54 protein-coding genes, 2 pseudogenes, 1 riboswitch and 4 other annotated features (2 of these 61 cut by a window edge) are annotated in these 57,671 nt (G+C 35.4%); of the genes and pseudogenes, 41 read left to right on the top strand and 15 right to left on the bottom strand.

Annotated elements, in window-relative coordinates; all coding sequences use genetic code 11:
• Both MKY00_RS09340 and MKY00_RS09345 read left to right on the top strand, forming a co-directional pair.
• Positions 1–370 carry the 3' portion of an S-layer homology domain-containing protein gene (locus tag MKY00_RS09340; protein ID WP_016717135.1) on the top strand. Its footprint begins 3,260 nt before the window's first position, so only the last 370 of its 3,630 coding nucleotides appear in the window; its start codon lies off the left edge, out of view; it ends in the stop codon at positions 368–370.
• 129 nt (positions 371–499) lie between these two features.
• A complete protein-coding gene (locus MKY00_RS09345; RefSeq protein WP_016717136.1) occupies positions 500–3,694 on the top strand; it encodes a DEAD/DEAH box helicase in 3,195 nt (1,064 codons plus the stop codon).
• Between the two features lie 100 nt (positions 3,695–3,794).
• Here the strand turns inward: MKY00_RS09345 and MKY00_RS09350 are convergent, their stop codons facing one another.
• Positions 3,795–3,929 carry a DUF3934 domain-containing protein gene (locus MKY00_RS09350; RefSeq protein ID WP_000047591.1) on the bottom strand — a complete coding sequence of 45 codons (135 nt, stop codon included), beginning with the start codon at positions 3,927–3,929 and terminating at the stop codon, positions 3,795–3,797.
• Positions 3,930–4,335: 406 nt separating this feature from the next.
• Positions 4,336–4,594 (top strand) — a binding site (T-box leader).
• A 70-nt stretch (positions 4,595–4,664) separates the two neighbouring features.
• Here MKY00_RS09350 and asnA point away from each other — a divergent pair.
• Both asnA and MKY00_RS09360 read left to right on the top strand, forming a co-directional pair.
• On the top strand, positions 4,665–5,648 hold the full coding sequence (gene asnA, locus MKY00_RS09355) for an aspartate--ammonia ligase (RefSeq protein ID WP_000284918.1): 984 nt from the start codon (positions 4,665–4,667) through the stop codon (positions 5,646–5,648).
• Between the two features lie 137 nt (positions 5,649–5,785).
• Positions 5,786–6,214, top strand: coding sequence for a helix-turn-helix domain-containing protein (locus MKY00_RS09360; protein WP_016717137.1), 429 nt, complete (start codon positions 5,786–5,788; stop codon positions 6,212–6,214).
• A 231-nt stretch (positions 6,215–6,445) separates the two neighbouring features.
• On the opposite strand, the gene MKY00_RS09365 is transcribed toward MKY00_RS09360, so the two are convergent.
• Both MKY00_RS09365 and MKY00_RS09370 read right to left on the bottom strand, forming a co-directional pair.
• Positions 6,446–6,901: a VOC family protein gene (locus MKY00_RS09365; protein ID WP_000041941.1), complete on the bottom strand. Its 456-nt coding sequence runs from the start codon at positions 6,899–6,901 to the stop codon at positions 6,446–6,448.
• Between the two features lie 353 nt (positions 6,902–7,254).
• Entirely contained in the window at positions 7,255–8,484 is a 1,230-nt protein-coding gene (locus tag MKY00_RS09370) for an aspartate kinase (RefSeq protein ID WP_016717138.1), read from the bottom strand.
• 199 nt (positions 8,485–8,683) lie between these two features.
• A riboswitch (Lysine riboswitch) is annotated at positions 8,684–8,870 on the bottom strand.
• A gap of 190 nt (positions 8,871–9,060) precedes the next feature.
• On the opposite strand from MKY00_RS09370, the gene MKY00_RS09375 reads away from it, so the two are divergent.
• The 3 genes from MKY00_RS09375 to MKY00_RS09385 are packed head-to-tail and all read left to right on the top strand — an operon-like array spanning position 9,061 to position 12,209.
• Positions 9,061–9,969, top strand: coding sequence for a DoxX-like family protein (locus tag MKY00_RS09375; RefSeq protein ID WP_016717139.1), 909 nt, complete (start codon positions 9,061–9,063; stop codon positions 9,967–9,969).
• Between the two features lie 3 nt (positions 9,970–9,972).
• A complete protein-coding gene (locus tag MKY00_RS09380) occupies positions 9,973–10,578 on the top strand; it encodes a DUF4166 domain-containing protein (RefSeq protein ID WP_000002626.1) in 606 nt (201 codons plus the stop codon).
• 5 nt (positions 10,579–10,583) lie between these two features.
• Positions 10,584–12,209 (top strand): YndJ family protein, encoded by a 1,626-nt coding sequence (locus MKY00_RS09385; RefSeq protein ID WP_016717140.1) that lies wholly within the window; start codon positions 10,584–10,586, stop codon positions 12,207–12,209.
• Between the two features lie 29 nt (positions 12,210–12,238).
• On the opposite strand, the gene MKY00_RS09390 is transcribed toward MKY00_RS09385, so the two are convergent.
• Positions 12,239–12,721, bottom strand: a complete 483-nt coding sequence (locus tag MKY00_RS09390; RefSeq protein WP_016717141.1) for an 8-oxo-dGTP diphosphatase — start codon at positions 12,719–12,721, stop codon at positions 12,239–12,241.
• Between the two features lie 136 nt (positions 12,722–12,857).
• Between MKY00_RS09390 and MKY00_RS09395 the strand changes: the two genes are divergently transcribed.
• Positions 12,858–14,120, top strand: coding sequence for an MFS transporter (locus MKY00_RS09395; RefSeq protein WP_016717142.1), 1,263 nt, complete (start codon positions 12,858–12,860; stop codon positions 14,118–14,120).
• Between the two features lie 29 nt (positions 14,121–14,149).
• Positions 14,150–14,428 (top strand): hypothetical protein, encoded by a 279-nt coding sequence (locus MKY00_RS09400; RefSeq protein WP_016717143.1) that lies wholly within the window; start codon positions 14,150–14,152, stop codon positions 14,426–14,428.
• A 19-nt stretch (positions 14,429–14,447) separates the two neighbouring features.
• Here MKY00_RS09400 and MKY00_RS09405 read toward each other — a convergent pair whose 3' ends face one another.
• The gene (locus MKY00_RS09405; protein ID WP_000823326.1) at positions 14,448–14,912 is read right to left on the bottom strand and encodes a hypothetical protein; all 465 of its coding nucleotides are present in this window, start codon (positions 14,910–14,912) and stop codon (positions 14,448–14,450) included.
• Positions 14,913–15,004: 92 nt separating this feature from the next.
• On the opposite strand from MKY00_RS09405, the gene MKY00_RS09410 reads away from it, so the two are divergent.
• The 7 genes and pseudogenes from MKY00_RS09410 to MKY00_RS09440 all read left to right on the top strand — a co-directional run bounded on the left by MKY00_RS09410 (position 15,005) and on the right by MKY00_RS09440 (position 22,288).
• Complete coding sequence (locus MKY00_RS09410; protein WP_016717144.1) at positions 15,005–15,214, top strand: hypothetical protein; 210 nt, start codon at positions 15,005–15,007, stop codon at positions 15,212–15,214.
• Positions 15,215–15,339: 125 nt separating this feature from the next.
• Positions 15,340–16,782 carry a carbon starvation CstA family protein gene (locus MKY00_RS09415; protein ID WP_016717145.1) on the top strand — a complete coding sequence of 481 codons (1,443 nt, stop codon included), beginning with the start codon at positions 15,340–15,342 and terminating at the stop codon, positions 16,780–16,782.
• An 89-nt stretch (positions 16,783–16,871) separates the two neighbouring features.
• Positions 16,872–17,684: a polyphosphate kinase 2 family protein gene (locus MKY00_RS09420; protein WP_016717146.1), complete on the top strand. Its 813-nt coding sequence runs from the start codon at positions 16,872–16,874 to the stop codon at positions 17,682–17,684.
• Between the two features lie 176 nt (positions 17,685–17,860).
• A pseudogene (locus tag MKY00_RS09425) lies at positions 17,861–18,398 on the top strand (PadR family transcriptional regulator).
• A 35-nt stretch (positions 18,399–18,433) separates the two neighbouring features.
• Positions 18,434–20,191, top strand: a complete 1,758-nt coding sequence (locus tag MKY00_RS09430; protein ID WP_016717148.1) for an MFS transporter — start codon at positions 18,434–18,436, stop codon at positions 20,189–20,191.
• Positions 20,192–20,476: 285 nt separating this feature from the next.
• On the top strand, positions 20,477–20,812 hold the full coding sequence (locus MKY00_RS09435) for a YrdB family protein (protein WP_000023130.1): 336 nt from the start codon (positions 20,477–20,479) through the stop codon (positions 20,810–20,812).
• Between the two features lie 210 nt (positions 20,813–21,022).
• A complete protein-coding gene (locus tag MKY00_RS09440; protein WP_016717149.1) occupies positions 21,023–22,288 on the top strand; it encodes an MFS transporter in 1,266 nt (421 codons plus the stop codon).
• 50 nt (positions 22,289–22,338) lie between these two features.
• Here MKY00_RS09440 and MKY00_RS09445 read toward each other — a convergent pair whose 3' ends face one another.
• Positions 22,339–23,322 (bottom strand): ketoacyl-ACP synthase III, encoded by a 984-nt coding sequence (locus MKY00_RS09445; protein WP_016717150.1) that lies wholly within the window; start codon positions 23,320–23,322, stop codon positions 22,339–22,341.
• 176 nt (positions 23,323–23,498) lie between these two features.
• Between MKY00_RS09445 and MKY00_RS09450 the strand changes: the two genes are divergently transcribed.
• Both MKY00_RS09450 and hflX read left to right on the top strand, forming a co-directional pair.
• Entirely contained in the window at positions 23,499–24,053 is a 555-nt protein-coding gene (locus MKY00_RS09450) for a cobalt transporter CbiN (protein ID WP_016717151.1), read from the top strand.
• Between the two features lie 483 nt (positions 24,054–24,536).
• Positions 24,537–25,796, top strand: a complete 1,260-nt coding sequence (gene hflX / locus MKY00_RS09455; RefSeq protein WP_016717152.1) for a GTPase HflX — start codon at positions 24,537–24,539, stop codon at positions 25,794–25,796.
• A 145-nt stretch (positions 25,797–25,941) separates the two neighbouring features.
• Here the strand turns inward: hflX and MKY00_RS09460 are convergent, their stop codons facing one another.
• Positions 25,942–26,067: a hypothetical protein gene (locus MKY00_RS09460; protein ID WP_016717153.1), complete on the bottom strand. Its 126-nt coding sequence runs from the start codon at positions 26,065–26,067 to the stop codon at positions 25,942–25,944.
• A 191-nt stretch (positions 26,068–26,258) separates the two neighbouring features.
• Entirely contained in the window at positions 26,259–27,614 is a 1,356-nt protein-coding gene (locus tag MKY00_RS09465; protein WP_262726450.1) for an RNA-guided endonuclease TnpB family protein, read from the bottom strand.
• Positions 27,615–28,070: 456 nt separating this feature from the next.
• On the opposite strand from MKY00_RS09465, the gene MKY00_RS09470 reads away from it, so the two are divergent.
• From MKY00_RS09470 to MKY00_RS09485, 4 genes are all read left to right on the top strand, one after another.
• Complete coding sequence (locus tag MKY00_RS09470; RefSeq protein WP_016717156.1) at positions 28,071–29,282, top strand: MFS transporter; 1,212 nt, start codon at positions 28,071–28,073, stop codon at positions 29,280–29,282.
• Between the two features lie 10 nt (positions 29,283–29,292).
• Positions 29,293–30,210, top strand: a complete 918-nt coding sequence (gene cysK, locus MKY00_RS09475) for a cysteine synthase A (RefSeq protein ID WP_000762260.1) — start codon at positions 29,293–29,295, stop codon at positions 30,208–30,210.
• A 78-nt stretch (positions 30,211–30,288) separates the two neighbouring features.
• On the top strand, positions 30,289–30,801 hold the full coding sequence (locus MKY00_RS09480) for a GNAT family N-acetyltransferase (RefSeq protein ID WP_016717157.1): 513 nt from the start codon (positions 30,289–30,291) through the stop codon (positions 30,799–30,801).
• A 93-nt stretch (positions 30,802–30,894) separates the two neighbouring features.
• Positions 30,895–31,719, top strand: coding sequence for a DUF4037 domain-containing protein (locus MKY00_RS09485; protein WP_016717158.1), 825 nt, complete (start codon positions 30,895–30,897; stop codon positions 31,717–31,719).
• A 40-nt stretch (positions 31,720–31,759) separates the two neighbouring features.
• Here the strand turns inward: MKY00_RS09485 and MKY00_RS09490 are convergent, their stop codons facing one another.
• Entirely contained in the window at positions 31,760–33,394 is a 1,635-nt protein-coding gene (locus MKY00_RS09490; protein ID WP_000107870.1) for a putative polysaccharide biosynthesis protein, read from the bottom strand.
• Positions 33,395–33,614: 220 nt separating this feature from the next.
• Positions 33,615–33,837 (top strand) — a binding site (T-box leader).
• Positions 33,838–34,137: 300 nt separating this feature from the next.
• On the opposite strand from MKY00_RS09490, the gene MKY00_RS09495 reads away from it, so the two are divergent.
• Positions 34,138–35,475: a sodium-dependent transporter gene (locus MKY00_RS09495; protein WP_001088180.1), complete on the top strand. Its 1,338-nt coding sequence runs from the start codon at positions 34,138–34,140 to the stop codon at positions 35,473–35,475.
• 35 nt (positions 35,476–35,510) lie between these two features.
• On the opposite strand, the pseudogene MKY00_RS09500 reads toward MKY00_RS09495, so the two are convergent.
• Positions 35,511–35,852: pseudogene (locus MKY00_RS09500) on the bottom strand (polysaccharide deacetylase family protein); the annotation flags it as partial.
• A 300-nt stretch (positions 35,853–36,152) separates the two neighbouring features.
• Between MKY00_RS09500 and MKY00_RS09505 the strand changes: the two are divergent.
• From MKY00_RS09505 to MKY00_RS09520, 4 genes are all read left to right on the top strand, one after another.
• Entirely contained in the window at positions 36,153–36,416 is a 264-nt protein-coding gene (locus MKY00_RS09505) for a CD3324 family protein (protein ID WP_000878308.1), read from the top strand.
• Positions 36,417–36,576: 160 nt separating this feature from the next.
• Complete coding sequence (locus tag MKY00_RS09510; RefSeq protein WP_001015537.1) at positions 36,577–37,263, top strand: DUF421 domain-containing protein; 687 nt, start codon at positions 36,577–36,579, stop codon at positions 37,261–37,263.
• Between the two features lie 110 nt (positions 37,264–37,373).
• Positions 37,374–38,015, top strand: a complete 642-nt coding sequence (locus MKY00_RS09515) for a FusB/FusC family EF-G-binding protein (RefSeq protein WP_016717160.1) — start codon at positions 37,374–37,376, stop codon at positions 38,013–38,015.
• A gap of 109 nt (positions 38,016–38,124) precedes the next feature.
• A complete protein-coding gene (locus MKY00_RS09520; RefSeq protein ID WP_016717161.1) occupies positions 38,125–38,325 on the top strand; it encodes a hypothetical protein in 201 nt (66 codons plus the stop codon).
• A gap of 167 nt (positions 38,326–38,492) precedes the next feature.
• Here MKY00_RS09520 and msrA read toward each other — a convergent pair whose 3' ends face one another.
• Together msrA and MKY00_RS09530 are read right to left on the bottom strand one after the other, a co-directional pair.
• Positions 38,493–39,029 (bottom strand): peptide-methionine (S)-S-oxide reductase MsrA, encoded by a 537-nt coding sequence (gene msrA, locus MKY00_RS09525; RefSeq protein ID WP_001291871.1) that lies wholly within the window; start codon positions 39,027–39,029, stop codon positions 38,493–38,495.
• 90 nt (positions 39,030–39,119) lie between these two features.
• On the bottom strand, positions 39,120–39,878 hold the full coding sequence (locus MKY00_RS09530) for an SDR family oxidoreductase (RefSeq protein WP_000911811.1): 759 nt from the start codon (positions 39,876–39,878) through the stop codon (positions 39,120–39,122).
• A gap of 201 nt (positions 39,879–40,079) precedes the next feature.
• Positions 40,080–40,325 (top strand) — a binding site (T-box leader).
• Positions 40,326–40,387: 62 nt separating this feature from the next.
• Positions 40,388–40,627 (top strand) — a binding site (T-box leader).
• Between the two features lie 153 nt (positions 40,628–40,780).
• Here MKY00_RS09530 and ilvE point away from each other — a divergent pair.
• The 6 genes from ilvE to ilvA are packed head-to-tail and all read left to right on the top strand — an operon-like array spanning position 40,781 to position 47,681.
• A complete protein-coding gene (ilvE, locus tag MKY00_RS09535) occupies positions 40,781–41,680 on the top strand; it encodes a branched-chain-amino-acid transaminase (RefSeq protein WP_016717163.1) in 900 nt (299 codons plus the stop codon).
• 22 nt (positions 41,681–41,702) lie between these two features.
• Positions 41,703–43,418: an acetolactate synthase large subunit gene (gene ilvB, locus MKY00_RS09540; protein WP_016717164.1), complete on the top strand. Its 1,716-nt coding sequence runs from the start codon at positions 41,703–41,705 to the stop codon at positions 43,416–43,418.
• Positions 43,415–43,645, top strand: coding sequence for an ACT domain-containing protein (locus MKY00_RS09545; protein ID WP_016717165.1), 231 nt, complete (start codon positions 43,415–43,417; stop codon positions 43,643–43,645). The genes ilvB and MKY00_RS09545 overlap by 4 nt, the downstream gene beginning before the upstream one ends.
• A 14-nt stretch (positions 43,646–43,659) precedes the next feature.
• The gene (gene ilvC, locus MKY00_RS09550) at positions 43,660–44,667 is read left to right on the top strand and encodes a ketol-acid reductoisomerase (protein ID WP_016717166.1); all 1,008 of its coding nucleotides are present in this window, start codon (positions 43,660–43,662) and stop codon (positions 44,665–44,667) included.
• Positions 44,668–44,713: 46 nt separating this feature from the next.
• On the top strand, positions 44,714–46,387 hold the full coding sequence (ilvD, locus tag MKY00_RS09555; RefSeq protein ID WP_001255810.1) for a dihydroxy-acid dehydratase: 1,674 nt from the start codon (positions 44,714–44,716) through the stop codon (positions 46,385–46,387).
• Between the two features lie 31 nt (positions 46,388–46,418).
• Positions 46,419–47,681 (top strand): threonine ammonia-lyase IlvA, encoded by a 1,263-nt coding sequence (gene ilvA / locus MKY00_RS09560; protein ID WP_016717167.1) that lies wholly within the window; start codon positions 46,419–46,421, stop codon positions 47,679–47,681.
• A gap of 80 nt (positions 47,682–47,761) precedes the next feature.
• On the opposite strand, the gene MKY00_RS09565 is transcribed toward ilvA, so the two are convergent.
• Positions 47,762–47,989 carry a hypothetical protein gene (locus MKY00_RS09565; RefSeq protein WP_016717168.1) on the bottom strand — a complete coding sequence of 76 codons (228 nt, stop codon included), beginning with the start codon at positions 47,987–47,989 and terminating at the stop codon, positions 47,762–47,764.
• 52 nt (positions 47,990–48,041) lie between these two features.
• Positions 48,042–49,145 carry a CapA family protein gene (locus MKY00_RS09570; RefSeq protein WP_000854506.1) on the bottom strand — a complete coding sequence of 368 codons (1,104 nt, stop codon included), beginning with the start codon at positions 49,143–49,145 and terminating at the stop codon, positions 48,042–48,044.
• 212 nt (positions 49,146–49,357) lie between these two features.
• On the opposite strand from MKY00_RS09570, the gene MKY00_RS09575 reads away from it, so the two are divergent.
• From MKY00_RS09575 to MKY00_RS09585, 3 genes are all read left to right on the top strand, one after another.
• The gene (locus tag MKY00_RS09575; protein WP_000236008.1) at positions 49,358–50,074 is read left to right on the top strand and encodes a DUF554 domain-containing protein; all 717 of its coding nucleotides are present in this window, start codon (positions 49,358–49,360) and stop codon (positions 50,072–50,074) included.
• Positions 50,075–50,092: 18 nt separating this feature from the next.
• Positions 50,093–50,944, top strand: a complete 852-nt coding sequence (locus tag MKY00_RS09580; RefSeq protein ID WP_000390879.1) for a GNAT family N-acetyltransferase — start codon at positions 50,093–50,095, stop codon at positions 50,942–50,944.
• A gap of 168 nt (positions 50,945–51,112) precedes the next feature.
• Positions 51,113–52,327: a multidrug efflux MFS transporter gene (locus tag MKY00_RS09585; protein ID WP_016717169.1), complete on the top strand. Its 1,215-nt coding sequence runs from the start codon at positions 51,113–51,115 to the stop codon at positions 52,325–52,327.
• 50 nt (positions 52,328–52,377) lie between these two features.
• On the opposite strand, the gene MKY00_RS09590 is transcribed toward MKY00_RS09585, so the two are convergent.
• Positions 52,378–53,139, bottom strand: coding sequence for a DODA-type extradiol aromatic ring-opening family dioxygenase (locus MKY00_RS09590; protein ID WP_074585576.1), 762 nt, complete (start codon positions 53,137–53,139; stop codon positions 52,378–52,380).
• 203 nt (positions 53,140–53,342) lie between these two features.
• On the opposite strand from MKY00_RS09590, the gene MKY00_RS09595 reads away from it, so the two are divergent.
• The 5 genes from MKY00_RS09595 to MKY00_RS09615 all read left to right on the top strand — a co-directional run.
• The gene (locus MKY00_RS09595) at positions 53,343–54,266 is read left to right on the top strand and encodes an alpha/beta fold hydrolase (protein ID WP_074585575.1); all 924 of its coding nucleotides are present in this window, start codon (positions 53,343–53,345) and stop codon (positions 54,264–54,266) included.
• 54 nt (positions 54,267–54,320) lie between these two features.
• Positions 54,321–54,926, top strand: a complete 606-nt coding sequence (locus MKY00_RS09600) for a pentapeptide repeat-containing protein (RefSeq protein ID WP_016717170.1) — start codon at positions 54,321–54,323, stop codon at positions 54,924–54,926.
• A gap of 81 nt (positions 54,927–55,007) precedes the next feature.
• Positions 55,008–55,652, top strand: coding sequence for a LytTR family DNA-binding domain-containing protein (locus MKY00_RS09605; RefSeq protein WP_000389708.1), 645 nt, complete (start codon positions 55,008–55,010; stop codon positions 55,650–55,652).
• A 127-nt stretch (positions 55,653–55,779) separates the two neighbouring features.
• Positions 55,780–57,294, top strand: a complete 1,515-nt coding sequence (locus MKY00_RS09610) for an acetyl-CoA hydrolase/transferase family protein (protein WP_016717171.1) — start codon at positions 55,780–55,782, stop codon at positions 57,292–57,294.
• Between the two features lie 214 nt (positions 57,295–57,508).
• A protein-coding gene (locus tag MKY00_RS09615) for a GNAT family N-acetyltransferase (RefSeq protein WP_016717172.1) crosses the window boundary here: on the top strand, positions 57,509–57,671 show its beginning. 281 nt of this gene lie beyond the right edge of the window; the window shows 163 of its 444 coding nt (coding positions 1–163); the start codon lies at positions 57,509–57,511; its stop codon lies beyond the right edge, outside the window.

The following is a 57,671-nucleotide window of genomic DNA, read 5'->3' on the forward strand; positions in this document are numbered from 1 at the left end:
AATATTAGATGCGGAACAACACGCAAATAACATTTTACAAGCGGCAGTAAAATCGCCGGAAGAAGAAAAATTTGAAGATTTACAAAAGCAAATGAAAAAGTTTTATGAGCCGAAATTTACAGGGAAGCAATTTGAAAAAGCTTATAAGTATAATAGACAGTGGATATTAAATCCATATTATTTATATCCTGTAACGAATGTTTATAATACAGAGGCAATGAAAACATTCACAAGTGTAAGTGAAACACCATCAACGTTAAGTGTGAAAGTAAGCGTACCAGTTTTAGGAGAGCAAGGTGAATCATTTACGTATACGTATAATTTAGTGAAAAAAGATGGATCTTGGTATTTAGATGATATCAATTCATGAAAAGACAAGCACCTTTCGTTATATAGCGAAAGGTGCTTATTTTTGTTTTTCGTATGTACGACTTTACTTAATGGAGTATACATGTACAATATTGATAGAATGAAATGAGTGACGTAAGGAGGTGCACCATTGAGTTTTTATATAAATAAATCAATTATAAAAGAAGTATGCGGAGAAACCTCATATAAAAGAGGCGAAGCTTATTATAAATCAAATAAAGTAATCGTGAATTACTATGATGAAACGAAAGAAATTTGTGAGGCGACAGTAAAAGGGAACGAGGATTTTCGTGTTACAGTAGAAAAAGCTAAAAAAGGTGATGTTGTTGCGAGATGTAGTTGTCCTTCATTAGCGTCTTTTCAAACGTACTGTCAACATGTTGCAGCCGTACTAATACAAATAAATTATAACCAACAAACGGGTGGAATGGGCTCTGTTAGTAGCAGAAATGATCAATTAACAAACGGGATGTTTCAGTTATTTGCAGACAAACCGCTGCGGCCCAAAAGTAAACAACATCGTTTTGATACACGTGAAATATTAGATGTTGCATTTATATGTTCACCGGTACCGACGAAAAGTGGTGGGGCTCTTCTTGGAATTCAGTTGAAACTTGCGAAAACATATTTTATAAATCATATTAGAGAATTTCTTTCTAAAGTGGAAAAAAGAGAGAGTTTTCATTGTTCAAATGAATTTACATACACACCAGATGTACATAGTTTTAAACAAGAAACGGACGCGATTATACAACAACTCATTAAAATATATCATAATGAAAAAATGTATGAAGATGCATTAGAAGTACATGCGAAACAAGATGAAAGTATGATATTTATACCGCCAGCTTCGTGGAGAGATATACTCTCTTCACTTTCTAAAGTGGAGCATGTACATCTGAAACAAAATGAGCAACTGATTGACGGGTTACAAATTTCAAAAGGATTATTGCCATTACATTTTGAGTTTACGAAAGGCAATAATGGTGGATTTACCCTTCATATAGATGGCCTAAATCGTGTTCAAGTTATGGAAATGTATAACTATGCTCTTTACGATGGGAAATTATATCATTTACCTATGGAAGATTGTATGCGACTTATTGAATTGCAAAAGATGATGAGTCGCTCAAATAGCAATCAGTTTTATATTCCTGAAAATAAGATGGAACATTTCGTAGCGAAAGTTGTGCCTGGATTAATGAAACTTGGAACAGTGCGCATTGATGAAGTCATATCCGATCGTGTTGAAACGCCGTCGTTAAAAGCAAAGCTATATTTAGATCGAGTGAAAAATCGTTTGCTAGCAGGTCTTGAATTTCATTATGGAAACGTCGTGATTAATCCGCTAGAAGAAGACGGGCAACCTTCTGTTTTTAATCGTGATGAGAAAAAGGAAAAAGAGATTTTAGACATTATGAGTGAAAGTGCCTTTGCGAAAACAGAAGGCGGTTACTTTATGCATAATGAAGAAGCTGAGTATAACTTTTTATATCACATTGTTCCAACGTTAAAAGGTTTAGTTGATATTTACGCGACAACAGCAATCAAATTACGCATTCATAAAGGGGATACAGCGCCACTTATTAGAGTGAGAAGGAAAGAAAGAATTGATTGGTTGTCATTTCGTTTTGATATAAAAGGAATACCCGAAGCTGAAATTAAAGGTGTATTAGCGGCTCTTGAAGAAAAACGGAAATATTATCGGCTTGCGAATGGTTCTTTATTATCACTAGAGAGCAAAGAGTTTAATGAAATTAATCAGTTTGTAAAAGAATCAGGTATTCGAAAAGAATTTTTACATGGGGAAGAAGTGAATGTTCCGCTTATTCGGAGTGTAAAATGGATGAATGGACTACATGAAGGTAATGTTTTAAGTTTAGATGAGTCTGTTCAAGATTTAGTTGAAAGCATTCAAAATCCGAAAAAGTTAAAGTTTATAGTACCGCCAACTTTACATGCTGTAATGAGAGAGTATCAAGTATACGGGTTCGAATGGATGAAAACACTCGCCTATTACCGTTTTGGCGGTATTTTAGCAGACGATATGGGACTTGGAAAAACGCTGCAAAGTATTGCTTATATAGATTCTGTTTTGCCTGAAATTCGGGAGAAGAAGCTGCCTATATTAGTCGTTTCACCGTCCTCGCTCGTTTATAATTGGTTTAGTGAATTGAAAAAATTCACCCCACATATTAGAGCGGTTATTGCAGATGGAAATCAAACAGAACGACGAAAAATCTTAAAAGACGTAGCGGAATTTGATGTCGTCATTACGTCATATCCATTACTGAGAAGAGATGTAAGGTCATATGCGAGGCCATTTCATACACTATTTCTTGATGAAGCACAGGCGTTTAAAAATCCTACAACACAAACTGCAAGAGCAGTGAAAACAATTCAAGCTGAATATCGTTTTGGACTAACGGGAACGCCTGTCGAAAATTCATTAGAAGAGCTATGGTCTATCTTTCATGTCGTATTTCCAGAATTATTACCAGGAAGAAAAGAATTCGGTGATTTAAGGCGTGAAGATATTGCGAAGCGCGTAAAACCGTTCGTATTAAGACGATTAAAAGAAGATGTATTACAAGAGCTTCCAGATAAAATAGAGCACTTACAGTCATCGGAGTTATTACCGGATCAAAAGAGACTATATGCTGCTTACTTAGCGAAATTAAGGGAAGAAACATTAAAGCATTTAGACAAAGATACGTTACGTAAAAATAAAATTAGAATTTTAGCTGGCTTAACGAGATTAAGACAAATATGTAATCATCCTGCTTTATTCGTTGATGATTACAAAGGGAGTTCAGCTAAATTCGAGCAACTGTTAGACATACTAGAGGAATGTAGAAGCACTGGTAAGAGAATTTTAATCTTTTCTCAATTTACGAAGATGCTGTCCATTATTGGTCGTGAATTAAATCGTCAAGCAATTCCATACTTTTATTTAGACGGGAATACACCTTCGCAAGAACGTGTAGAACTATGTAATCGGTTTAACGAAGGAGAAGGAGACCTATTCCTCATTTCTTTAAAAGCTGGTGGTACAGGTCTTAACTTAACAGGCGCTGATACGGTTATATTATACGATTTATGGTGGAATCCAGCTGTTGAACAACAAGCAGCAGATCGGGCATATCGAATGGGGCAAAAAAATACAGTACAAGTTATTAAATTAGTAGCACACGGAACCATTGAGGAAAAAATGCATGAACTACAAGAGAGTAAGAAACATTTAATCGCTGAAGTGATTGAGCCAGGAGAAGAGAAATTATCATCCATCACGGAGGAAGAAATTCGAGATATTTTAATGATCTAATAAAAAAAGCTATGCCTTCAAATGTATGAGGGTATAGCTTTTTTGTTGTAATAATTATATTTTGTTTTGTACAAAGTAAAGAAATCAAATGTTATTTCAATTATTTCTTTGTACCTTTACTTTTGTATGGCTTTGCAGCTTTCTTTTTCTTTGCACTTGATTGCCAACGGTTCCATCCTTTACTTCCTGTACCTTGTCCTACACCTTTTTTCGGTTTTGCCTTCGTTTTACTCATATAATCACTCCGTTATATAAAAATCTTATTTGATAATAGTCAATGATTTAGAAAATACTCTTTATAAATGACTATGTTTGTTTTAAGTAAAAACAAACTGCTTGAATGCTATAGTATATCATGAATTTGCAAGTAAACTGAAAGGAATTACAAAGAAAATGAAAATAATACGAAATACTGCGGATTCTATATTTCGGACGATTACATTAATTGTTGTATATATGTTAGTTTCTGTTAGTGAAACGTTTTTTGGAATGCCCAGACAAAAGAAGTAAAGAAGGTATATTGGAAACAATCAATAAAGCCGTAAAATAAAGAATTGAAAAATATTTTAAAACTTTTTGTTGACTTTATTTATTTTTTGTATAGAATAATCATTAATAAAATGTTTCAGAGATGTGACAACAAAACGACTATGAAAGGACGAGTAGTAGTAGGACGTAGTCTAAGCGAGTCAGGGGTGGTGTGAGCCTGATACGAAGCCTATTATGAAGAACCTCCTGGAGTTGCTAACCGAAATCCTTGACAGGAAAGTAGACTTAGCCGGGAACTTCGCCGTTACAAGAAGAACAGTATCGAGATACTTCATCTCCGTATTGTATAAGTGAGCAACCTCTGTTGCTAATTTGGGTGGTACCGCGGAACCAAAGCCTTTCGTCCCAGTTTTTTGGGAAAGAAGGGCTTTTTTTGTTGGCTTCTTTTCACAACATCCAAACATTTTAGGAGGAAACCACCATGTATCAATCATTAATGACAGTAAGAGAGACTCAAATCGCAATTAAGGAAGTTAAAACATTTTTTGAGGATCAATTAGCAAAACGACTTGAACTATTCCGTGTATCTGCACCATTATTCGTAACGAAAAGATCAGGACTAAACGATCATCTAAACGGTGTAGAACGTCCAATTGAATTTGATATGTTACACTCAGGAGAAGAATTAGAAATTGTACACTCACTAGCGAAGTGGAAACGATTTGCACTGCATGAATATGGATATGAAGCTGGTGAAGGTTTATATACAAACATGAACGCGATCCGTCGCGATGAAGAACTTGATGCAACACATTCTATTTACGTTGACCAATGGGATTGGGAAAAAATCGTTCAAAAAGAATGGCGTACTGTAGATTACTTACAAAAAACAGTACTAACAATTTATGGAATATTCAAAGATTTAGAAGATCACTTATTTGAAAAATATCCGTTCCTTGGGAAGTATTTACCAGAAGAAATTGTGTTCGTTACTTCTCAAGAACTAGAAGATAAATATCCAGAATTAACACCGAAAGATCGTGAACATGCAATTGCAAAAGAACATGGTGCAGTCTTCATTATCGGAATTGGTGATGCACTTCGTTCAGGTGAAAAGCATGATGGACGCGCAGCTGATTATGATGATTGGAAATTAAACGGTGACATCTTATTCTGGCACCCAGTACTACAATCTTCATTTGAATTATCATCAATGGGAATTCGTGTTGATAGTAAATCACTTGATGAGCAGTTAACGAAAACAGGTGAAGACTTCAAACGTGAGTACGATTTCCATAAAGGTATTTTAGAAGACGTACTACCATTAACAATTGGCGGTGGTATCGGACAATCAAGAATGTGCATGTACTTCTTACGTAAAGCACATATCGGTGAAGTTCAATCTTCTGTATGGCCTGATGATTTACGTGAAGCTTGCAAGAAAGAAAACATTCATCTGTTTTAATAGAAGAGAGAGAATAACTCAAAGAGTTATTCTCTCTTTTTTATTGTGTAAACGAGTGGTTTACAGCGGATTTTACTAATAGTTTCTTTCTTTTTCATCTCCTATTATGTCATAATTTTTTAAAAGAGGGGGACGTTATGAGCTTAGGAGAGCAGTTAAAAAAACTACGAGAGTCAAAGGGGTTTTCACAAGAAGATGTTGCTAAAAAGATTGGTGTGACAAGGCAAGCAATATATAGATGGGAAAATAATAAAAGTTATCCTGATATTGATAATTTAATTTTGCTTAGCGAAATGTATAATGTTACGCTCGATGCGTTAATAAAAGGGAATCAAAACATGAAAGAAAAAATACATATTGATGAAGATGATGAGGATTTTGAGAAAGAGAACGAATTTGGTTTTTATATTGGATTTGGTTTGTTAATTATGAGTGCTTTCGTTGAATATGAAAAAATACAGGTGATTGTATTAGGCGTTGCATTATTCATGATGGTATTTTACTCGGATGTGAAGAAAGTTATTTTGAATGAATATAGATCGTTTTTTCATAGAAAAGAGCGATAAGATATAAAATGAGAAGAGTCAGTTATATTTCCTAGGAAAAGGTAAAGCGAATAATTAAATTATTTCATAATGATTTTTGGATATTAGTGATATGTTAAAGAACTGTTTGGATAGAGTCTTGAAATCTATATGTAAAATGAAAATATATTTTTAAAAACTCAAACAAGCATAACCACGTTCTGGAGTGAGGACGTGGTTAAAAATATAGTAGTTTCCTTTATAATACATCACTTACTTGTTACCGAGTTCTTCCGCTAAACCGATTAAAATGCCTTCGGTTCCACGAATGTAGCAGAGACGGTAAGAGTTCTCGTATTGAACTACTTCACCAACGAGTTGAGCACCATGCTTAGTAGTAAGCCTAGATACCATTTCATCAATGTCTTCAACGGTGAACATGACGCGCAAATAACCGAGGGCATTGACAGGAGCTGTCCGGTGATCTCCTATAGCGGGCGGGGTAAGAAATCGCGAAAGTTCAATTCGGCTATGGCCATCTGGAGTCACCATCATAGCAATCTCTACGCACTGCGAACCGAGTCCGGTTACGCGACCAGCCCATTCCCCCTCTACAGTGGCGCGCCCTTCGAGTTTTAACCCAATCTCCTCGAAGAAAGAGATTGCATGATCAAGCGATTCTACAACGATGCTAACATTGTCCATTCTGAGTAATTTATTTTTTGACATTGTCTTTATCTCCTTATATGTAAAAGTGTATTATCTAATCATCATCTTCATTATACTATTAAAAAGTTACAAATTCCTTTCAAACAAAAACACCTTGTCACAGTTTAGGGAAATGTGACAAGGTGTTTTTAAGTATGTCATATAGTATCTTGTTAACAAACAATACCGAGACTTCCTTGCAAAAATATTTCTATCCTGTACGGCATTAAATGATCCGATTGTTGTATAGAATTAATTGTATTTTTTTAATGACACATAAATTTCTTGTCACTCTATATAATGCAAACAGCTTTCTATTTTTAATAGGAAGGAAATAGATTCATATAATTTGTTTTAAGTAGTACCGTTGGAAATTAACTCATTTGTACTAAAGGCACAATTTTCGCCATAAATGATTGATGCAGTGCCTCAACACCTGTCACTAAATGAAGGCGGTCAATAACGACAGACACTTTAATTTCTGATGTACTTACCATTTTAATATGAATATTTTCTTCTTTTAAAGTAGTGAACATATTCGCAGCAACACCTGGATTAGAGACCATACCAGATCCTACAATTGATACTTTTGCTAAATGATTTTCATATTCTACTGCTTCATAGTGAAGTACCTCTTGATTTTGTTCCAATACTTCTAATGTTTCTCTTAAATCATTAGAATGGATGGAGAAGGAGAGATGAACAGTTCCTTCATTAGTAATACTTTGAATGATGATATCTACATTAATATGTGCCGCTGCTAATGTAGAGAAAACAGTTGAAAGTGAACCTTGTTCTAATCCTTTCACTGTGATGCGTGTAATATTATCTTCAAATGCAATACCTTTAACGATTGATTGTTGTTCCATGTTACATTCTCCTTTTACAATTGTTCCGTTTTCTTGTTCCATACTTGAGCGAACTTCTAAAATGACATTATGATTTTTAGCAAACTCAACAGCACGCGGGTGTAATACACCAGCACCGAGGTTTGCAAGTTCTAACATTTCGTCATAAGAAATTTCATCTAATTTATAAGCATCTTTTACAACTCGTGGATCCGTCGTATATACGCCAGTCACATCTGTGTAAATATCACATTTTTTTGCGTTTAGTGCAGCAGCTAATGCGACAGCAGTTGTATCAGAACCGCCTCGTCCAAGCGTTGTAATTTCAAAATCTTCACTGACTCCTTGGAAACCAGCTACAATAACAATCGTGCCTTTAGTAAGATAAGATTGAATTCGATCTGTATTAATTTCAGTAATCCGTGCACTACTATGTACAGATTCTGTCGTAATACCAGCTTGCCATCCTGTTAATGAAATCGCGTTATACCCTTTTGCTTGTAGTGCCATCGTTAATAATGAAATAGTTACTTGCTCTCCTGTCGATAGAAGCATATCCATTTCACGTTTACTTGGATTTTCTGTAATTGCGTTAGCAAGTGCTACAAGTTCATCAGTACTTTTTCCCATTGCTGAAACGACAGAGACGATACTATGTCCTCGCTCATATTCTTCAATAATTAAATTTGCTACATGTTGAATACGCTCAACACTTCCGACAGAAGTGCCACCAAATTTTTGTACAATCGTTTCCATTACGAATTCCTTCTTTCATCCATTTTTAAGAATAGATTAGGACATATATAAATCCCAATATTCCTGTAGTTACCAGAGAAAAACAAAAAACACCATCTCAAATAAGTGAGGATGGTGCTGTTACAGGAAAAGGGAAACAGAAAACGGAGCTAATAAAAAAACCGCCAAAAAAGGAATACCATGAAAATGATATCTCTTTTTTGTAGATAGCTCTTCATACATACGCGTCTGTACATATGACAGTTCTGTTTCTATTCGAAAACAGCCCCAATCGATACATACAGAGAAATATATCGATTTCGGCAATACTTCCTTTCATCTAATTTCATAGACCTCTCTGTGTCTCCATTAGAATACTCATAAGTATCGCAACCTCTATCTCACGTTTTAGGCGAGAGTGTTTGATTTATGAAGTTGTTGGTAACATTTGTTTTATAATAATTTAAATTTTTCGAGGAATCAAGTGTTTTATATATATTTTAAAAATTCTATTTTTTACAAGGGAGTTTGTGAAAAATGTAGCAAAATAAATTTATTACATGTACATTAAAATTATAGTTCATTGGAGGTGGAAGAATGAAAGGGAGAAAGCCTATTTATGTTTCAGCAGAAATGAACACAACGATGGAGAAATTATGGGAATATACGCAAGAACCACATATACATACAGAATGGGATGCTCGCTTTACTGAAATTTCATATTTAGAGAAAAAAGAAGGAGAACCACAGAAATTTTTATATAAAACAAAAATCGGATTTGGACTTGAAATAGCTGGGGAAGGGGAATCGATAGGTGAAATAAGAAAAGAAACGGGTGAAAGAATTTCTTCTTTAAAGTTTTGGACGGATAATACATTATCTCTTATTCAAATAGGGCGTGGTTATTGGAAGTATACACCGTGTAAAGAACACATTCATTTTGAGACACAATATGATTATGATACGAGGTTTGGTCGTATAGGGAATGTAATAGATTTCTATATGTTTCGGCCGTTATTAGGCTGGGCGACTGCTTGGAGTTTTGATGCTTTAAAATTATGGTTAGAAAAGGGACTTCATCCTAGATTGCTCATTAGAAGAACAGTGACGTATTGGCTCGTATGTTTTTTATTTGCTTTCGTATGGATGTATCAAGGAATAGTACCGAAACTAGTGTTTACTCATTCAGAAGAAGTAAAAATGCTATCGGTGATGGTTGGTTCAACTGAACATAGTATTTTTGTACTTAAAATAATTGGATTACTAGAAATTATTTTTGGTGTCCTATGGCTGTTACCATTTCCAAAACGAAAAGTATTTGTCGTACATATTTTTATGTTAATAGCCTTAACGATAGCAGCAGGATTTACGAATATCGCAAGCTTTACAGAGCCGTTTAATCCAATTACGTTAAATCTACTTCTAATTGGATTATCGATTGTCGGTTATATAAATAGTACGAATTTGCCAAGTGCAAAAAATTGCAAGAGGAAGAGAAAGGGGTAATGTATGGCTAATATGTATGAAAGATTATTAGGGGATTCTTATAAAAAACTTCATCCGAAATTACAGAAACGTTATGAGATTACAGAAGAAAATAGCTTTATTGGAGAAGGGAAGATGGATGAAATTTACGGTGGTTCTTTTTTCGTAAAATTCATATTAAAAATTGCATCGAAGTTTCGAATGTTTTTCTCTGAGAGAGGTAAGGGAGTGCCATTTACAATACATAATACCGCTGAGCGTGATGAACATGGACATGAACTTGTGCGGTGGAATCGTACTTTTTATTTTCATAATAAGAAAAGGTATTTTAATGCGGTAATGAAACTTGATGAAAATGAAATTGTAGATTATTTTGGTGAACCACATTTACTCGTCTCTACATTGAATTTTCATATTGATGAGTTAGGCGCAATGCATATTTCTTCAAAGAAACAATGGTTTTACATGTTTGGAAGGAAAGTCCCGTTACCTAGATTTTTATACGGGGAGGCCAACATTGTAGAAAATTATGATGAAACACAACAATGCTTTCGAATTCATGTTCAAGTACGCAATCCGTTAATTGGTTCATTATTTTCATATAAGGGAACGTTTGTGGAGAGGAAATAAATAATATGAAAAATATAATAGTTGGACTTGTTTGTTATATTATTTTTCTAATATGTGAGTGGTCAAATATAAAACCAGTGGAAGCAATTATTTTATTATCTATGTTGCTATTTATACCGATGTCATTTAGCATCATTGATAAGAAAACAAGAAATGGATCATATGTATTCTTTTATGAATTTGTATCGTTTTTATATCCAATCGCAGCAATTAGTGCAATGCTAGCTTTCGTAACAAGTCACTATTTCTTTGCGCTATTTTGGTTTGTATATACAGGAATTGTCGCGTTATTTGGTGTGAGTAGATTACTAGAAAGAGGATGGAAACCGTTAGAAGAAACGGCAATCGATAGTGCGTTTATTTATTTGTTTTTAGGTGGCTTCTGGTTTTTCGCCTCAGTAGCAAAGCTTTCCATTATGCACTTTAGTTCTGACATTGTTTTACTCACAGCTGCACACTTTCATTATTCGGCGTTTCTATTGCCGTTATCGGCTGGTTTAATTGGGAGAAAAAGAGAAAAGAGAAGTAAAGTATATGATGTTATTATGTTTGTCATCGTTATTTCACCTCTGACAGTCGCAGTAGGAATTACGTATTCAAGGGTATTTGAATTTTTTGCAGTGTTCCTATATTTATGCGCTATTTATGGTTATGGAATTTATGTTTGGCGTACGAAATTTAATGCTATCAACGCAAAGATTCTTCTGATCATATCGTCTAGTACACTTATGGTAACAATTATGTTTTCACTTATATACTCGTATGGGAATTTGAAACATGTAATGACGATTACAATTGCTCAAATGGTTTGGATTCACGGTGTTGTGAATGGAATTGGAGTAGCGTTACCGGCATTTGTCGGCTGGATGATTGAAAAGAGTGTTCCGAACTATAAATATTACGGGAAACCAATGAGCAGATTAAGAGGAAAGGCGACAGTTGGTGAAGCGTTTTTACATAACAGAAATGTAATAGATAGTAAGGAATACAACGGTTTAGTTGATAAAATGAATGATTTTCATAGTGAGGCATTTGACGTGACAAAGATACCTTTAAGCATTATTCGGTTTTATGAAAATACAAAAGAGTATGAGTTACAATCGCATATTAAATGGACTCGTTCGTTCCGCCTGTTAGCATTTTGTTATGAGAAAATGAGTAAGCGTGTAGGACAAATACATTTAGGAATGGGCGGCAAGTGGGAAACAATGCACGGCTCTATCATAGGGGTAATGGATGAGAAGGATGGAAGGGAGAATGTAAGAGCTTGGTTAAGAAAAAATGAAGCAGGAGTATCTATTTTTGTAGCTCTTTACTCAAAACATACGTATAAGAATGAGACATATATGAATATCGCATTGCCTCTACCATATTCGAATATGACGGGGGTTTTAAAATTACGTAATGATAATAATAATTTAATTATTACTAGTAAGCTGAGAAGAAATGGTAAGGGAGATGAGGGGATCTATATACATACTCGTTTCTTTACAATCCGTTTACCGTTAGCTGAGACGTTTATTATTAAAGAGGGCACCAATCAAATGTTAGAAGCTAACCATAAAATGTGGATATTTGGAGTTAAGTTTTTAGAAATTGATTATGAGATTAAGAAAATAGAGGAGAAGTAAGAAAAGCTTGGAGAGATTCCAAGCTTTTTTTACGTATGGGTAATTGTCATAGCGACTTGTTTGTCTAAGTCTTTGTCCCAAACACGTTGAATTTCAAATGTACCTTTTTCAAAAAATAATGGAAATCTTTCTTTAAACCAATCTTGCATAGGAAGATTTAGTGCTGTATCGATTGGTACCCATAATAATTCGCCTTCAGGAGGATTCGAAAGGAGTTCACCTTCAAATGAATCTGTCCAATAGTTAAATACCATATATCGAACATTTTCTTTCGGATTTACATATTCATCTAATCCCTTAAAGGTTAAAGTTGAAACAAGTAATCCAGTTTCTTCTTTTACTTCTCGTTTAGCAGCTTGAACGATACTTTCTGGAAAATCTACTTTTCCGCCGGGAGCGATGTAACCAGGAAAACCTCGATGATCGGGGCGTTTTATAAGTAAAACTTCATTATTGCGCTGCATCATACACATTGTATAGATGCGGTGTTCGATGTTATGTGAATTTGGCATAATGATGTATTCTCCTTTATATTTTTTGATAATTTTACCATGATATAATGATTTCTTATATAATTAAAAATAGAAGATTAGGAGTTTTTAGTTGCTTCGTATAAATTCTATAGTTATTTGAAAAGAGGAGAGGGAAATGCAAGGGGGAATACAAAGAGAAAAAGGTTTAGGGTATGTTGGCAAATTATTATTGCCAGTTAAAGCGTCACCACATTTTAAATTTTTATGGATTGGGCAATTGCTTTCGACTTTAGGTAGTTCGATAACGATGGTTATTTTGCCAGTCGTTGTGTATTCATTAACTGGTTCAACAGTTGTAATGGGAATGACTATGGCAATGTACATGCTCCCTAATATTCTTGCGTTACCGTTTGCTGGATTAGTCGTAGATCGAATGGATCGGGTGAAAGTAATGTTATTTACAGATATAATTCGCTGCATATTAATGCTATTACTTGCAACACTTATATTTATGGATGTATTAACAATTCCACTTCTATATGTACTTGTAGCATTATATGGACTTATGGAAGGCATATTTCAGCCAGCGTATGCGGCTGTAAGAGCGAAAGTATTTGTACCAGAAATTCGCAATGCAGCTAATGCATTAACGCAAATGAGTAATCAAGGTATACGACTAATTGGACCAGCTCTTGGAGGATTAATCGTTTCAGTTGCATCTGCTGGAATAGGGTTTGGACTAGATGCAGTAACGTATTTGTTATCATTTTTTTGTTTATTATTTTTAAGAGAAATAAAGTTTAAAAAAGTAAAATCTATTGAAAAGAAAAAAGTCGATTATAAACAAGAGTTTATGGAAGGTGTTTTTGTTTTAAAAAGTCATCCGTGGCTATGGATTACAATTTTAGTCTTTTCTTTCATCAATATTTGTTATGCAGGAATTATCGTCGTATTAATTCCATGGTTATTTAATGTTCATCATCATTTTGAAGCATATGTGTATGGATTAGGCATGGCCTCCTCTGGTGTTGGAGCTGTAGTTGCTGCGCTAATATTTGGCGGGAGAGAACGGTGGTATAAGCGGGGAGTACTTGCCTATGGTGGTGTTTTAATAAGTGGTTGTGCGCTTTTAATAATGCCGTTCATTACTTGGGCACCTGTTTTAATTGTATTAATGGCAATTGAAGGGTTCGGTATGATGATATTTGGACTCATTTGGGAAACGAGTTTACAAGAGCTTGTGCCAGAAGAAGCATTTGGAAGAGTGGCAAGCCTTGATATGTTAGGTTCATTTGCTTTATTGCCACTAGGTTATGTAGCTGTAGGATGGTTAGCTACTGTCATAGGTGGCGAGATAACGATTATAACACTAGCTATTTTAGTACTTGTAACAATTGGAGTAGCATTATGTGTGCCGAGTATTCGAAGATTTGATTGATGATATAAGGGAAGGTGGGAACGACTTATATGCTTATAGAAAATTTGAACGATATAGTCGCAAAGGAATGGGACAACCAATATACTTTGCAGGAAAAGGTCTTTGAAGCAAAAAATTTCACAGTCTATATTGCTACCCATAGAGAAAATAAGCTAGCATATAATCAACTAGTATTAATAAAACATTTTTGTAACGAAAAGCCTTCCGTGCATATTTGGCATAAGAAAATTAGCACCGATGCAACAAAACTGGACATCACAAAAGAAGTGACAGAAGCCATTCAAACTGGTTTTGTAAATGAAGAGTAAGCCCTAATTAAATTAGGGCTTACTCTTCATTAAATACAAATGTTTGTTTCATTTTTTTACTTTCATTTACTGGATGGCCGTTGTAAGAAAAGTTCTTTTCTTCCCAAGTAATCACAACTTTAAAATTATGGCTATTAAAGTCTAATGGGAATACCATGTAGTCAAAGCTTGTATGACTTTTAGAAATATTTTCATTAGGTGTAGTAGGTTTAAAGGTAGCTTTAGAGGTAGGATTGTTATCAAGTATTTCCACGGATACGTTTGATACATCATGACCGATGTTTTTTACGAGTAAACTATATGTATCAAATACACCTTGTTTTGGCTGGATTGCTTGCTTGTTTACGTTATGAGATTTATCAATTTCGATATACCATTGTTTAGACTTTGATGCAATTGGTAGTGATTGAAATGTGTATGCACTAGCTTGTATTGGTAGTGCTAAGCATATAAGCGTAAAGAGAGTTAATATTTTTCGTTTCATTTTTTGAGAGCTCCCATTCTTTAATGAATTTGTTTGTTATTTTCTTCTCTTTTTGAGATAATATACCATACGATTTAGGGGGGGAGGATATATTGAAAGAACTCGTAAGTATGGGAAGCAGTATTTTTCTACAATTATTATTTTTGTATATGTTTATTTTTGGAATGTTATTAGATTTGAATCCATGTAATGCAGTAATTGTGTATATAAGTATTGGGGTACTAAGCCTTATCGTTGAAATGGATTTAGTTACGAATAATCAAGTTACTCTTACTGTTATGAGGGAGATGTTTTTATTATAAAAAGAATATACTAAAAATTCTATATAAACTATTTATTTAATTTGGTTAAATATGCTAGAATAAATTGAAAACGTTTTCTTATATGAAAATAGGAAAGCATTTTCTGTAAAAGGGAGGGGATAGTAATGTTTACATTTTTAGTATCAATCGTCGTATTGATAATTGGTTATTTTACATACGGAAAGTTTATTGAAAAAATATTTGGAGTCAATTACAAAAGAAAGACACCGGCCTATGTGAACCAAGATGGCGTAGATTATGTACCTATGGATAGGCCAAAGAATTCTATGATTCAATTATTAAATATTGCAGGTACTGGACCTATATTTGGGCCAATATTAGGTGCTTTATATGGACCGGTTGCATTTGTTTGGATCGTAATAGGGGCTATTTTTGCAGGTGCTGTTCATGATTATCTTACAGGGATGATTTCTATTCGAAATAAAGGGGCGCATATTCCTGAATTAGCAGGGAAGTTTTTAGGAAATGCAATGAGACACATTGTAAATGTTTTTTCACTGTTGCTTTTAGTATTAGTAGGAACTGTGTTTATTACAACACCAGCATCATTACTTGATATCGTATTACAAGGGAAAGTGTCAATCACTATTATCCTAACTGTTATTTTTGTATATTACATTTTGTCTACGATCTTGCCAATTGATAAAATTATTGGGAAGATTTATCCGGTATTAGGTGCATTATTGCTAATAAGTGCTATTGGTATAGGGGGAATGATGATAATAAAAGGTTCTCCTATACCAGAATTAACGTTTGAAAATATGCATCCAGATAATGCACCGATTTTTCCACTATTAATGCTGACAATTACATGTGGTGCTTTATCCGGGTTTCATGCAACACAATCACCAATTATTTCAAGAACACTTCAAACTGAAAAACACGGCCGATATGTATTTTTCGGCATGATGATTGCAGAAGCAATTATTGCGATGATCTGGGCAGCGGCGGCGATGAGTATTTTCTCATATGGTGAATTAAATGAGTTGATTAAATCTGGTACACCAGCTGCGGTTGTAAGTGAAATCTCAAAGACAATGTTAGGGGCTGTCGGCGGAACGATTGCTGTTATCGGAGTAATTGTACTACCAATTACATCTGGTGATACTGCATTTCGTGCGGCACGTTCTATCATTGCGGACTATTTCAATTTTAATCAAACGAAATTGAAAAACCGCTTAATTATTGCAATTCCATTGTTTGTTATTGCATACGGTTTAACGAAAATTGATTTCACACTATTATGGAGATATTTCTCTTGGGCTAACCAATCGACTGCAGCAATTGCGTTATGGATTGGAACGATGTATTTATTTATAAAAGGAAAACCGTATGTTGTTTCCTTAATTCCGGCGATATTTATGACGCTCATGACTGTCATTTACATTTTAAATGCAAAAATTGGTTTTAATATTCCGTTAAACATATCTTATATGGTAGGTGCGGTTATTACCGTTATATTAACTGCTGTATTCTTTATAAAAGCTGTGAAAAATAAAAATGAGAATATTGAAGTAGATGTGCAATTAGAGAAGGAAGCTGTGTAGAAATTTTTCTACACAGTTTTTTTCTAATGTAGAAAATTTCCAATAATATGTTAAAATAACATTGTCATACAACAAGGGGGATTTGTTTTATGGAAAATGGAGTTCTTGCTAAAGTAGATGTAACGAAAAGAATTGAATCGAAATCTAAGTACAATAAGAAACTTGAAAAATATCAAAGGCGCTTATTAGCGTTGCAGCAAATTGTAAAAGAAGAAAAAATTGCAGTTATGCTCGTTATGGAAGGCTGGGATGCGGCTGGAAAAGGCGGAGCGATTAAACGAGTGACAGAGCACCTTGATCCGCGTGGGTTTCAAGTAAATCCAATTGGAGCACCAGCACCTCATGAGAAACGGTACCATTACTTGCAACGTTTCTGGCGGAAACTACCTCAGTACGGGCAAATTACTATTTTCGATCGCTCGTGGTACGGCCGCCTGTTAGTTGAGCGTGTTGAAGGTTTTGCTACAAAGGAAGAGTGGATGAGAGCGTATGGTGAGATTAATGATTTTGAAAAACTACTAACAGATGATCATTATATAATCGGTAAGTTTTTCTATCATATTAGTAAAGATGAACAGTTAAAGAGGTTTAAAGATAGAGAGAATAATCCTTTAAAAAGATGGAAAATTACAGATGAAGATTGGCGTAACCGTGAAAAATGGGACGAGTATGTTGAAGCAATGGAAGACATGTTTGAAAAAACAAATAAGCCAAATGCAAAATGGCAAATAATCGCGAGCAACGATAAATTATACGCACGTTTGAAAACGTTGAAAGTGATTATTTCGTTAATTGAGGATTATTTTGTAGAGCATGGTATAGAATTGCCTTCTTATTATTATGAAATGAAAGAAGGTAAGACAGAAGGTTTTGAAACGAATCAAGATGTAGTTGTAAAATAGTACAAGGTTTGTTTATGAAATATAAAGTAGAAATACCCTGTAATTTTGAACAATAAAATTACAGGGTATTTTTTATTTAGAAACATTTTACAAATAACAGAATAAGGTATATAATCAATAATCATATTAACAATGTTAATATGATTATTGATTATATACTATGTGGGGGTCTTATTTTGAAAGGAAGAGATGTTGTTTTAGGTTTGTTGATGGAAAAAGAATTGTCTGGTTATGATATTAAAATTGTGTTTGAAGACGTATTTACTCATTTCTTTGATGGAAGTTTTGGAATGATCTATCCAACGTTACGTCAGTTGGAAAAAGAGGGGAAAATAAAAAAAGAAGTTGTTATGCAAGAAGGGAAACCAAATAAGAAAATGTACTTTATTACAGATGAGGGGCGTGAAGAGTTTTATCAATACATGCAAACGGATGTAGAGAAAGATGTTTTACGTTCAGATTTTTTAATGAGGATGTATTTCGGTAATTATAGCGATGATCAGGCGATAAAAAGATGGATTAAGGACGAAATTGAAAGGAAAGAAGCATACATTGCGGATCTACGTCTGAAATATGAAAAGTGGAGAGAAGGTATTACTTTTGTTGAGGAAATTTCACTCGATGTAGGTATCGCATCGTATAGTGCTCAAGTTGAGACATTGAAAAGAAAACTAGAACAATTAGAAACAAAAAAACAATAAAACAGAAGAATGAAAAACAAGTTCACAATAAATAAAGGGTGGATGAATATGGAGCAATCAAAGGGGATTAAGATTGTCTTTTTAATGTGTTTAGGTATATTTCTTTGTATGATTGATACGACTATTATGAATATAGCTTTACCAGCGATACAAACGAGTGTAAATACTTCATTGGAAAAGATGTCTTGGGTATTAAATGTTTATACAATGACAATAGCAGTACTTGCTATTCCGTTAGGGCGGATAGCTGATATCTTTGGAAAAGCAAAGATGTATATTCTTGGTTTGGTGATTTTTGGTGGCGGGTCAGTACTGTGTGCTTTTGCTAATACGGGAGATTTTCTTATCTTGTCTCGCTTTATACAAAGTGTAGGGGCAGCGATTTTATTTCCAACTAGTATGGTAATTGGTGTATCAGCAATGCCATTAGCTAAGAGGCATGTTGCACTTGCAATTTTAGGTGTAACACAAGGTCTGTCAGCTGCAATGGGACCAGTAATAGGTGGAATTATTACACAAAATTTTGGTTGGAGATGGGTGTTCTTCGTAAATGTTCCAATTTGTATTCTTGGAATCCTTTTATGCTGCACTATGTTAAAAATAAAAAATGAAGAACGTATTATCTCAAAAATAGATTGGGTAGGATTACTATTAAGTAGCTTAGCAATTTTCTCTTTTACTCTCATATTAGTAAAAGGAAATACATGGGGATGGCAAAGTAATATAGCTTTGTCTTGCTATGCACTTAGTACTATTTCTCTTATTCTATTTGTTTTAGTAGAACGAAAGATTCATAATCCGATGGTGAATTTAAATTTATTTAAAGATCGAATGTTTGTCGGAGCATCTATCGTTGTCATATTAAGTAATGTATTTTTAATTGGAGTTACTGTATTACTTCCAACATTCTTAACGAAAATACAAGGTCGAACGGAAATTGAAGCAGCTTTTTTAGTGACACCTATTTCAGCAATGATATTTTTTGTCTCACCAGCTGCAGCAACTTTAATTAAAAAACTCGGAAAAGTAACTATTATTTTATCAGGCTTTCTTGTTATGGGCTTATCTTATTATTGGTTGCAAATGATTGATGTTAATTCAACAAATATAGAAATTATTATTCCATGTATGATATTAGGTGCTGGATATGGTTTAGTAGTAGGACCAATTACAGTTTTAAGTGCGTCTTCGTTTGAAGGAGAATTATTAACTGCTTCTCAAAGTGTTGTGTCAATGTTGCGGCAAGTAGGGATTGTTTTAGCGGTCGCAATATTTGTATCTAACTTAACTCACAACTTAACTGTAAATAAAGAGAATGTATATCGTTATGCAGAAGAAAAGGTGCGTAATATTCATGTGAGTAGTGTCGAGCAAGCTGAGATATTACAAGTAACAAAAGAAAAAATAGAGAATCAAAGTATAGAAACGAATGTAGAAAAGCATCAAAATGAAAAATTTGTAGGGTTAAATAAAGAGAAAAAAGACGAATTCATTCACCAAAAAGTGAATGAAGTATTAAGCGGAGTTCCAGTAGAATATAGAGATATAAAAAGAGAAGAAGTTATGAATCAAGTGACAAATGAAGTTGAAAAACAAGAGGAAAGTATAAAGAAAGAAGTACTCGCATTTTCGAATGATGTAAACCATTATGCTAAGAACCAGATGGCTATGAGTTTTACAGATTTATATAAAGCAAGTGTGCCAATTATTTTAATTTGTGCTTTCGTAAGTTTGTTATTTTGGGAAGGGAAAGCTTTGAGTAAAAGAAGGGAAAAAAGGGTAGTAGGGGGATTGGAAGGGAAATAGGCCAAACATGAATTTTATTCTAATTATTGAAAGTTGGCTATTAACAAAGGAAAGAACTCCACGGACGAAACATGAATGGCGGAGTTCTTTCCTTTGTGCTTATAGACATATGTGTCACTATCATGAAGTATTTACTCTCATTCATTATCAGCCAAAGTCAAAGATGAACTGAATAGTATGAATAAGTATTTTTACATACAATGAATAGGTACGTATCAAGTTCAAATATAGGATGCATAATATTACTTTTATAGGATTCTACATATGTTTTCAAGGAGGTTGTATATGTCTATAAAACATATAAATCTGGGGATTCGATTTTTTCTAGAATTATGTGCTCTTGCATCATTATGTTATTGGGGCTTTCAATTTTTTTGGAATGTATATGGGAAATATGTTTTTGGTATTGGTTCACCACTACTTTTTGCAATAATATGGGGGCGGTTCATTGCACCTAAAGCATCATTAAAATTGCCAGAACCATATAGGTTTATGCTAGAAATCATCTTGTTTGGAGTTAGCTCTGTTGCTCTATATGTTGTTGATCAAAAATCTTTTGCTATTATTCTTGCCGTGTTATTTATAATAAATCGCACTTTAATCATTGTCTGGAAACAGTAAATTTACTACAGTATCTATATAAAATTACATGTCATGTAGTTTTATATTGTATTTTAATAATACAAAAGAGTAGTGTTGAAAATTAAGGGATTATTATTTGAAGTGGAGGAGCAACAAAATATGAATAAATTTAAGAGTTAAAAATTTGGGAATTTTGTTGTTCTATAGTACATTAACAAGGGGTATTAGTTTTATAGAGAGGATGAGGAAATGATAGATACAGCAGATGTTTCAATAACTAATCGTATGTACACAGAAGATGAGCAACAAAAATTATACAAACGAACGTTACTAATCGTAAGTATTTCACAAATGTTCGGCGGAGCAGGGTTGGCTGCTGGGATTACAGTAGGTGCACTTCTTGCGCAGCAAATGCTTGGGACAGATGCATTTGCAGGTTTACCGGCTGCTATGTTTACGATGGGATCTGCGATAGCGGCTTTCTTTGTGGGGAAGTTATCGCAAAAGTATGGTCGCCGCGTAGGGCTTGCAGGAGGTTTTATAGTAGGCGGGCTAGGGGCTATTGGAGTTGTGATGGCAGCTTTAACAAATAGTATTATTCTTTTACTAGTTTCTTTACTTATATATGGCGCGGGCACAGCTACAAATTTACAAGCGCGTTATGCTGGAACGGATTTAGCGAATAAGAAGCAAAGAGCAACTGCTATTAGTATTACGATGGTAATGACGACTTTTGGTGCGGTCGCAGGTCCCAATTTAGTAGGTGTAATGGGAAGGTTTGCTCATTCAATTGGAATTCCTGAACTTGCTGGTCCGTTCATATTATCAGCAGCTGCATTTATACTGGCGGGTCTTGTACTATTTGTTATGCTTCGTCCCGATCCGTTACTTATTGCTAATATGATAGAATCATATAAACAAGAACATACATATAAAGGCCAACCGGTAACAGAAGAAGCGAAAGAAAATAAAAGAGGCATTACAGTTGGAGCTATCGTAATGATACTTACTCAAATCGTGATGGTTGCAATTATGACGATGACTCCAGTTCACATGGGACACCACGGTCACGGTTTAAGTGCAGTAGGTCTTGTAATTGGTTTTCATGTAGGTGCAATGTATCTTCCATCTCTCGTTACGGGAATGTTAATTGATAAAATAGGCAGAACTACGATGAGTATAGCAGGTGGAGTAATTTTACTAGCAGCAGGTGTCATAGCTGCGATAGCGCCAAGTGATTCTATAATACTATTAATTGTTGCTTTATCTTTACTTGGCTTAGGATGGAACCTTGGTTTAATCAGTGGTACGGCTCAAATTGTTGATGCAACTATACCTTCCACACGTGCAAAAACACAAGGAAAGATAGATGTTTTTATTGCATTAACTGGAGCTTCTGGTGGAGCAATGTCGGGGATGGTAGTAGCGAATTCTAGTTATGCGGCATTGTCATTAGCTGGAGGAGTGTTAGCTTTCATGCTCATTCCTGTTGTGATATGGTCTCGAAAAGGATAATGAAATTGTAGTGAGGTTCTAATTACTAACTAGAACCTCTTTTTATAAACTTAAATTAAATCCCACTTCACAATAAGCCCTAAATGCGTAAGACCACCGCCAAATCCGTATAGTAAAAGTGTGTCTCCGTTACTTAATTTTCCTTCTTTTCTAGCTAAATCTAGTGCGAGTGGAATAGAGACGGAAGATGTATTCCCCATAAATTCCACACTCGTTAATGTTTTTTGTATTGGAATTTGAGATTTTTCACAAATAGATTCGATCATTCGTAAATTAGCACTATGAGGAATGAACCAGTCTATATCATCCTTTTGCATATTTGCGGTATGTAATAGTTCTTTTATCCCTGTTGGCACCGTGCGTGTTGCCCATTTATATACTTCTCTTCCATTTTGCACGTTTTTTTCATTTGTTTGCAGTGGTGTACCATTCATAGTTGTAGATAAGTTTGTTCTGTATAGATGAATACCACCGTCCCCATTTGTTCCCATGTGTGCGGCAATAAAGCTTGGTTTGTTTTCATCTCTTTCTAATAAAATAGCTCCAGCACCATCGCCAAATAAAATGCAGGTCGTTCTATCGGTGTAATCAGTAACTTTTGATAATGTCTCTGTCGCTATGACAAGTACTTTTTTATGTGATCCAGAAGTAATCAAGCTATTACCGACGTGCAAGCCATATGTGAAACCAGCGCAAGTGGCATTTAAATCAAATGCCATTGTATGAGGTATGTTGAAGTATTGTTGTATTTGGCAAGCGACACTAGGGAAAACGTAATCAGCAGTAGTAGTAGCAACAATGATACAGTCGACATCTTCTAAGTTTTTCTTATATGTTGTACATAAATTTTCAATTGCTTTAATGGCTAAGTGTGAGGAGTATTCTTCTTCGCTAGCAATCCTTCTTTCCTTCATTCCTGTTCTTTGTACAATCCATTCATCATTCGTATCGATCATTTTTTCTAAATCATGATTAGAGAGTATTTGATTTGGAACATGAGTACCAATTGCAGTAATACGAGATTTAGAATTCATAGGAACAGCTCCTAACTTTATTTTTATAACCTGATACTAATATCAGGTTATAAAAATGTCAATATAGATTTTTGGTGTATTGAACGACTTAGCTTACTATGAAGGAATTTAGCGAGTGTTGTAAAAAATAATATACGAGAAGTTTTTAAAATTGATAATGAAGTGAGTTGAGCTCCTTGAAAACAGTTTTACGCATGTTGCCTGTTGTCATTATTTGTAGCTTTATTCTTATTATTTTTTCAGAGAAATCTTATGCTTGTGATTGTATTAACGTATCAGCAGAAGAGGCCTTTCAAAAAAACGATGTAGTGTTTGAGGGAAAAGTAATTGAGGTTGGAAGGAAAGAAGGGGTTGGAATTGAAGTATTATTTGAAGTGAAGAAGATTTGGAAAGGGACAAATTCTTCGCAAATTATTGTATATACAAATGGTGGTGATTGTGTATTTCACTTTGTGGAAGGAGGAGAGTACTTAGTATATTCTTCTCAAAGAGGATTGGAAAAACAATTACACACAAATAGTTGTAGTAGAACGAAGAGATTAGATGAGGCAGGGGCGGACAAAGTAACTTTAAGTCAAATTGCAAAAGAATCTGTTCCGACAAAGAAAGTCGATTTAAAAGGTGGCATGTTGAACGGTTTAAGCTGGTGGCAAATTCTTACTCTTTCTGTAGGTCTGTTACTGATAGTAGCTCTTGTGATTTTTATTGTAAGAAAAAAGCGCAAAAAATGACGATTAAAGTAAAAATATAAAGATTTTCTTTCAGTTTCTATAGGTGGTTTAACCTTGTGAAAGCGAATTACTTATGCTACACTTTATGTAACTTAAAATGAACGGAGGGGCTTCCTTTGATCTTAATCAGATTACGTCTCAATACTTTGTGCCAATAATTGAATAGCGCTCAAAGGCTCTGTCTGTGTGCAGAGTGAACGGGATTGGTCTGCCTATTTTAAAGGAACCCTTTATTAAGCTTATATGTGAAAAAGAGGGAGGGACGAATACGCCCTCTTTTTGTTTTGCCTTTATAAATAGAATGGGATTGTATAGGTGAACACTTATAGTGGATACGTATACGATCTTGGGACTTTTTAACTATGAGATAGGATGAAAGCACAACTTTCTTCTATTTCTTTGGTGAACCCTTATCCGTTTACGAAAACACAGGCAGCGACCTGTGTTTTTTATTTTACGTAATCGAAATGGAGGAATAAATATATGGAAGAATTATTACAAAGAGCAGTTTTAGTTGGAGTGAATTTAGGTAATGAGGATGATTTTGCATATTCGATGGAAGAGCTAACGAATCTTGCAGAAGCTTGTGATGTAGAGGTAATTGGACAAGTGACGCAAAATTTACAACGTGTAAATCCATCCCATTATATTGGAAAAGGAAAGATTGAAGAAGTAGCAGCCTATGTAAATGAAGTAGATGCGAATATGGTAATCTTTAATGACGAATTATCGCCTTCTCAAATTCGAAATTTAGAAGCAGATTTAGATTGTAAAGTAATTGACCGTACCATATTAATTTTAGACATTTTTGCGCAACGTGCGAAAACGAAAGAAGCGCAGTTGCAAGTAGAAGTGGCCCACCTTCAGTATATGATGCCTCGTTTAATTGGACTTCGTGAATCGTTAGGAAGACAGAGCGGCGGTGTTGGTACGAAAAATAAAGGTGTCGGTGAGAAGAAATTAGAGTTGGATCGTCGTAAAATTGAAGAACAAATTTCAGTTTTAAATAAAGATTTAGAAGCTCTTGTTGCGCAGCGTCAAACGCAGCGAAAACAACGTAAGAAAAATGAAATTCCTGTTGTAGCATTAGTAGGTTATACGAACGCGGGAAAATCAACGACGATGAATGCGATGCTTGAAATTTACAATGGTACAGAAGAAAAACAAGTATTTGAAAAAGATATGTTATTCGCGACGTTAGAAACATCGGTGCGAAATATTGATTTGCCAGATAACAAATCATTTTTATTAACGGATACAGTTGGATTTGTAAGCAAATTACCGCATCACCTTGTGAAAGCGTTCCGTTCAACGTTAGAAGAAGTAGCGGAAGCAGACCTACTTATTCACGTTGTAGATTACGCAAATCCAAATTACGAACAGTTAATTGATATTACAAATGAAACGTTAAAGAAAATTGGAGTAGAAAATATTCCAACCATTTATGCTTATAACAAATCAGATATGGTAGATGTTGAAATTACAAAAGTACAAGAAGACCGCGTTTATTTATCAGCGAAGAAACATGTTGGGATAGAAGAGCTTGTCGAAATGATTCGTTCACACATTTATAAAGAGTATACGAAGTGTGAAATGTTAATTCCATATGATCAAGGACAGGTAGTTTCTTATTTCAATAATCATGCGCACGTTCTATCTACGAGTTATGAAAACGAAGGTACGAAACTAGAAGTAGAATGTAAGGCGAGCGATTACGAAAAGTATAAGCGTTTTGCAATGTAAGAAAAAAGAGGTTGTCTCATAAGTCTCTTTTGAAGTAAAATCACATGAAATTGAAAAGGAAGAAACGTTATTAAATCAACGTTTCTTCCTTTCACTTTCTATTCGGTTTTGGCTAAAAAGCACCTTTTGGGACAGCCTCTTTTTCTTATTCTGTAATAGAAGCCCACTTATAAGAGTCAACTACCCCACTGAGATAAAGCGTTTCAGTAGGGGCTTGAGTTATAATGCTAGGTCTTTTCGGTCTATTACTATACAGTTGACGCTCTAGCATTCATGCCACCTTATGGTAACACCCCAAGTAAGTTTTGGGTTGGTACTGGCAACGAATGATTGTTTTCCCACTTGCACCACCCTTTCGAAAAAGAGCAGTTCTTCCTTGTGGAAGAAGCCACCACTCAGATGACTCCGGCGTGTGCTACAAGCCCCGACAAGTCGCGTACACATGGATGGTTGACGCACCCACTAAGCTATGCACAAAGCAATAGCCTTACGTTTTTGCACTTCTAATAGAATCGGCGTTTTCACTTTGAGATTGTCATCCAATTCTACAACTCCTGACTTTTTCAATGTATTCAGCGCACCATTAATATCAGCATGGATACATGTTCCTGCTTTACTTTGATACAGACCACGCGTAATTCGTTTGCCACTAAAGCGATACTGCGTCTTATCATCCTTAGACCAAACCGGAACCGGATCTTTATCAAGAAAACTAGCTTTTGAAGTATAGCTTTCTTCTTGTTTAAAAAAGCGAATGCCTTCTTTTACACATTTATTCTCAATCGCTGCAATCAATTTCTGAAATGGGATTTGCACAAACTTTTGATTATTCTTTTTCCCCATATGAGATTTTTGTTTCCAACCAGCGTTATACCCTACAATAATCGTATCTATATTGAATTCTTTCACTTTTTTGAACAATAGACCTACCGTTTGTGCAATGTAACCGTTTATTTGTCTTTCTCGTTTATGCCAAAGTGCGGCCATTGTATTCGTTACAATTCGTTTTGAAATTCCATTGTCCATATTTTTCTGTTGGAGGTTACATATCATTTTGTTGAAGTACTGGTTTATGGATTTTAGTTTTTTTCCATCAATTAAGAAGGTATCACCTGTATTGGTTACGCAACTTACTAATCTGTCTACACCTAAATCGCAACTCAAAGCGTTACTCGTAGTCGTGGGTTGTTTCTTCATTTGAGAAACGTGCATTTCATATGTATAATGCACCTCAAAGAACCGACCTTTTTGCTTCGGTACAATCTCAATGTAGGAGATATTTTTATTTCTTAAATTTTTTGGCATACGTATTTTAATAGAACCGAATTTTTTTCTAAATGCAACATTCATTGGAATCATCCAATACCCCTTCTCATCCACTTTTGGCACTTGATAGATTTCAATAATTCGTTTGTCAGTGGAACGAGAATAATTCGGAAACTTCGGACGACCTGTGAACTTCTCGGGATTTTTCTTCCACTGTTCCAATGCCTTAAAAAAGCTCTTCACTTCTGTAAATAAGGATCTACGAATCGCTTGAACAGAGTTTGATTGAATGCCCGAGTAGTTCATATCATTTTGCATGGCAGTGTCCACTTCTTTGACAGTAGCCATCCTGTTATTATTCAAGTAACTTTGTTTCATCGTGTACAAGCCAACATTTCGCAACGCTTTTGAACTATGCGACATGCGCTGAAGTAAACGAAATTCTTTTGCAGTCAAGCAAGCCCGTCCAATATTCTGTTTCTGCGTGAATCGTTGCATGTTTTCTCTTTTCTTTTGTTTCCGTAATACTTTCACTGCTTTCTTTCTAGCCATTGTTTTCACCACCTTTCTTAGAGGGAGTATTAAAATTATTTTTGACAAATAAATATTTAGAAAGAAATGGAACAAGTAGCGGAATGAGAATCATTATCTAATTTCGTTGTCTTACAATCTATTTCCTCTTTATCTACATGATATCGTAAGAAAAAAAGAAACAAACATTCGCCCTCAAATATTATTATGAGCGAGACAAAAGAGTGCAGCCTACCTGCTGACGGCAATTTATCACCACCTGAATTGTTGGGTTTTACCCGTAACACAAATCAGATGGAGTCTTCTTGCCGGAAAGGATAAATCCGATAAAGCGTATAGAAAAAATATATTATGTGAAAAGTGATATTTCTGGAAAAAGAAATGAAACCAGTATAGAATAGAAATGTTTCAAAAGTCAGAATTTATTACACCTACTGTAATAAATATATATTTTATACAGGAAGGAGAAATACACATATGCAGGCAGTTTCGCAAAAAAACAGAGTAGAAACACCGACAATATATCGAATATTATTTGCGATTAGTTTCGGTCATTTTTTAAATGACTCGATGCAAGCAGTTGTGCCCGCGTTATTTCCTATTTTGGAAAAAACGATGAATTTATCCTATATGCAAGTAGGGTGGATTGCATTTGCGTTAAATATGACGTCATCGATTATGCAGCCAGTTTTTGGTATGTACTCGGATAAGAAGCCGTCACCATTTTTATTACCGCTCGGTATGTTTTCAAGTATGCTGGGGATGATTGGACTTGCATTTGCACCGAATTTTATTATTGTTATTATTTCTGTTTTATTTATCGGATTAGGTTCCGCAGTCTTTCATCCAGAAGGTGCCCGAGTGGCTTATATGGCGTCCGGTGCAAAACGGGGATTAGCGCAAGCGATTTATCAAGTGGGAGGAAATACAGGGAATTCTCTAGCTCCTATTTTTACAGCGTTAATTTTTGTTCCGCTCGGTCAAATTGGTTCTTTAGGTTTTACAGCCTTTGCAGCGGTAGGAATTGTGTTATTAATTTTCGTATCAAATTGGTATAGGAATGAATTAGCAACTGGCGCTGTGAGAAGAAAAAAGAGGGCTGCGCTTGAAGCGGAACATGCGATTGTAAGTACACATATTAAATTTGTTATTTTACTTCTTGTTTTTCTTACTTTTGTACGCTCTTGGTACGGTGCTGGTATCGGGAATTTTTATCAATTTTACTTAATTGAGCATTACGGTTTATCGATAAAAAATGCTCAGTATTTCGTATTCGCATTTATGATTGCTGGTGTGTTAGGAACTTTCTTCGGTGGTCCATTAGCAGATCGATTTGGAAAGAAAACAATTATTGTATTTTCAATGCTAGGTTCAGCGCCACTCGCACTTTTATTACCTCACGTTTCGCTCGTTTGGGTCGTACCGCTATTTTTATGTATCGGTTTTATTAGTTCAAGTAGCTTTAGTGTAATTGTTGTATATGCGCAAGAGCTTGTTCCTGGAAAAGTAGGAATGGTATCAGGATTAATTGTAGGGCTTGCGTTTGGACTCGGCGCTTTAGGCTCTGTAGTTCTTGGGAAATTGGCTGACATATATAGTCTACAATTCATTATGTTACTATGTAGTTGTCTACCATTAATTGGACTTACTTCATGGTTACTACCAAATGATAAGAAAACGATAGAATAGGGGATACGCTATGAAATTATGTGAAAACGTAACAGAATTAATAGGAGATACACCTGTCGTCAGATTATCTAAATTTATTCCAGAAGACGCAGCAGATGTGTATGTAAAACTAGAAATGTTTAATCCATCACGCAGCGTGAAAGACCGTGCTGCCTATAATTTATTGCACGTTGCAGAAGAGAATGGTCATATTAAACCAGGAGATACAATTATTGAGCCAACAAGTGGTAATACAGGGATAGGTTTAGCGATGAACGCGGCTGCAAAAGGGTATAAAACGATTTTAATTATGCCAGATAATATGTCTAAAGAAAGAATTAACTTATTGAAAGCATACGGAGCAGAAGTAGTTTTAACACCGGCAGAACAAAGAATGCCAGGAGCAATTGCGAAGGCGTTAGAATTGCAGAAACAAATTCCAAATAGTTTTATTCCGCAGCAATTTGAAAATCCAGCAAACCCGAATATTCATCGTTATACAACTGCACTTGAAATTTATGAACAAATGGATGGCGAGCTTGATGCATTCGTAGCAACGGCTGGAACGGGTGGAACTATTACAGGGACTGGAGAAACGTTAAAAGAGAAACTACCAAACTTATATATCGCAGTAGTAGAACCGAAAGGATCTCCCGTACTATCGGGAGGTGTTCCAGGTCCTCATAAACTAGTAGGAACAAGTCCGGGATTTATCCCGAAAAACTTAAATACAGAAGTGTATAACGAAATTATTCAAATTGCAGACGAAGAGGCTTTAACGACAATGAGAAATTTGGCTAGACAAGAGGGATTGTTAGTTGGGCCGTCTTCAGGTGCTTCTGTTTACGCAGCGATTATGATCGCAAAACGATTAGGCGCTGGTAAAAAAGTTTTATGTATTGCACCTGATACAGGTGAGCGTTATTTGAGTATGGGATTATTTGAATGAAAAGGATAAAAACACCTTACTCGTGAAATTGTTACGAGTAAGGTGTTTGTTTTAGGTTGTAAGAGGGGGAGAATAAAAATGAAACTATTAAAACCAACACATGAATATAGTGGAGAAATTATGGAATATAAACATGCGTTTTTACAATCAGGAGAACAACCACATGGCAGTAGTTCTTTACAAAATTTTGATTCTCTCGATGAATGGTTTGAAAAAGTGAATATACAAGAACTTGGGGAAAACTTAAAAGCTAATCGAGTACCATCTAGTCAATTTTTAAGCTTTGAAAAAGGGGAACTTATAGGTTTTGTGAATATTAGACATCGATTAAATGAAGAGTTATTGCGGGAAAGTGGTCATATTGGATATAGTGTACATCCAAATAAACGTCGTCAAGGTTACGCGATAAAACAATTGAAACTCGCATTATATGAAGCACAAAAGTTAGGGTTGCAGAAAGTGTTAATAACTTGTGATAAAGCTAATATTGCTTCGGCTAAAACGATTCAAAAGGTTGGTGGTGTGTTAGAAAATGAAGTAGTTTCTTCTCATACTGGGGAAATTGTTCAGCGTTATTGGGTAGAAATATGATTTAGTGGGACATTAAAAAGGGAATGCAATGCATAATATCGAAATAGATAAATGAAAAGGTAATTGTGTACTGCAATTTTAGGGGGAAATGAAGTGGGATTAAAAGAGAAAGCAATAGAAATGTCGGAGATTTATAGGCAAAATCCGAAAGTGGAGGCTATTATTTTAGCTGGTTCAGTAGCTAGAAAGCTAGAAGATGAACATTCAGATATAGAACTACATATTTTATGGTCAATGCCACCAGAGGATGAGGATCGTAAAGGGCCTATTAACTATATTGGTGGAACAATTTTGTCATACCATCCTTACGAGGAAGAAGAATGGTCGGAAACATATTTGACGAAAGAAGGAATTAAATTAGAGATTAGTAACTTTTTAGCAGAAACAGTAGAGAAAGTTATTTCGGATGTGGTGGATCAATACGATATAAGTTATGAAAAACAATGTATCGTATCATCCGTGCATGACGGAGTTAGTTTGTATGGGGAAGAGAAAGTAAATGAATTAAAAGATAGGGTGATGGCATATCCAGAAGACCTAGCGAAACGGATGATTTCAGAAAATCTTTGGTTAAGTAATCGCTGGCATAATCGAGAGGCACTTTTAAAACGAAAAGACTGGCTTATGCTATATGATGTTATTTGTGAAGCGCAAAGAAATATATTTGGGGTCTTATTTGGTTTGAATAAAATGTATGTACATCACCCAGCGTTTAAATGGATGCCATATAATGTGGAACGAATGATTATTAAGCCTGAAAACTTATATGAGCGTATGGCGAATACGTTAATAGGGAAACCGGAGTATAGTATACAGGAGTTAGGAGTGTTAATCGAGGAGCTATTACAGTTAGTAGAACACCATGCTCCGGAATTACATATTGCTGAACAGCAAAAGCGTATTCAATATGCGAAATAAAAAACAAAGAGATGTAACCCTTGTTACATCTCTTTGTTTTTTATTTTACTAATTTCCCCAGTATAGGTAAGCGTTGAATTCTATCACCGAGAATATGTGAAGCAAGTCCACTAGTTAATACGAATAAAAGGTAAACAAGTCCTCCTACAGCGCCGCATATAACAACAATGAGAAGTGATTCGATATAAGATTGTCCAGGAATTAACCATGTTAAAATTGATTTTAATGCCATCACAACAGCAGACATTGCTGCGGAGTAAATTGTAATAAGAAATACTGTTTTTGCTGTCTCACCAATTTTAAATTTCGCAAACTTAACGATGCAGTACAACATAATACTATTGGAAACGAGGTATCCAAGAATGGTTCCAAGTACAGCACCGTGTCCGCCAAATAAATGTAAGAGCGGTGTATTTACTACAACTTTAACGAGAATCCCGGCTGAGAATGCAATCATTGTTTTTCTTTGATAATCGATTCCTTGTAAAATAGCTGCTGAAACTGTGAAAATCGCACTTAATATAGCAGACGGTGCAAATGAAATTAAATATTGTGATCCACCAAGTGCGATTTCAGGATTTACATAAACCATGCGGAATGCATCGTAAGCGATACTAGCAAGACCAAATGCAGCCGGGATCGTGAAGAATAACAAGACTTGAAATATCTTTGAAATTTGTTCTTGTAATTCTTCTAATTTCCCGCTTGTATAAGATTTCGTTATAGCCGGAATGATCGTTAAGGAGAATCCAGTTGCAAGTGAAGCTGGAATCATAATTAACTTTTGGGCATAGTTCGTTATATAAGCGAAAACTGCATTTGCTGTTTCTAACGGCTCTCCCATCGCTCTAAGGACATCAGCTACAGTATATTGATCTACTAACGTGTAAAGTGGAATTGCGATGCCGACAAATACAATTGGGATTGCATAGCGAAGTAATTCTATATAAATATTTTTTAATGGGATATTCGATGCTCTTGATTTTAATTCACCTTCGGGAGGTTTTAACCCATTATATTTTTTCCAGTACATCATTAAAATAGAGACGCTTGCAAGTGCTCCAATAACAGCACCAAACGTAGCAACTGCAACCGAAGAAGCTACTGAACCCCCTAATAATTTTGAGACGATGAAGCTACCAACTAAAATGAAAACAACACGTGCAATTTGTTCCACGACTTGAGAAACAGCACTTGGCTTCATATGTTGAAAACCTTGGAAATAACCACGTGTAACACTCATAGCTGGTACGATAATAAGTGCAAAACTTAATGCTCGCATCGTAAGTGTTACGTCAGCGATAAATTGTGGATCTGGCGTTTTCGAGCGAATAATAAATTGTGATATGTACGGTGCTCCAATAAATAAAATTAAAAATCCTAAAAAGCCCATAAACAACATTAATTTTACACTAGAGTTGTATAATTTTTTGCTTGTACTATAATCACCAAGCGCATTATGCTTTGCAACGAATTTGGAAACGGCAATAGGAATACCCGCTGTTGAAAAGCTTAATAAAATACCGTACCAAGAGTATGCATATCCATATAAAGCAACCCCTTGCGTTCCAACTAGTAATTGAAAAGGGAAGAAGTATATAAAACCTAATATACGTGAAATCATTGTGGCCCCGCTTAATAAAGCAGTTCCTTTTAAAACTTTTGACGTAGACAAAATTCTTTCCTCCTACTCTTGCTGTCTTGCATTCATCGTATACTACTATAAACCTGCTAGGGAAGTTAATACAGTATAAACCATAAATGTTCTAATACTATTCATTTAAAAGTCATATTTTGAATTTTTAAATAGAATGTAATACATAAAAATTCAAAATATAAGTTGACACTATTTTTAATGTATGATAAAAATGATAGTAATCAATTCGGAAAATAATATTTGGGCAATGAAAGGGTATAGTAGTGAATATCTCCCTATTTCAGAGAGCTGATGGTTGGTGTGAATCAGTATATAGATTATTCATGAAGTTCGTCCTGGAGCATCTTTCATAAATCTCACATTATGAGGAAATGAAAGACGGTAGTTTATACCGTTATCAAATAAAGTGGTGAAGATTGTTTCACAACTAGGGTGGTACCGCGATATTTATCGTCCCTACGTATTTACGTAGGGACGTTTTTTATTTAGGTCTTACTTTGTTGTGGCTTCATAACTAGGGTGGTACCGCGATAATTTATCGTCCCTACGTATTTGCGTAGGGACGTTTTTTATTTAGGTCCTAACTTTGGTGTATCTTCATAACTAGGGTGGTACCGCGATATTTTTGTCGTCCCTACGTATTTACGTAGGGGCGTTTTTTATTAGTAGAGAGGAAGTGAACGTATTAGAAAAGAGTGTGGATAGAACAATATAAATACCGAATTGTAAAACAGAAAAAGATAAAGAGAGGAGATTAACAAATGAATTCACAGCAATGGACATCGAAATTAGGTTTCGTATTAGCTGCAGCAGGTTCAGCAATTGGTCTAGGGGCAATTTGGAAGTTCCCGTATATGGCCGGAATTGGAGGGGGCGGCGCGTTCTTCCTTATTTTCATCGGTTTCACATTATTAATTGGTTTACCGCTATTATTAGCTGAATTTGTTATCGGAAGAAGTACACAAAAAGAGGCCGTTGATGCGTATAGAGAAATCGCACCAAAAACACTATGGCCATGGTTAGGGAAATTAGGGATTGTAACATGTTTCATATTACTTTCTTTCTACAGTGTTGTAGGAGGCTGGATTTTATTATACTTATGGAATGCAATTACAGGTAGACTATGGGAAGGAAATGGGGCATACGAAGCTACGTTTGGTGAAATCATTTCCAATCCGTATTTAGCAGTTGGCTCACAGCTATTATTCATCCTTATTACTATTTTCATCGTAAGTAAAGGTGTACAAAATGGTGTTGAAAAAGTAAATAAATATTTCATGCCAGCACTATTCGTTTTATTCTTTGTATTAATCGTTCGTGCACTTACGTTAGATGGTGCGGGAGAAGGAGTTCGTTTCTTCTTACAACCTGATTTCGCAAACGTAACATCAGAAGTCATTTTATATGCAATGGGGCAATCGTTCTTCTCACTATCAGTCGGAGTAGCAGTAATGGTAACGTATAGCTCATACTTGCCGAAAGAAGAAAGCTTACCGCGTTCAGCATTTTCTATCGTAGCTTTAACGCTTGTGATTACATTACTTGCAGGACTTGCAATTTTCCCAGTAGTGTTCGCATTTGGAATGGAACCATCTCAAGGACCAGGGTTATTATTTATCGTACTGCCAGCTATTTTCAGTAAAATGGCATTTGGAAAATTATTCTTCATTGTTTTCTTATTACTATTCTTCTTTGCTACTATTACATCAGCGATTTCGATGTTAGAAATTAGCGTGGCATCTTTAACTGCAAAAGGTAAAGGGAAACGTGAAAAAATGGCTTTAATCGTAGGTTTATTAATCTTCGTTGTAGGAGTACCGTCAGCATTGTCATTTGGTATATTAAGCGATCTGAAGATTTTCGGAAAGACAGTCTTTGATTTAGCGGATTATGCAGTTAGTAATGTACTCATGCCACTGGGTGTTTTATTAGTTTCTATCTTTGTTCCTTTAAAAATGAAGAAAGATGTATTAATGAGAGAGCTTGGTGTAAGTAAAAATAAAGGCTATAAATTGTTTGTATTATGGTTATTCTTACTTCGCTTCATCGCACCAATTGCGATTATTATCGTATTCTTAAATGTACTTGGCATTATTTAAAAAAGGTAGCGTATCGCTCTGGATACGCTACCTTTTTATTTTGCTCTTTTTTGCAATTCATTTACTGTTACGAACTGATAGCCCTTTTTAGTTAAAGAGTCTAAAATACCTTCTATGGTCTGTAAATTTTCATTAGACTCATCATACATAGAGTGCAGTAAAATGATAGAACCTGGTTTTACATTTTTATTAACATATTCAATTTTATCAGTTGCAGATTTATAAAAAGTATCAGGTTCAAGGTCCCAGGTGATTGTTTCGATATTGTTTTTCTTTAAATAATAGGGCAGGCCAATTAGTTTTTTCCCGTTAGGTGGTCTAAAATCAATTGCGCCTGTAAATCCTGTTTGGCGGATTAATGAATTTGTTTTTTCGATTGGACTAAAAAGTATTATATCAAACTAAGTAGTTTCATGCTTTAAAAAGGATGTGGATGCAAGAGGAAGGAATTTATCATATAATGTAATGAAAAAGGTATATTAGGAGGTGTTTACATGGCGATTACAATTCAATTGCCGGACACTGCAGCGTCTCATGCAAAGCCAAGTATGGAAATGGCGATACTTTGCGTGAGGTAGACAAGTAATATATAATCGCCTAAATGAGCTCGTATCATTTTTTATATTTGGCTTTGCACCTTATTGAAATGAACCATAAAAAATAAGGGGCGAGCAGAAATGAAATACGTTAAAGCAGCGACGGTTTTACCAGAAAGTTTAATTACTGAAATTCAAAAGTATATACAAGGTGAAACAATTTACATTCCAAAACAAGAAACGAAACATTATAAATGGGGCACACGATCTGGAGGAAGAAAACAATTAGATGAAAGAAATAAAGCGATTAAAGAAGCGTTTAAAAGCGGAATTGCTATTCATCAACTTGCAGAAGAGTATTTTCTTTCCGGAGAAACGATTAAAAAAATTGTGTATTCTAAATAAGAGAAAAAGAGTCTGATGCAAATGTTATTTTGCATCAGACTCTTTTTGTTTTATATGTATTGGATATATGGACTGTGACAGGGCATACTAATAGAAAAAATGTGCCGTTTTTTTATTAAAAGTTATACCGAGCACTTGAAAAGTAGAAAGGTGAGCTTCTATGAATCATATTGGACAAATAACGATAGAGCTTTTAGTTGGCTTTTTTGTGCTGTTAATTGCTACGAAAATATTAGGGAAAACACAAATATCACAGCTAACACCCTTTGATTTTATTTCTGCTATCGTCCTTGGTGAGCTTGTTGGAAATTCAATATATGACCCTAAAATTAAAGTGTGGTCTATTTTATACTCAGTATTTGTATGGGTAATTTTAATTTATTCAATAGAAGTGATAACGCAAAAAATAAGAGGAACAAGAAGGTTTTTTGAAGGGTATCCTTCCATTATTATTCGTAACGGAAAGATTGACCGAGAACAATTAAGTTCAAATCATTTGGATATTAATCAATTACAACAAATGCTTAGACAACAAAAAGATATTTTTTCGATTCGAGAAGTTGAATATATGATATTGGAACCTAACGGAAACATAAGTGTTCTGAAAAAGAGCGAATATGAATCTCCTACTATAAATGATTTAAGTTTAAAACATAAGCCTGTATACTTACCAATTTCATTAATTAGTGACGGAAAAGTAGTGAAAGATAATTTGAGAGAAGCTGGTTTTGATGAAGGATGGCTGTATAAGCAAATAAAACAAAAGGGGATTACTAAGTTTGAAGACGTATTATATGCGGAATGGAAAACAGATGATGGCTTCTTTTGTCAGGAAATGCAGCGGTAGAGTACAAGCTATGTATGTAATGTTTGTTTCCAAGTTATCTTTTACATATCAAAAAACGTAATCATTGTATACAATAAAATTAGATCAACAATTTGTATGGAGTGATAAAGATGGAAGCATTTATTAGAAGTGATCAATACAATTTTATAAAATCACAAGCTTATATTTTAGCAAATGGGCATGCGACGGCAAATGATAGAGGAGTCATTCAAGCGTTAAAATCACTTGCGATTGAAAAGATAATACATGTATTTGAGAATTTAACGGATGAGCAGAAGGAGTTAATTGACACGGTATTAACAGTTCAAAATAGAGAAGATGCAGAATCATTTTTAACGAAAATAAATCCGTATGTCATTCCGTTTCAGGAAGTGACAGCGCAAACATTAAAAAAATTATTTCCTAAAGCGAAAAAGTTAAAACTGCCTGATATGGAAGAACTGGATATGAAAGAATTGTCTTATTTAAGTTGGATTGATAAGGGATCAAGCAGGAAATTTATTATAGCAAAAAATGATAAAAATAAGTTTGTTGGTCTGCAAGGAACATTCCAAAGTTTAAATAAAAAAAGCATTTGTTCATTATGTCATGGACATGAAGAAGTTGGGATGTTTTTAGTTGAAATTAAAGGTGATATACCAGGAACTTTCGTTAAAAAGGGAAACTATATTTGCAAAGATGGTGTAGCTTGTAATCAGAATATGAAATCACTTGATAAATTACATGATTTTATTGAGCGATTAAAGAAATAAAATGGAAGACCTCTAGTGCTTAAACTGGAGGTCTTTTATTTTGAGAATGGTAATAGATTTCCTTTTTGAGAGATATAATTTATAAATAAAACATAGGAGAGCTGAAAAAATGCTTAAAAAGTTTTTGCTTTCTTTACCGGATATTTTACTTGTATGCATTGTTATCTACATAACATACACAACTACTCTTAGTTTTGGACAGATGTTAGTAATTTCAATTGCAATCGGAATCATTGGTGGTCTTGTTATAAGGATTTGTAAGGATGTATTCACGTATATAAGGTGGACAATGAAACAGAGGAAATCTTGAATATATTGTATTGCTATTAGGAGGAGATGAAATGACTAAGAAAAAGAGTAGAGTGAAAAATGAAATAGCGCTTTGGGCATTAACAGCTGTTGTTCTCATCATTGTATGGTACTTTTATCAAAAATAAAAACGTATCGCACTTTGAAAAAAAGCACGATGCGTTTTTATTATTTCTTTTGCCAATTTTCTTTTATAAAGTCTTCACGGCCAGATTCTTTTTGCTCAGTAGCATATTTCTCTGGGTTCTTTTTATAGAAATGCTGGTGGTATTCCTCAGCTTCATAAAAAGGTGCAGCTGGGCGAATTTCAGTTACGATTGGCTCTTTAAACATACCGCTTTCTGCAAGAGCTTGTTTTGATTTTTCAGCAAGCTCTTTTTGCGTTTCGGTATGATAAAAAATAGCGGTGCGATAAGATGGACCACGGTCAAAGAATTGTCCGCCATCATCAGTTGGATCGATTTGTGGCCAATATAAATCCAGTAATTTTTCATATGGGAAAATAGAAGGATCAAATGTAATTTGTACAACTTCTAAATGACCAGATGTACCCGCTTTTACTTGTTCATATGTTGGGTTTTCTACATGACCACCTGCATAGCCGGAAAGTACTTTATGAATGCCAGGAAGTTCATCAAATGGCTTTACCATGCACCAAAAGCACCCGCCTGCAAAGGTTGCGAGTTCGTATGTTTTTTCGGACATTGCTGTAATCCTCCTAAATATATATGTTTTATATAGTATTATACAATTTGTTTTATTGCGCAATAAAAAAGATTTGAAAATATATGTTTTTTATAAACAAGATCCTCCGCTCACATCAATTAATTGTCCAGTAACCCAGCGGCTGTCTGGAGAAGCAAGAAATGCGGCAGTATCGGCAATGTCTTCTACTTCACCTAAGCGATTGAAAGCGGAAATAGTAGTAGCGTACTGCTTCATCATTGGATCGCTCAAGAGTTCTGCATTCATATCTGTTTTAATAAACCCTGGAAGTATTGCATTCACCGTTATTCCTCGTGCTCCAAGCTGTTTTGCTAGTGTAAAAGTCATTGTATTAATAGCGCCTTTCGTCATACTATATGCAACAAAATCAGGTAAAGAAATGCGGGTCGCAGCGGATGAAATATTAATAATTCGGCTATTGTCACGTAAACGTGGAAGTGCTTGTTGAATGATAAAGAATGGTGCTTTTGCATTTACTGAAACCATTCTATCAAAAAATTGTTCAGTCGTTTCTTCAATAAAAGCACCAGGACCAATGCCAGCATTGTTTATTAAAATATCAAATTGTGTTTCACCAGTGCGCTTTTGTAATTCAGTATCTAAAGCGTTATAAAGGTTTTCTACACCGTGTAAGGATTCTAAATTTGCGCCGATAGAAAAAGCTTGACCACCCTCTGATCGAATTTCATGAACAGTTTCTTCAGCGTCATCTTTTCGATTACCGTAATGAACAGCAACCAATGCACCGTCATTTGCTAAACGTTTAGCGATCGCTCGTCCAATTCCTCGGCTTGCTCCTGTAACTAACGCTACTTTCCCTTTTAACATAGTCTCCTCATCTCCTCGTAAACTTTATAAGTTTTTCTTTATGTAGTAATGCAAACATACTTAAGTAATATATGAGTGTATGTAAGTAATGTATTCCAATTTTGATTTTTTTGAAAAAACATGTTGACAATGAAAAGAACAACGTCCTATAATACGTGTAACAAATAAAAGTTAATTAAGAATTTTCTAACTTTATATGTTGTATATGCAAAGAAGAGGAAAGTAGATGGTTATGATCGTTTCAGAGAGCTGCTCCTAGGCTGTGAGAGTGGTAACAATCGAATCATTGAAGATCACCTCGGAGCATCGCTTGCGAAAGGGAAACTGAGTAGAGAGCGACGGCATCGTCTCCGGTAAAAGGACGGGGGTCTAATTGGACCTACAGAGCTTATATTTCGCGAGAAGTATAAGGAAGCTGAGTGGTAACGCGAAACTCTCGCCTCAGCAATCAAAGCTACTAAATTGTAGTAGTTGATTGCTGAGGCGAGAGTTTTTATTTTTAAAAATAAGAGAATGCGTAGAAGAGGAGAGTAAATGATAAAAATTGTTTCAGAGAGCTACCCAGCTGCTGTGAGGGTGGCAACAATTTCATCATTGAAGATCACCTCGGAGCACTACTTTTGAAAACTAGTAAAAAGTAGCGGAGTTGTTTCCGATAGAAAAACAAAAGTCTAATTGGACTTGCAGAGCTTATATTTCGTGAGAAGTGTAAGGAAGCTGAGTGGTACCACGATTCCCTCGTCTCAGCAATGGATCGCTACAAGTATGTATGTAATCGATTGTTGAGACGAGTATATTTTTAAGGTTTATATACTGAATATTCTGTTAAAAAACACTCATCTCAGCAATCGATATAGAAATAGATTGCAAAAATAGAGAGAAAAAAAGAGGAGCGATGTGAGATGGGAAATCAGTACATTTATATGAATGGGGAATTTGTAGAAAAAGAAAAAGCAGTTGTTTCAGTATATGATCACGGTTTTTTATACGGAGACGGTGTATTTGAAGGGATTCGTAGTTACGGTGGAAATGTATTTTGTTTAAAAGAACATGTAAAACGATTATATGAATCGGCAAAATCTATTTTACTTACAATCCCGCTGACGGTTGACGAAATGGAAGAAGCGGTTTTACAGACACTTCAAAAAAATGAGTATGCAGATGCTTATATTCGGTTAATTGTTTCAAGAGGAAAAGGGGACTTAGGGCTCGATCCGAGAAGTTGTGTGAAACCGAGCGTTATTATCATTGCAGAACAATTAAAGTTATTCCCACAGGAATTTTACGATAATGGATTAAGCGTTGTATCTGTTGCATCAAGACGTAATACACCAGATGCATTAGACCCACGCATTAAGTCGATGAACTACTTAAATAACGTACTTGTAAAAATTGAAGCGGCACAAGCAGGAGTGCTAGAGGCTCTTATGTTAAATCAACAAGGATATGTTTGTGAAGGATCTGGAGATAATGTTTTCGTTGTGAAAGATGGAAAAGTATTAACCCCGCCATCCTATTTAGGAGCATTAGAAGGTATTACAAGAAATAGTGTTATTGAGCTATGTGAGCGACTTCATATTCCGTGTGAGGAAAGGCCATTTACTCGCCATGACGTATATGTAGCAGATGAAGTGTTTTTAACAGGAACGGCAGCGGAGTTAATTCCAGTTGTAAAAGTTGATTCCAGAGAAATTGGAGATGGGAAACCAGGAAGTGTAACGAAACAATTGACCGAAGAATTTAAAAAATTAACGAGAGAAAGAGGAGTACGTGTCCCCGGGCTGACGGAAAGCTTAGCATAAATAAAGAGAGGAGTTAATTGAAATGAAGCAGCAGTATACAGCGTATGAGAAGTTACAGTATGAAGAAATGACAGGCGCTGGACACGTGATTCAATGTTTGAAGAAATTGGGTGTAACGACTGTTTTCGGTTATCCGGGTGGAGCGATTTTGCCAGTATACGATGCGTTATACGGAAGTGGTTTGAAGCACGTTTTAACTCGTCATGAACAAGCTGCCATTCATGCGGCAGAAGGATATGCGAGAGCTTCTGGAAAGGTCGGGGTAGTCTTTGCTACCTCTGGCCCAGGGGCGACGAATTTAGTTACGGGTTTAGCGGATGCTTATATGGATTCGATTCCTTTAGTTGTCATTACAGGGCAAGTTGCAAAGTCTTTAATTGGTAAAGATGGATTTCAAGAAGCGGATGTTGTTGGAATCACAGTACCTGTTACGAAGCATAATTACCAAATTCGTGATGTGAATCATTTATCACGCATCGTACAAGAAGCTTTTTACATCGCCGAAAGCGGGCGGCCGGGGCCGGTATTAATTGATATTCCAAAAGATATTCAAAATGAAAATGTAACAAGTTTTTACAATGAAGTGATTGAGATTCCAGGGTACAAACTAGAGCCTATGCCAGACAGTATGAAACTGAAAGAGGTAGCTAAAGAAATTTCAAAAGCGAAACGCCCACTTCTTTATATTGGAGGAGGTGTCATTCATTCAGGTGGATCTGATGAACTTATCAAATTTGCGAGAGAAAATCGTATTCCAGTCGTATCAACTTTAATGGGACTAGGTGCATATCCGCCGGGAGATTCATTATTTTTAGGAATGCTCGGTATGCATGGAACGTATGCTGCAAACATGGCAGTAACAGAATGTGACTTATTACTTGCTTTAGGTGTTCGTTTTGATGACCGTGTAACAGGAAAATTAGAACTCTTTTCTCCCCATTCAAAAAAGGTACATATTGATATAGATCCTTCGGAGTTTCATAAAAATGTAACTGTGGAATATCCAGTTGTTGGAGATGTGAAAAAAGCGTTACACATGTTGTTACATATGCAGATTTGTACACAGACAGATGAATGGATTATGAAAACCGAGGAATGGAAAGCGGAATACCCTCTTTTCTATAATCAAAAAGAAAGTGAGTTAAAACCACAGCATGTTATTAGCTTAGTAAGTGAATTAACGAATGGTGAAGCGATTGTTACGACAGAAGTAGGACAGCATCAAATGTGGGCTGCGCATTTTTATAAAGCGAAAAATCCACGGACTTTTCTCACATCTGGCGGACTAGGAACGATGGGGTTTGGTTTTCCGGCGGCAATTGGTGCTCAGCTTGCGAAAGAAGAAGAACTCGTCATTTGTATTGCAGGTGATGCTTCTTTTCAAATGAATATTCAAGAACTACAAACAATCGCTGAAAATAACATCCCTGTAAAAGTATTTATTATAAACAATAAATTTTTAGGGATGGTAAGGCAATGGCAAGAAATGTTTTATGAAAATCGTTTATCAGAATCAAAAATTGGATCACCAGATTTTGTGAAAGTGGCAGAAGCTTATGGAGTGAAGGGATTAAGGGCTACAAATTCAATAGAGGCGAAACAAGTGATGTTAGAAGCAATTGCTCATGAAGGTCCTGTCGTAGTTGATTTTTGTGTAGAAGAAGGTGAAAACGTATTTCCGATGATTCCGCCAAATAAAGGGAATAACGAAATGATTATGAAGAGGTGGGAAGAATGAGTCATACTTTTTCACTCGTTATTCATAACGAGCCAAGCGTCTTATTACGTATAAGTGGGATTTTTGCTCGGCGTGGCTATTATATTTCTTCTTTACATTTAAACGAAAGAGATACTAGTGGCGTTTCTGAAATGAAACTCACAGCAGTTTGTACTGAAAATGAAGCGACATTACTCGTTAGTCAGTTGAACAAATTAATTGATGTACTGCAAGTAAATAAATTATAGGGAGTGTATGGAAAATGAAAACGTATTATGAGAAAGATGCAAATGTAGAGTTATTACAAGGGAAAAAAGTTGCGGTAATTGGTTATGGATCTCAAGGTCATGCGCAGGCACAAAATTTACGTGATTCTGGTGTGGAAGTTGTAGTTGGTGTTCGACCAGGTAAGTCTTTTGAAGTAGCAAAAGCAGATGGATTTGAAGTAATGTCTGTTTCAGAAGCAGTTCGAACCGCGCAAGTTGTACAAATGTTACTGCCAGATGAACAGCAAGCACATGTGTATAAAGCAGAAGTAGAAGAGAATCTCCGTGAAGGGCAAATGTTACTTTTCTCACATGGATTTAATATTCACTTCGGACAAATTAATCCGCCAAGTTACGTAGATGTAGCAATGGTCGCGCCAAAAAGTCCAGGTCATCTCGTTCGCCGTGTATTTCAAGAAGGAAATGGTGTTCCGGCATTAGTCGCAGTACATCAAGATGCAACAGGCACCGCATTACATGTAGCACTTGCGTATGCAAAAGGTGTAGGGTGTACACGTGCAGGTGTAATTGAAACGACATTTCAAGAAGAAACAGAGACGGATTTGTTTGGTGAGCAAGCGGTACTTTGCGGAGGTGTAACTGCACTTGTGAAAGCTGGTTTTGAAACGTTAACAGAAGGCGGATATCGCCCTGAAATTGCATACTTCGAATGTTTACATGAATTAAAGTTAATTGTTGATTTAATGTACGAAGGTGGTTTAACGAACATGCGCCATTCTATTTCCGATACGGCAGAGTTCGGAGATTATGTAACAGGATCGAGAATTGTTACAGATGAAACGAAGAAAGAAATGAAACGAGTACTTACAGAAATTCAGCAAGGTGAATTCGCGAAGAAATGGATTTTAGAAAACCAAGCTGGGCGTCCAACGTATAATGCGATGAAAAAAGCAGAGCAAAATCATCAGTTAGAAAAAGTAGGGGCGGAGCTTCGTGAAATGATGAGCTGGATTGATGCACCGAAAGAATTAGTAAAGAAATAGAGTAATAGATTGCAAGTGAAAAATACGTAAGAGGGGATTTGACAAGATGAGAAGTGACATGATTAAAAAAGGTTTTGATAAAGCGCCGCATCGTAGTTTATTAAAAGCGACTGGTTTGAAAGATGAAGATTTTGATAAACCGTTTATAGCAATCTGTAATTCTTTTATTGAAATTATTCCAGGTCATAAGCACTTAAATGAGTTTGGGAAACTTGTTAAAGAAGCAGTGCGTGCAGCAGGTATGGTTCCATTTGAATTTAATACAATTGGAGTAGATGACGGTATTGCGATGGGGCATATCGGTATGCGTTATTCGCTTCCGAGTCGTGAAATTATTGCAGATTCAGTAGAAACGGTTGTAAATGCCCATTGGTTTGATGGTATGATTTGTATTCCAAACTGTGACAAAATCACACCTGGTATGATGATGGCGGCACTTCGTATTAACATTCCAACTGTTTTTGTCTCAGGTGGTCCGATGGCGGCCGGAAAAACATCTAAAGGGGAAGTTGTCGATTTAAGTTCTGTGTTCGAAGGAGTAGGAGCATATCAATCTGGGAAAATTTCAGAAGAAGAATTAAAGGATATTGAAGATCATGGCTGTCCATCTTGTGGTTCTTGTTCTGGTATGTTTACAGCGAATTCTATGAATTGTTTATGTGAAGTATTAGGTTTAGCTCTTCCTGGTAACGGTAGTATTTTAGCTATTGATCCAAGACGCGAAGAATTAATTAAACAAGCAGCAGAGAAATTAAAGATTTTAATTGAAAGAGATATTAAACCGAGAGACATCGTAACAGAAGAAGCAATTGATGATGCGTTCGCGCTTGATATGGCGATGGGCGGTTCAACAAATACAGTGTTACATACATTAGCACTCGCACATGAGGCAGGACTAGATTATGATATGAGCCGTATTGATGCCGTTTCAAGGCGTGTACCACATTTATGTAAAGTAAGCCCTGCTTCCAATTGGCATATGGAAGATATTGATCGTGCAGGCGGGATTAGTGCAATTTTGAAAGAGATGAGCCGAAAAGAAGGAGTACTTCATTTAGATCGTATTACTGCTACGGGGCAAACATTAAGAGAAAATATTGCTCATGCAGAGATTAAAGATAAGGAAGTTATTCATTCTCTTGAAAACCCTCATAGTGAAGAAGGGGGATTACGTATATTAAAAGGAAACCTCGCGAAAGATGGAGCAGTTATTAAAAGCGGAGCAACTGAAGTAAAACGATTTGAAGGACCATGCGTTATTTTTAATTCACAAGATGAGGCTCTTGCGGGTATTATGCTTGGGAAAGTGAAGAAAGGAGATGTAGTTGTTATTCGTTATGAAGGACCAAGAGGCGGTCCTGGTATGCCGGAAATGTTAGCACCAACGTCAGCAATTGCTGGCATGGGATTAGGTGCAGATGTTGCGCTATTAACGGATGGTCGTTTCTCTGGTGCTTCACGTGGTATTTCGGTAGGGCATATTTCACCAGAAGCAGCTGCGGGCGGGACGATTGCACTTCTTGAACAAGGGGATATCGTTTGTATCGATGTTGAGGAAAGGTTGTTAGAAGTAAGAGTGAGTGACGAAGAATTAGATAAGCGTAAAAAAGAATGGAAACGACCAGAACCGAAAGTGAAAACGGGCTGGCTTGGGCGTTATGCACAAATGGTAACATCGGCGAATACAGGTGCAGTCTTAAAAGTCCCGAATTTTGATTGAGCTAATTAAAAAGAGATAAGGATGATATGAAATGGTGCAAAAGGTAAAGGAGAGAGTGAAAATTGAAGATATCTTAATGGCTCATAATTGCATGAAAGATATCGTTATTAAAACACCGTTACAACGTGATACAGTTTTATCTGAGAAATATGATTGTGACGTTTATGTAAAACGAGAAGATTTACAATTGATTCGCTCTTTCAAAATTCGTGGTGCGTACAATTTAATTCAAAGCTTACCGAAAGAACAATTACAAAACGGTGTTGTTTGCGCAAGCGCTGGTAATCACGCACAAGGGGTAGCTTATACGTGTAATTTATTGAAGATTCCGTCAAAAATCTTTATGCCAACAACGACGCCGAAACAAAAAGTATCGCAAGTACAATTTTTCGGTGGTGATTTCGCAGAGATTGTATTAGTTGGTGATACATTCGATAGCTCTTTTCAAGAAGCACAGCGTTATTGTGAAGAAAATAGAATGACGTTTGTTCATCCATTTGATGATCCGTATGTGGTTGCTGGTCAAGGAACAGTGGCAGTTGAAATTATGCATGATATGGAGAAACCAGTGGATTATATCTTTACAGCAATTGGCGGCGGTGGATTAGCATCAGGTGTTGGTACATATGTGAAAGGTGTTAGTCCTGCTACAAAGGTTATTGGGGTAGAGCCAATGGGAGCAGCATCTATGAAAGAGGCTTTTCTTCAAAACGATAATGTCGCATTGGAGAAAATAGATAGTTTTGTTGATGGAGCAGCAGTTAAAAAGGTAGGAAAGTTAACATTTGAAACGTGTAAAGATGTAATTGATGACATCGTTTTAGTACCAGAAGGAAAGGTTTGTACGACGATTTTAGAACTGTATAAGAAAAATGCGATTGTAGCAGAGCCTGCTGGTGCACTTTCTATTGCCGCACTTGATCTATACAAGGATGAAATTCAAGGTAAAACAGTTGTATGCACATTAAGCGGTGGAAATAACGATATTGATAGAATGCAAGAGATGAAAGAACGTTCTCTCATTTACGAAGGATTAAAACATTATTTCATCATTGAATTCCCGCAGCGTTCAGGTGCGCTAAGAGAATTTCTTGATAAAGGATTAGGACCAGAAGATGATATTACGCGCTTTGAGTATATTAAGAAACATAATAAGGAAAATGGTCCAGCGTTAGTCGGAGTAGAGTTAAAACATAAAGAAGATTACGCGCAGTTAATTACCCGTTTTAAAGAAAATAACATTCAATTTATGGAGCTTAATAAAAATCCTGTTTTGTTTGATTTACTTATTTAATAGAAGGAAAGAGTTAGCACCCAAATAAAAAAGATAGATACAAGCGGGGAAATATAATGCTTGTTCTATCTTTTTTAAAGTTAAACTAGATACTCATTAAATTCAAGAAGAATAAAGCTAGCTAACCAAAAAAATATCGCAATACGAATGATTACATACATAGTAAATTCAAAGCTAGTAAGTGTTCGTTCCCGTTTTAGTTTTTTTAGAAGTCTAACAGAGAAAAATGAACATAAAAGTAGAACGGCTATAGATATTTTATAAATGTTTTCTAACAAACTTACATTTTCTAATAAATCTTTCAGCATGTTCATCACCTATTCTGTAAAGTATGTTACAGAGAAATAGATCTTGCGTTGTCTAGTTTCGTTTGTTTTTTATGTTCCCTGTATCATCAATGTCTACATCAGTTGAAATTGTTTGTAAGTATTGTAGAGCTTTTCTCTTTTCTTCCTCATTTACAGGGGAAACTTGATTGTTACGGATGATATAAGGATTGAATGACATTTGGACATCCTTTCCTTTAAAAGTTAAAGTTAATACGCCAGTTTCGGCACTTTTTCCGTTCACATAACTTGGGAATAAAAAGTTACCTAATGAATAAGCGATAGGAACTTTATTATAATACTCAAATCCTTGTAACCAATGTGGGTGACTCCCGACAATCGCGTCAGCCCCTGCTTCAACCATTTTAGGTACATATTGTTTTTGGTATTCTACAGGACGATTTGATTTCTCAACGCCCCAATGCATATAGACGATTAAATAGTCTGCGTCTTTCTTTTGTTCTTTAATTGTTTTTGTTACGAGATTTAAATCATACCCATTCGCAACACCAGGTTTATTGTCACCAGCTACCCAATTCGTATCAGGCATAAATCGAACGAAGGAAAGAAATTTGAATTTTTTTCCTTTTACAGTCATTTCTCGTGCTGTATATGCATCTTTTGCATTTTTTCCGGCTCCGATATAAGGGAACTTTAATTTTTCTACGTGAGAGATTGTATCTAATAATCCATCTTGCCCATAATCAAGTGTATGGTTATTCCCGATATTTACGATGTCATAACCGGTGTTTTTTATAGCTTGAAGCGTGGATGGATCACTTTTAATCCAAAACAGTTGTCCTGGAGCTTTCTTTTCTCTCGTTGTAAATGCTGACTCTAAATTAACGAAAGAAATATCAGCTTTTGTTATTTCTTCTTTTACATGTTGGAATGGATAATCAGCCCCGTTTTTTTCGATTACCGGACGTAATTGCCAATCGAACATTGTATCACCAGAAAAGGTGAGGGTAATTTCCGGGTTTTCTATTTTCTTCTCGCTCGTTGAAGCAGTTTTGCTAGATTTGTTTTGGAAATCGGGTTTGTCTTTCGCTTTTGAAGTAAAAGAGTGGTTAATTAATACAACAATTGGCGTAATGCAAAAGGCTATTAACAAAAATCGTTTTAGTAAAGTTTTCATAAATACCTTCCCTTTTGAGTTTATCCCGCAATTCAATTAGCAATGAGTCTACAAAAAAGTAATTGGTTTATGTACAGATATAAAAAATGCGGTTTATGCAGTGGAAAATATTTGTTAATATTCTCAATATTAAGTTAACATATAGATAACCTGTAAATCAATGAATAAACCAAAATATAGAAATAAAGAATTTGAAGGGTGAAGAATAAGAAATGGTTATATTAGGAGCAGTTGTAAATGGAATTTGCATTATATGTGGTACTTTACTAGGTAAATTATTTAGTAGAATTCCAGAAAGTATGAAGGGAACAATTATGCATGCAATCGGTTTAGCGGTTACTGTACTTGGACTTCAAATGGCATTGAAAAGTGAAAATTTTCTTGTTGTCATACTAAGTTTAGTAATTGGTACCGTTATCGGGGAATGGTTACAATTAGAGGGAAAGTTAAAACAGTTAGGAGATTGGCTAGAAAATAAAGTTGGATCGAAAGGGAAAGGGAGTATATCAGAAGGTTTTGTAACAGCTACTTTAATATTTGCAATTGGTGCGATGGGTATACTTGGTGCACTCGACAGTGGGATTCGCGGAAATCACGATATTTTATTTACAAAGGCAATTATCGATGGATTTATTTCTATTATATTAACGACAACTCTAGGGATTGGCGTAGTATTTTCAGCGATTCCAGTAATTTTATATGAAGGTGGCATCGCAGTTTTTGCAACACAAATTAATAGTTTGGTCCCGAAAGAATTAATGAATCAATTTATAGTAGAAATGACAGCTACAGGTGGTATTATGATAGCCGCTATCGGATTGAACTTACTTAGTATTATTAAAATTAAAGTGGCAAATTTACTGCCAGGTATATTGATAGTTGGAATCATTGTTTCACTTATTTATGGTTACGGTTTAATAGTAAAGTAGTAGGGGATGAAGGTACATATGGAGGAATTTCAATTTACAAAACGTGTTCATAACATATTGAAGATTGCAGCAGAAGAGGGAGAAAGTAATATCATTCAACCAGTTCATTTATTTATTGGCATGTGTAAAGAAGGTACTGGCGTATGCAGCGAGTTGTATATGTATTTGTTTCGTAACGTGGGGACGGATTTTTTAGAAAAACTTTCATTACGAAAACAAGACGATTTAACGGATCAAGAGTATGAAAAAATAGGGCAATATAAGGTATCTTATAAGGTGCTAGAAATTTTACAAATAGCGAAGAAACGTATGGAACGTTTTCAGCAAGTATTAATGAACGAAGGACATGTTATATATGCACTCTTTCGCGCGGATACGTTTATTGAAAATCCACAAATACAAAAAGAGATATTACGTATTGTAGAAGAGCCAAGAGATTTAGCGGTTGATTTAAAATGTTTTGTTCCTGCTTATACTCATTTAACTTGTCATGTTAGAAAGGCTAACTCTTCTGATTTTGGGAAATTAGTAAGTTTTGTTAGTGAGGAATTTGGTGAACGTTGGTTACATTCGATAGAGTACGGATTTCGTACATATAAAGAAAATGTACCTATTTATATAGCAGAACAAAAAGAAGTGATAGTAGGTTTCGCTTGTTATGACGTAGTGAGAGGAAAGAAAGGATTGTTTGGTCCAATGGGCACGGCGAAACAAAATCGTGTGAAAAGTGTAGGGAAGCAATTGTTACATTGTAGTCTGCATAGTATGAAGCAAGATGGATATGAATATGCAATTATTGGACAAGCAGGTCCGGTTGAGTTTTATGAGAGATGTTGTAATGCGCGTTTAATACCAATCATGGATTATTAACCAACTTCATTTAGGTGGAGTTGGTTTTATTATGAAAATAATGTAGAGATGTAGTGATTCTTATTAGAAAATAGCGGGTTTTGTAGTAAATCTTACATATAAAGCAAATTACTAAACTTTTTACAAGAAAGGGTGTAGAATGGGTATCTAAAGAAAGAAGGTGTGAAAATGGCCAGCTGGAAACGAAATTTAATGATTTGTTGGCTAGGTTGTTTTACCACTGCAGCAGGTATGAGTTTAGTAATTCCTTTTTTATCTTTTTATATTGAGGAATTAGGTGTGACTGGCACTTCTAGTATTGCACAGTGGTCGGGACTTGCATTTGGTGTAACATTTTTAATGGGTGCGATCGTATCACCAATATGGGGAAAGCTTGGTGATATACATGGACGGAAATTGATGCTAATTCGTGCTAGCCTTGGTATGGCGATTATTATGACGCTTATGGGGTTTGTAACGGATGTATATCAATTAGTCGCACTAAGATTTTTAATGGGAGCAGTATCTGGTTTCCTTTCAACCGCGATGACATTTATTGCAGCAGAAACTCCGAAAGAACATTCAGGTTGGGCAATTTCTACAATTTCAACTGGTGGCGTGAGCGGTTCTTTACTTGGTCCATTACTTGGAGGATATTTGTCTGAGTTAATTGGAATGCGCCATGTTTTTCTTGTTACAGGAGCTTTTTTATTCCTTTCCTTTCTCATCGTTTTTTTCTTCTTACATGAAGAAAATCACTCTGCTCAAGCAAAAAAAGTACAAACGAAAAAAGTATGGACGATGGTTCCAGCTAAGCATTTAATTGTTAGTTTGTTTGTAACAACATTTATTATTCAACTTGCTAATATGTCTGTTCAGCCAATTGTTACATTATACGTGAAAAATTTAGTAGGTCCTCAAACTGCGCATATTGAAACAATAGCGGGTGCTGTTATGTCAGCGACAGGATTAGCCGTTATTTTGGCAGCACCAAGACTCGGACGATTATCAGATCATATCGGTCCCAAAAAAACGTTAGTTGTAGCGTTGTTTGCTGCAGGAATTATTTTTATTCCGCAAGCATTTGTAACCTCAGCTTGGCAACTATTAATTCTTCGATTTTTATTAGGAATCGCACAAGCAGGATTATTACCTTCCGTACAAACTCTACTAAAACAACATACACCAACCCATGTAACGGGAAGAATATTTGGGTATAATCAATCGTTTCAGTTTTTAGGAAATATGATTGGACCAGTACTTGGTGGACAAATTGCAGCACATGCTGGTTTCCAATATGTTTTCTTCTCTACATCATCACTATTGTTTATTGCGTGCATTTGGGTTTATTTTCATAATAAGAACGAAGAGGTATCAGAGAAACGACATTTGGAAGTTAGTTAACTAAGTGAAAGAAAAAAGGATGAAGCAATGAATGCTTCATCCTTTTTTCTTTAAAATTGGAGACAAAGATAACTTAATGTACCAAGCTCGTAACTGCGATGAATGACTTCACCGCTATTTTCACCACTTCCCATAGCGATAAATAAAGGTACAAAATGCTCTGCTCTTGGTACTGCTAATTGTGCATGAGGGGCATTTTTCTCCCAATTAAATAATGCATCTTTATCAGCAGCCTGCATATGTTTAATAATCCAATCATCAAATTCAATTGCCCATTGTTCGGGCGTAGTTTGATTCCATTTCAGTGCTCGTAAGTTATGAACGGTAACACCACTACCGATTACTAAAATATCTTCCTGTCCAAGTCCTTTTAATGCTTCTCCAATCTTAAATTGTTCTTTTGCAGAAAGGAATGGATTGACTGATATTTGTACGACAGGAATATTTGCTTCTGGATACATGCGATGCAAGAGTGTCCATGAGCCATGATCTAAACCTCTCGTCATATTATGATGGACTGGAATACCTTTGTTTTTAAACTTTGTTTCTAACATGGATGCAATGCTAGAAGAACCTTTTGCACGATACTTAATTTCATATAACTCTGGAGGAAAACCTCCAAAATCATAAATTGTTTCATATTCGTTATCTGATGAGGAAATCGTTAATACTTCACTTTCCCAGTGAGCAGTGAAAATAACAATTGCTTTCGGTTTATATGTTTCTCCAAGTGTTTTTAAAAAACTTGTATAATCTGTATCTTGAATAGCGAGCATTGGTGAACCATGTGCTAAAAATAGTGATGGCATCATAGTAAAAACCTCCTAAAACCATATAGTTACTTTATGTAAGTAACTATATAATTTTATAGACGTTTCGTCAACAGAAATAGTTTGACAGCTAATCGGAAAAGGTAGGCATTTGTCATAATGAAAGCAATTGCATATAATACATAATAAGAATAATGAATAGATATTCATTTTTGAGATACATAATAGAGTTGGGGGCTGACGAAATGAACGTACAGGAAAGTTTCGTTACGGCATTGGATGAATCAGAAATTTATTTACGCAAGTGGTTACCAGAATGTGAACCAAAAGGGATTATTCAAATTGCGCACGGTATGACAGAACATGCAGGTGTTTATACAGACTTTATTGATGCGTTATTAGAAGCAGGGTACGGTGTTTATGCGCATGATCATAAAGGCCATGGGAAAACAGTAAAAAGAGAAGAAGACTATGGTCATTTTGAACCAAATGTAGGTTGGAGTAAGGCTGTATCTGATATTATTTTTGTATCAGAAACGGTAAGAAAAGAGCAGACATGCCCGTTATTTTTACTTGGCCATAGCATGGGTTCTTTTTTATCAAGACGTGCTGTACAACTGAAAGGTGAATTATATGATGGATTCCTTATTTCAGGAACTGGTGGAAACCCAGGGTTCTTAGGAGTCATTGGTCATAAAGTAGCGACAATTGAGATGAAATTACGCGGGGAAAAAACGAAAAGTCCGATGCTAAACTTTTTATCTTTCGGAAATTTCAATTCGCACTTTAAACCAAATCGCACAAAATTTGATTGGCTATCTTCAGATAACAGTCAAGTAGATAAATATATTGCGGATCCATTATGTGGATTCATTTGTACGACTAGTTTTTATCGAGAATTATTTTCTGGTGTGTTAGAAGTAAATAAACTAGAAGAGTTTAAGAAAACACCGCAAAACCTTCCAATACATATTTTTTCAGGAGATCGTGATCCTGTTGGAGATATGGGGAAAGGTGTAAAAGAAGTATATGAAAATTATAAAAAATGCGGTGTGAAAGATGTAACACTGCGTTTATATGAAAATGGAAGACATGAAATGTTCCATGAAGTAAATAGAGATGAAGTATTTCAAGATTTGATTTCTTGGTTAGATGGACATATTGTATGAGAAGAAACCTCACTTTTTGAAGTGAGGTTTCTTTAAGGAGATGGAGGAATAGTTATGAGTGAATTTGTAAATAAAGAATATGTAGAAATAGATTTTCAAGATATTTTGATTAAAGAAGAGGAATTGAAGAATTGTACGTTCATAAAATGCCGTTTTAGAGGGATAGATGCATCGGAAATTTCTACTAAAAATTGTAATTTCATAGAATGTGATTTTACCGGTGCTCTTTTTAACGCTTCTATCCATCAAGGAACTACATTTGCAAATTGTAAGCTTGTTGGTGCGAATTTATTTGTATCGAAGTTTGAAGAATGTAAAATGACTGGCTCTGATTTTGAAGAAGCGAATTTAGATGGAATAACTATCATATCGGGTGATTGGTCATACACGAATTTAAGGTTCGCGAACTTAAGTAAACAAATGTTAAAGGGTATACGTTTAGTGGAAGCTGACCTATATGAATGTAATTTAGAAAAAGCAGATTTACGTGAAGCGGATTTAACTGGTGCACAGTTAGGTAAGGCGAAACTTAGCGGTGCAAATTTAAAAGGAGCGATAGTTGATAGAATTGATTTTACAAGTTTCGATTTGAAAAATGTAAAATTAGATATGGCGCAGGCAGTTGCAGTAGCAAGGTGTTATGGGGCTAAGGTGAACTAAATTGTTTGAAAAACCGTTCAAAACGCTGAACGGTTTTTCAAATCATAATAGTAGTATAATAGTGAATGAGGTGTTCATAGAATGGAAGATAAAACATTAGGTTTACTATTAGATGTTGTTGGGGAATTATTTTCAGATGAAATTTCAATTGCTGTATCGAATACGAAAGAATATATATACTATCGGCCAAGTAAACGAATTGATTTAAAGATTAGCGCCGGGGATCCTATAAAGGAAGGAACGATTGCTCATAAAGCAATGGTGACGAACCAAAAAACCTCTGAGTTTATGAATCGTGATGTTTTTGGTATTCCTTATCATGGTATGGCCGTACCATTCTCAAACAATGGAAAGCTTGAAGGGTGCGTGACAGCCATTTATCCAGCTTTAACGGACGGAAAATCAGTCGTTACTTTAAAAACAACGGACGGCTGGATTCCGGTTCCTTTTTCAAAAGTCATGTATTTAGAGGCGAAAGATAAAAAGACGTATGTAAATGCAGAAGAGTTGACAGGGACACATAAATACTCGTTACAAGAATTCGAATATTTACTTCCGAAAGATTCATTTATTAGATGCCACCGTTCCTTTATTGTAAATGTGAATCATATTAAAGCAATTTATCCTGATACGCATTCAACTTTTTTACTTTCTATGGATAATGGTGAAAGGGTACCAGTGAGTCAGTCATATGCTAGTTATTTTCGTAAGCTTCTAGGATTCTAAATTATTCTGCTTTAGAGGTTAGATTCGCTGTTTTGTCTGAATTTTTGCCATTGTATACTGAAATCCCTATTTAGATACTGTTAAAGTGTAAAATAATTATGAATATTCATAGGGAGAGGGATTACATATGGAGAATAATTTGGATAGAATTAGGGATGAACGTCTGAAAGATCGCGTAGTTACACCTGAAGAAGCAGCTTCATGGATTGAAAGTGGAATGACTTTAGGCTTAAGTGGGTTTACACGTGCAGGTGATGTAAAAGCAGTCCCATTTGCGCTTGTAAACCGAGTTAAGAATGATACATCTTTTAAAGTAAATGTTTATACTGGTGCCTCTTTAGGTTCTGATGTAGATAAATTATTTGCGGAAGCAGGAATTTTAGGAAAAAGATTGCCTTTCCAAGCTGATGCGACTATGCGAAAAGGAATTAATAACGGAGATTTTTTATTTGTGGACCAGCACTTATCTCATACAGCAGAGTTACTTCGCGCTGACGTTATGGATGTAGATTTTGCTATTTTGGAAGCGGTTGCGATTACTGAAGATGGCATGATTATTCCGACAACTTCAATAGGAAATTCTTTAGCGTTTTCTTTAAATGCTAAGTCCATTATTATTGAAATGAATATGGCTCAATCCACGCAGTTAGAAGGACTGCATGATTTATATGAACCAGGTAAGCAAGGAGAAAGACTTCCAATTCCGATTGTGAAAACGGATGATCGAATTGGAACGATTGGCATTCCAATCGATGTTGAAAAGGTGAAAGGGATTGTGTTTACGAACCAATTAGACTCACCATCGACAATTGTTCCTCCAGATGAAGAAACTGTTATTATGGCACAGCATTTAATAGAGTTCCTTCGAAAAGAAGTCGAAGTAGGCCGATTAACAAATCGTTTAGCGCCGCTACAATCGGGAATTGGCTCAGTGGCTAATGCAGTTCTTCATGGAATGTTAGATTCGGAGTTTGAAGATTTAGAAGTGTATTCTGAAGTTTTACAAGATGCGGTCTTTGATCTTATGGATGCTGGAAAAGTCAATTTTGCTTCATGCTGCTCAATTACACTCTCTGAGGAGAAAATGCAAAAAGTATTTTCTAACTTTGAAAAATATCGTGACAAATTAATGATGCGCCCGCAAGAGATTTCTAATCATCCTGAAATCATTCGTCGCCTCGGATTAATCTCGATTAATACTGCTTTAGAATTAGATATATACGGAAATGTGAACTCTACTCACGTTTTAGGCACAAAAATGATGAATGGTATCGGTGGTTCTGGTGATTTTGCGAGAAATGCTCGCCTAGCTATCTTTGTTACGAAATCGATTGCGAAAGGTGGCAACATTTCAAGTATCGTTCCTTTTGTTTCACATGTGGACCATACGGAACACGATGTAGATGTTATCGTCACTGAACAAGGGTATGTTGATCTAAGAGGACTTGCCCCAAGAGAAAGAGTGGAATTAATTATAGAGAATTGCGCACATCCAATGTATCGTGATCAGCTAAGAGCTTATTACGAAGAAGCTAAAACGAGAGGTGGACAAACTCCTCATGTTTTAGAAAAAGCTTTTTCTTGGCATACGAATTATGCTAAAAGTGGAACAATGCTTGAAGCGGTAGTAGAAACTGTATAGGTGTGTATCGTTAGAAATAGTAAAACGAAAGATTGAGTTTGAAAAAAATTTTAGAAGAAGAAAACGCCAACTTTCAAAGATGGCGTTTTTTTCTTTAAATGCATTGTTACAGGCCGTACTGATTATAATAAAGATTTATGAAAATAAGAGGGTTTTTTAATTACTTTTCGAATCATTTTAATAGTTTACATATCGAAGGTGAGGAGAAAGAATCATGAAGATAAGAGAAGCGTTATTAAGTGAAGCAAATGAATTAAGTAAACTCGCACTACAATCAAAAGCGACGTGGGATTATAGTGAAGAATTCATAATTGCCTGTAAGGAAGATTTAACTATTACAGAAGAGTATATAAATAATAATTTTGTATATGTTTTTG

This window comes from Bacillus sp. FSL R9-9834, from assembly GCF_038006905.1.
GTDB classification, from domain to species: Bacteria; Bacillota; Bacilli; order Bacillales; family Bacillaceae_G; genus Bacillus_A; species Bacillus_A pacificus.

Excerpts from the sequence above, each read along its gene's own strand:
- ilvD (WP_001255810.1), top strand. The coding sequence starts at position 44,714 with ATGAGAAGTGACATGATTAAAAAAGGTTTTGATAAAGCGCCGCATCGT.
- MKY00_RS09590 (WP_074585576.1), bottom strand. The coding sequence starts at position 53,139 with ATGATGCCATCACTATTTTTAGCACATGGTTCACCAATGCTCGCTATT.
- MKY00_RS09480 (WP_016717157.1), top strand. The coding sequence starts at position 30,289 with ATGAAACTATTAAAACCAACACATGAATATAGTGGAGAAATTATGGAA.
- MKY00_RS09605 (WP_000389708.1), top strand. The coding sequence starts at position 55,008 with ATGGAAGATAAAACATTAGGTTTACTATTAGATGTTGTTGGGGAATTA.
- cysK (WP_000762260.1), top strand. The coding sequence starts at position 29,293 with ATGAAATTATGTGAAAACGTAACAGAATTAATAGGAGATACACCTGTC.
- ilvE (WP_016717163.1), top strand. The coding sequence starts at position 40,781 with ATGGGAAATCAGTACATTTATATGAATGGGGAATTTGTAGAAAAAGAA.
- MKY00_RS09520 (WP_016717161.1), top strand. The coding sequence starts at position 38,125 with ATGCTTAAAAAGTTTTTGCTTTCTTTACCGGATATTTTACTTGTATGC.
- MKY00_RS09415 (WP_016717145.1), top strand. The coding sequence starts at position 15,340 with ATGTTTACATTTTTAGTATCAATCGTCGTATTGATAATTGGTTATTTT.
- msrA (WP_001291871.1), bottom strand. The coding sequence starts at position 39,029 with ATGTCCGAAAAAACATACGAACTCGCAACCTTTGCAGGCGGGTGCTTT.
- MKY00_RS09515 (WP_016717160.1), top strand. The coding sequence starts at position 37,374 with ATGGAAGCATTTATTAGAAGTGATCAATACAATTTTATAAAATCACAA.
- MKY00_RS09380 (WP_000002626.1), top strand. The coding sequence starts at position 9,973 with ATGGCTAATATGTATGAAAGATTATTAGGGGATTCTTATAAAAAACTT.
- MKY00_RS09505 (WP_000878308.1), top strand. The coding sequence starts at position 36,153 with ATGAAATACGTTAAAGCAGCGACGGTTTTACCAGAAAGTTTAATTACT.
- MKY00_RS09465 (WP_262726450.1), bottom strand. The coding sequence starts at position 27,614 with ATGGCTAGAAAGAAAGCAGTGAAAGTATTACGGAAACAAAAGAAAAGA.
- MKY00_RS09420 (WP_016717146.1), top strand. The coding sequence starts at position 16,872 with ATGGAAAATGGAGTTCTTGCTAAAGTAGATGTAACGAAAAGAATTGAA.
- MKY00_RS09390 (WP_016717141.1), bottom strand. The coding sequence starts at position 12,721 with ATGCCAAATTCACATAACATCGAACACCGCATCTATACAATGTGTATG.
- MKY00_RS09530 (WP_000911811.1), bottom strand. The coding sequence starts at position 39,878 with ATGTTAAAAGGGAAAGTAGCGTTAGTTACAGGAGCAAGCCGAGGAATT.
- MKY00_RS09405 (WP_000823326.1), bottom strand. The coding sequence starts at position 14,912 with ATGAAACGAAAAATATTAACTCTCTTTACGCTTATATGCTTAGCACTA.
- MKY00_RS09360 (WP_016717137.1), top strand. The coding sequence starts at position 5,786 with ATGAGCTTAGGAGAGCAGTTAAAAAAACTACGAGAGTCAAAGGGGTTT.
- MKY00_RS09350 (WP_000047591.1), bottom strand. The coding sequence starts at position 3,929 with ATGAGTAAAACGAAGGCAAAACCGAAAAAAGGTGTAGGACAAGGTACA.
- MKY00_RS09610 (WP_016717171.1), top strand. The coding sequence starts at position 55,780 with ATGGAGAATAATTTGGATAGAATTAGGGATGAACGTCTGAAAGATCGC.
- MKY00_RS09385 (WP_016717140.1), top strand. The coding sequence starts at position 10,584 with ATGAAAAATATAATAGTTGGACTTGTTTGTTATATTATTTTTCTAATA.
- MKY00_RS09365 (WP_000041941.1), bottom strand. The coding sequence starts at position 6,901 with ATGTCAAAAAATAAATTACTCAGAATGGACAATGTTAGCATCGTTGTA.
- MKY00_RS09595 (WP_074585575.1), top strand. The coding sequence starts at position 53,343 with ATGAACGTACAGGAAAGTTTCGTTACGGCATTGGATGAATCAGAAATT.
- MKY00_RS09395 (WP_016717142.1), top strand. The coding sequence starts at position 12,858 with ATGCAAGGGGGAATACAAAGAGAAAAAGGTTTAGGGTATGTTGGCAAA.
- MKY00_RS09470 (WP_016717156.1), top strand. The coding sequence starts at position 28,071 with ATGCAGGCAGTTTCGCAAAAAAACAGAGTAGAAACACCGACAATATAT.
- MKY00_RS09400 (WP_016717143.1), top strand. The coding sequence starts at position 14,150 with ATGCTTATAGAAAATTTGAACGATATAGTCGCAAAGGAATGGGACAAC.
- hflX (WP_016717152.1), top strand. The coding sequence starts at position 24,537 with ATGGAAGAATTATTACAAAGAGCAGTTTTAGTTGGAGTGAATTTAGGT.
- MKY00_RS09565 (WP_016717168.1), bottom strand. The coding sequence starts at position 47,989 with ATGCTGAAAGATTTATTAGAAAATGTAAGTTTGTTAGAAAACATTTAT.
- ilvC (WP_016717166.1), top strand. The coding sequence starts at position 43,660 with ATGAAAACGTATTATGAGAAAGATGCAAATGTAGAGTTATTACAAGGG.
- MKY00_RS09430 (WP_016717148.1), top strand. The coding sequence starts at position 18,434 with ATGGAGCAATCAAAGGGGATTAAGATTGTCTTTTTAATGTGTTTAGGT.
- MKY00_RS09510 (WP_001015537.1), top strand. The coding sequence starts at position 36,577 with ATGAATCATATTGGACAAATAACGATAGAGCTTTTAGTTGGCTTTTTT.
- MKY00_RS09495 (WP_001088180.1), top strand. The coding sequence starts at position 34,138 with ATGAATTCACAGCAATGGACATCGAAATTAGGTTTCGTATTAGCTGCA.
- MKY00_RS09370 (WP_016717138.1), bottom strand. The coding sequence starts at position 8,484 with ATGGAAACGATTGTACAAAAATTTGGTGGCACTTCTGTCGGAAGTGTT.
- MKY00_RS09580 (WP_000390879.1), top strand. The coding sequence starts at position 50,093 with ATGGAGGAATTTCAATTTACAAAACGTGTTCATAACATATTGAAGATT.
- MKY00_RS09445 (WP_016717150.1), bottom strand. The coding sequence starts at position 23,322 with ATGAATTCTAAATCTCGTATTACTGCAATTGGTACTCATGTTCCAAAT.
- asnA (WP_000284918.1), top strand. The coding sequence starts at position 4,665 with ATGTATCAATCATTAATGACAGTAAGAGAGACTCAAATCGCAATTAAG.
- MKY00_RS09545 (WP_016717165.1), top strand. The coding sequence starts at position 43,415 with ATGAGTCATACTTTTTCACTCGTTATTCATAACGAGCCAAGCGTCTTA.
- MKY00_RS09570 (WP_000854506.1), bottom strand. The coding sequence starts at position 49,145 with ATGAAAACTTTACTAAAACGATTTTTGTTAATAGCCTTTTGCATTACG.
- MKY00_RS09460 (WP_016717153.1), bottom strand. The coding sequence starts at position 26,067 with ATGCTAGAGCGTCAACTGTATAGTAATAGACCGAAAAGACCTAGCATT.
- MKY00_RS09375 (WP_016717139.1), top strand. The coding sequence starts at position 9,061 with ATGAAAGGGAGAAAGCCTATTTATGTTTCAGCAGAAATGAACACAACG.
- MKY00_RS09585 (WP_016717169.1), top strand. The coding sequence starts at position 51,113 with ATGGCCAGCTGGAAACGAAATTTAATGATTTGTTGGCTAGGTTGTTTT.
- MKY00_RS09435 (WP_000023130.1), top strand. The coding sequence starts at position 20,477 with ATGTCTATAAAACATATAAATCTGGGGATTCGATTTTTTCTAGAATTA.
- MKY00_RS09575 (WP_000236008.1), top strand. The coding sequence starts at position 49,358 with ATGGTTATATTAGGAGCAGTTGTAAATGGAATTTGCATTATATGTGGT.
- MKY00_RS09440 (WP_016717149.1), top strand. The coding sequence starts at position 21,023 with ATGATAGATACAGCAGATGTTTCAATAACTAATCGTATGTACACAGAA.
- MKY00_RS09600 (WP_016717170.1), top strand. The coding sequence starts at position 54,321 with ATGAGTGAATTTGTAAATAAAGAATATGTAGAAATAGATTTTCAAGAT.
- ilvA (WP_016717167.1), top strand. The coding sequence starts at position 46,419 with ATGGTGCAAAAGGTAAAGGAGAGAGTGAAAATTGAAGATATCTTAATG.
- ilvB (WP_016717164.1), top strand. The coding sequence starts at position 41,703 with ATGAAGCAGCAGTATACAGCGTATGAGAAGTTACAGTATGAAGAAATG.